The following is a 57071-nucleotide window of genomic DNA, read 5'->3' as shown; positions in this document are numbered from 1 at the left end:
GTTACAACTCGACTGCCGATGAGACGATCTCTCCGGGTGGATTCTATCAGCGGTTGACACCGACGCTTGCGGAGTACTTCCGCGACCTCGTCGAGCATGGTCTCGACGAGGTCGCTGTTCCTAACGCTGTTGACGCTGATATCGACCGATTTAGAGACGTGATGATCGCTGATGGAACGGTGTTGCGGTTACACGAATTTCTCTCAGATCAGTTCGAAGCCCGCCACGAGGAGCAGGCTGGAGCGAAGCTCCACCTGCTCCACAATGCCACAGAGCAGACGATTGAACGGCTCGATACTGCTAACGAGAAAACGCACGACAGCACCTTGTTCAAAACAGGGCCGTGGCTTGAGAATCGCCTCGTGTTGTTCGATCTCGCCTACTTCAAGTACCGCCGGTTTGCGCTGATCGACGAAAACGACGGCTACTTCGTGAGTCGGCTGAAGGATAACGCGAATCCGCTGATTACGAGGGAGTTACGGGAATGGCGCGGTCGCGCCATTCCCTTAGAGGGCAAGCAGCTCCGAGCTGTTCTCGACGATCTCGATCGGAAGTACATCGATGTAGAAGTCGAAGTCGAATTCAAACGAGGGCCGTACAATGGGACGCGGTCACTAGATACGAAGCGATTTCGCGTCGTCGGCGTCCGCGACGAGGACGCCGACGACTACCACCTGTACATGACGAATTTAGCGAGGAAGGAGTTCTTTCCGGCGGATTTAGCGGAGATCTACCGCTGTCGGTGGGAAGTTGAGTTGCTGTTCCGGGAGCTGAAGACGCAGTACGAATTGGACGAGTTCGACACGAGTGACGAACACGTGGTGAGGATCTTATTGTACGCAGCGCTGCTGTCGCTGCTTGTAAGCCGCGATCTGTTGGATCTAGTCACTGAGCAGGCGGATGATGAGCTTGTGTTTCCGACAGAGCGCTGGGCGGCGACCTTCCGGTCGCACGCCCAGCTCATTCTCCACGAACTCGGTGAGTTCCTCGGCTATTCACCACCGCCGCTGCTCGACCGGCTGATCGAAGACGCTCAAAAGATCCACAAGCAACGACCAATCTTACAAGAGACGCTCGCTACCACTACACAACCGAGGTGTGAGGCTTAACTAAAGACGGATGTAGAGCGGTAATAGTGAGATTGTAAGCAAGTGATCTGTCGCAGCGAATTCTGCGACGGATGCCGTAACTAACAGGAGCCTGTCATAGAATCCATCTCATAGTTTCTCACAGCCCGGATCGTTTCCTCGCTCGTAGTTGGTGATTGCAACGACGATTCGAAGGCACAGTGCGAGGAACACTTCTGTTCGTGCGTGGACGCGGCCTCGGGCGCGGACGTGCCCGAGGCCGCAGTCCTTGACCGCGTCGTTGGTTCGTTCGACTCCTGTCCGGTTGGTGTACGTCTCGTCCAAGATGGATTGTTTCAGCTGCACGTCCTCGCTGTGTTCGGTGATTCGGCCTTCGACCCTGTACTCGATGTCTTTCGGGTCGTCGGTGTTTCGCGGATTGTATGGAGCGATTGGCACGACCCCTGCGGCCAGCAGGTGGTCGTGCCAATCGAGGACGTCGTAGGCGCTGTCTCCGAGCATCCAGACCGGTGTATCGACGGCGAGCGCGTCACGCGTGACGCGCATCGCCGTCTTCTGATCCGCTTGCTTGGTTTGTGTGAACTCCGCTGCTATCGGGATCTTTGCACCAGTTGAGACGATCGTACAGCCGAAGCCGTAGTAGTACTCCTCAGCTGTTGGATCGTAATTCCACGAGGCAGCGTCGTTGTGTTGGATTGATTCAACGTGGGTCGAATCGATGGAATACGTGGAGTCGAGCAGGCCGCGAGCGGCGGCCTGCTCGACGAGCCTGTCGAAGATATCGTCGATAACGTGTTCGAGATCGGTGAGAAAGCGATCAATCGTGTCTCTGGATGGCGGTTTGTCGAGTCCGCAGTAGTACCAGACGAGGCTGTGCTGGAGTTCTCGTGTAACTGGGCGTGTGCCGTAGACATCCTCGTAGTAGCAGTGGAGGAAGCCGCGAAAGAGATCCGGTGGCTGGTGCACTCGTGTTCGCCCCCGCTTCGAGGGGGCGAACACGTCGTATTCCAGGAGAAACTCGAACTCAAGGTGTTCGAACAGCGGTACTGTCTCCGTAGCCGCCGCATTCAAGAAGTCGTCTACCGAAGCTACGTCTTGCAGGGTTGCGATTGTGCTGGACACACTTTCTGCACCCTGCTGCTTCGTACGTGACGCTTTCTATGACAGGCTCAACAGTCCAACAAGTAGTGACACAGCGTACCGGAGGGCACGACGCATATCCCGAACTGTGGTTACTGCGGCTAAAAAACCATCTGTGTTACATACACTGGCCGACTGGTTTTTCCGGTTATTATGCACACCGACTAAGCGGCTGTTTCACTCCAAATAGGCTGGTAAGAATCCGTCTCGATGTGATGCGTAGCTTCGGTAAGTACAGTTGAATCAGTTATCGGATTCCGCTGCTCCATCTCCACGACGACGGAGAAGAATACTAATGATAGCAACAATAGCGACACCTGCGATGAGCTTTGACCGTGACATACTGAATTAGTCTACGTACTACCGCATAAAAAGTGTACGGCTACCGTAGAACGGGTGACAGCGTTCCGCTCCGAGTAGCCCTATCTTTGTGTAGCTTGTACTGTCTTCTTTAAGTGTGAGTATACAAAATGCGCCACCTACTGAGCGGCTATTGCACCGGACACACTGGTGAAGAGAAGCGCACTAGAAGTTAATCGTCGGCACACTATACCTCCGGGATTTCACCAATAAGAGCCAGTGTTACGACTGATATCGTTCTCTCCGAGTCTACTAGAAGTTACTGTATATGGAACGCCCTCTCCCCGAGAGTGTCACTGAGTGTGTGGCTGCACCACACCAATCGTCTACTAGGACGAGCTCACGGGCCAGCACTCGCTCAGACAGATATCAGACCCGGGAATTGTTAGTCGTGATTTTCGCGCTCGGTGATCTCGGCAAAGGCAACGTTCTCAGTGACGTCGGTGATTTCGACGGTGACACGCTCGCCGCGCTCGGTATCAGGGACAATAACGACGAAGCCACGCTCGACACGCGTGATGCCGTCTCCTTGATCGCCAATATCTTCGATTTCGACGGTACGCTGCTCGCCTTCGGCAACCGGTGGCGTGCTCGGCGTCTGCCCGCGCTGTGAGTCGGTGGGAGTCTCGGCAGCGTCGTCGGTGGCTGCTGCTCCGAGAACAGCCACGCGGTACGTGTCGCCCTGCTGCAGCTCGCCACGGTCTATCTCGCGCTCGGGAATCTTAATGAGATACGTCCCGTCTTGCTGTTCGACAGCGCCAGCGAATAGACACCGCAGTTGGGTGGGAATCTCCATTCTCGTGTTCTGATTGAGATACGCTGTGAAGGCCACTTGATGGTGCTGTCTTACTACTCTGGCGCGACGACGTCCCCACACGATGGACACTCTGCCCAAACGCCGTCAGTCCCATCGTCTTTCCTGTATTCAACAAGCAACCACGCAGAGGTAATCGGGTCCCCGCAGTCCGGACACTGACCAAGCGACGAGTCATCGGTAGGCATGCCTAGGGGTGAAAGGAGCGTGTGACAGGTCCTTCCACGTGCAGTTCACTCCGGTCGGAAGATAAGCCTTTGGCGGATTTGCTGGTTGTACACCCCCGGATTTCCGGAGAAAATCCCGCACCAGTACCATTAACTCACTGCTGCCGGAATATCGGATACTCATGAGTGTCCGTGCGGTACTCGCTCGGCTACTCCCCGGTGACGAGCCGGAGGTCGTCGTTGAGTGCCGCCACTGCGGAACGAAGCTCCCACCAGACGCAGATCAATGTCCTGACTGTGGATCAGGCGAAATCGCGTACCACCGGATTTCCGAGTAACTGATCGTGCTCCTCGGCAGCGAGCGTCATCAAACGGCACACACACACCGTCTATGACTACCCCGACAAACGGTAAGTACAGGTTGGACAGATATCGGAGTCGGCTCTCTCTTTCCCGCTGTTGTTCTATCCGTCCTGCTGAGACTGGGGAATCCGGGACTACTCGCTACTGGTTCGTTGTTCCACGTACTCGCGCGTCTTTCCGTGCAACACGTACTCCACCTGCTGGAGCTCGTCGATCGACCCCGAGCCGGTGACGAACATCGCTGTTCGCAGCTCGGCGATCAGGTCCCCGACGCGTTCGATGACAGCGTCTGGCCCGTCTGTAGCTGGTTTCAGGAATGGTTTCGCCAACCCGCCGGCGCGGGCACCCAGGGCAATCGCTTTTGCCACGTCCAATCCCGTTCGGACACCACCACTCGCAATGACGCAGTCGTGTTCGGCAACACACTCGATCGTGCTTGCAGCGGTTGGAATGCCCCATTCTCGGAACAGGGTGCCGATTTGTTTCTGTCGCGGCGCGTTCGCGGCTGCTGCGCGATAGGCTTCGATCCCGGACCACGTCGTTCCGCCTTTGCCAGCGACGTCGAGAGCGTCAACGCCTGCCGCAGTTAGCTCTCGGGCAGTCTCCCCGGAGATGCCGTTGCCCGTTTCCTTGACGATAATCGGCACCGAGAGTGCCTCGGACACTCGTTCGATCGCAGCTACACAGTTCCGGCCATCGACGTCGCCTTCTGGTTGGGTGGCTTCCTGGAGGAAGTTCAGGTGGACCGCGAGCGCGTCGGCGTCGATCATCTCGACTGCCTGCTCGACCATTTCGATGTCGTACTCTCGGAGCTGTGCAGCGCCGAGGTTCCCGTAGATGAACGCATCGGGTGCGGCATCGCGGACGACGGTGTACGATTCGAGGACGCGTTCGTCGTCGAGTTCGAGGCCTGCTCGCTGGCTACCGAGACCCATGGCGATACCGGTTTCGCTGGCGGCCCGGGCCAGCGCCCGATTGATCTCCGTCGTGTTGTGGTGCCCGCCAGTCATGCTCTCGATGAAGATTGGGGCAGAGAGGTCGTGACCCAGGAAGTCGATGGAGGGGTCGATCGCGTCGTAATCGAGTTCCGGAAGCGCGTTGTGGACGAGGTGGACGTCGTCGAAGCCCGTGCCTGTCGTTTCGACGTCCCGCTCTTGGACGATTTGAAGGTGGTCGTCTTTTCGGTCTTCAGTCTGCGTGGAGTCCTGCGCCGTCATTAGTCGGGTTTGTACAAGAGATGGGAAAACAATACTGTTGTATCGACTCTCCCCCATCCTAACTATTCTTGAAATGATAATATTCAGGGGTCGCTATGTGTCTGTATTCAGCATTGCGCTGCTATACGACATAAATTGACAGAGATACCAGTGATAAGTTCGCACACCTACTGAGCGGCTGTTTCAGCTCTCACTCCAAACTAAGGAAATCGTATTGATGGGTACTGTTAACCAACAGAACAGCGCCATCCAGTAGAATGTTGGTTAACTTTGAGGGATTCTTTGACTACCGCGCCAATCACTTGATTCCGATGACCCCACCGTTCCCATCTTGGAGTCAATCTGGGATTTTACCCCTCAGATTGGAACACCGACTAGAATCTCAGAGAGAACTCATCCAACCCAGTCGAAGCGGCCCAGCGTTCAAGGAGATTACCCACTCCAGCAACACTGCTCCCGTCGCGTAGGAGTTACTCGATAGTTCCGTGGACTCACTCAAGCAGGCTGAGTTCCGTGAGGCGATCGTTGACGTGTGCCAGCGCGTGCTGGGCATCCGCAGATTCCGCTGCGCCAGTAATCACGAGTTTCCCACTCCCGAAAAGCAAAACGACGACATCGGGGTCGTCGAGACGATAGACGAGCCCGGGGAACTGTTCGGGTTCGTATTCAATCTGCTCTAAGCCCAGCCCGATTGCGATTGCGTTCAAATTCAGCGACTGCTCAAGGCTGGCACTAGAGACGATGTTCTGTACCTTGACCGGTGGAGTACTGTCGACGTCGATGCCTAACTCGCGGAGGTCATCGAAAACGATCTCGAGAGCGTCGTGAACAGCATCGACGCTCTTCGCGCCGGTGCAGACGACTTTCCCCGAGCGGAAGATCAGCGTGGCTGACTTCGGCTCCTGAAGGCGGTAGACAACCCCGGGGAAGTCCTCTGGGTTGTACTCAGCGCCATCAAGATCCGTTGCGAGTTGGTCGAGGGCGAGTTCCTGGCCGATATCGCTGGATGCAACAACGTTCTCGATGTGGATCGTGTCCGCCAAACTGCTCATACGCGTCTTCGTCGGCCACCCCACGTAAATAGCGAGTGGACCTGTCTGGCGCTGGTCAGACCCGCATCGGAGACTCGACTCAAGTATATCCCCTACGTACAGAGAATGCAGTCAGCAAGCGGGGATTGTTCGTTCCACATCTTGAACTGTGAAATAGCTGGCAAGCAGGTGTGCGAACTTATTGACTGAGTGTGGGTGCTCGGCGGAATCATCTCGATATTTTGAATTGGCCGCTTGCTGTTTCCCCGATATGATGACAGACGAACTCGGATCCTTGCTCGAATGGTTCGACCTGAAGGACGAACTTCGGACGGGATGGGAACTCCGGAATGTCGACTCGCCTGAATCGGTCGCAGCCCACACGTGGGGGACAGCGGCGCTTTGTCTGCTCTATGCCGACCAAGAAGATGTTGACCGCCAGAAAGCAGTGACGATGGCCCTCATTCACGACCTCGGCGAAGCTCGCACGGGCGATATTGCAACCCGTGCGGAGGACGGACGCCAGACCATTCCCACGTCCGAGAAAGAGACGGCTGAACGGAGCGCGGTAACCGATCTCGTCGGGCCCTTCAACGATTCCGAACTGCTGTCGCTCTGGGAAGAGTACGAAGCCCGTGACACCCCGACGGCACAGTTCGTCAAAGACATGGATCTTGTTGATAATTGTCTCCAGGCGCTCAAGTATGAGCGCCAAAATAGGTACGATGAAGCCGAAACAACTGACCACTTCACCGAGTTCGAGAATCTAGACGAGTTCTTTGCTACCGCCGCGCCACGCTTCCAGACAGAATTCGGCCAGGACCTGTTTAAGCAAATCAAATCGGAATACGAAAGCGAAATCGGACGACCTTGCCAACTATGAATTAGTCTTTGCCACTCAGGTTCCTCGGTCAGTGTACACCCTGTACTTAGCGATTACAGCAGGACTCAGGCCCCGGCGATGACCGCCACCAGCACCTGTTGAACGAGGCGTCGATGCCCAACTCATTGGAGACCCTCTCCGTTCTCTCTACGACAATTCGATGACTCGCCCACGTTACACCGAGTAGCACGCGATTTCGTTGCGCCCACACGCTGGACACTCCTCGGTCTCTGTTGACTCCAGAGTCGTCCCACAGTGCCGACATTCAACCACGTCCACCGAATCGGTGTTCCAGAACACGCGGGCGAGCATCCGAATCATCTCCTCGGGTCAACGACCTCTCCACAACCCGGGCATTCCGCCCAGTATCGTGGATTGTTGCCGCTCTCATACTCAACGAGGACATGCCACTGGTAGATAGACTCTCCACATCGGGGGCAGACGCCGAGCCGCGAATCCTGTGAGGGCATACCTCGTCTCTCAGAGTTGGGGTGGACAGCCTTCACATGAGAAGGCTGAGTTCGGGGCGAGCGTGTGACAGCGGGCCGCTCTGTCCCGCCATCGAAGCATAGCACCTGCAGCCACATATAACTCAACCACCTGGCGTGACACAACACGTACGTGGGTTGTCAAAACCTAACTGATTCGAGGCGCTGAGCCCGCCCCACACGGAGCGAACGGCGTCGGCCGTGAGCGAGTCGTGTAGGGTAGTTCACTCCAACTCCGATCCGTCTCTTCCCCACCCAGACGGTAGGAGTGAATGAGGAGACCACTCGAAGCCAACCGGTGTGGCACTGCTACTTGCTGTATGTGTCTTCGAGGGCGGCTTCCTGAGCGGCGAGCGTTTCGACTCCCTTGAGGACCCCCTCAGTAAGGATGGTTCGAGCCATCTCGGTCAACTCGTAGTACGAGTACGGCTCTTCCGTTCCAGTCGTCGGATCACGACGGTTCTCGATTAGCCCGACGTCGGTGAGTCTTCGCAGCGGATAGTGCAAATCGTTACCCTCTGCATCGAGAAGCATCGAGAGCTCGCTGGTGCTCAATCGTGATTCATCTGCGAGGGCGACCAGGATTTTGAACCGCTTGGGCTCTGCTGCCACCTCGTACATCTTGAGGTACTCCTCGAGGTCGAACAGCGCATCTGCCGGCATCTCCACATCAAGCGTGAACTCGGTCGCTGTCTCGTCGGCAGACCCGGCTTGCTCTGTCTGCTCGTCGTGTGACGTCACGTCCTCGGCAGATGACGGCCGGTCGGCTGGATCTGGCATCGTACACAGCATCACGCACCCCACCATAGTAAAAATTCTTACTGTGGTGTCTGCCCGTCTCCAGAACCGAGCACAGTGAGCAAACAAGAACAACGAAACCGCTAATGTAGACTAATCAGCTCACCGGATACTCTCTACCGCATAGCAGTCGCGTGCTGGCTCACAAGCCGAAGCTTAGGTCGCCCCAGAGGCGTCTACAACCCACAGCTGCCTCTCCCGTGCAAAACTGATCAGTGCTGTCTATCCAGTACCTCTAGCGGTGGTCGGTTCCAAGGCACACCTACTCCCTTTGCAGATTGAAACCACCGCAAGGTGTTTGACGTGACACCCCTTTTGACGAATGAAAATATTACATTTCACCTCCTAACAAGCCAGTCTATGGTTTTGAATAGCCGAGTGTTTCACCTGACACCCCTTTTGACGAATGAAATCTTCTACCGGTCGTCCCAAAGAGAATTCCACGCCTGTCTGAGATCCTATCGAGAAACGACAGCCACCACAGAAAGGCTATAGCAACGGCGTCGAGTGGACGCCAGTATGCCGGAGTGCCAGAACTGTGGGAGTCGCGTCACCGACGCCTATGCCCGGGTGTTCACCCCGGACGACGTGACAAACCCACGGGCCTGCCCCAGCTGTGAAACCGTCATGCGTGACCGCAACGGCATCCGCGAAAAACGACCGTAGCTCACACCGCATCTTCCGCAGACCCTTCTTCGTGAAGTCCGGCTAAATGGTGGTTGCCTCTCGTCGTCTCCGGGAGCTTCCCGTCTGGTGGTTGTTAGTCGGTTTGCTCGGAGAGGGTTGACGCGTCTAGGTCGCCTCGGAGATACGCTTGACCGTCAGGGGCGATTTCATAGTAGCCGCGTTTCACGCGTGTGAGGAGTCCGTACTTGACGAGAATTGATAGTCGGCGGTTGACTTCACTCCGGGATTTCTCGATGTTGAGTGCGATGACGGCTGGTGAGAGGATGAGCTCTGATGAGTCCAGTATCTCGAGGATGCGGTCGTCGATTGGAAGTTGCATCCAGGATGCTGGGTGTCTCACGCGGGTGGCCACCTGTCGTCTCGTCGTCGCTACGAGGATATATCAGATGTGAATCACTATTTAATGCGGTGAAACTCACTAACTAGTGAGATATTAAAAGACTGGGCGTGTAAGTCCCATCTGAAGGGGGACCCATGTCACTCACCATCTGTTCTAGTTTAGTGACGGAGTGAAGCAGGATCTCAGCGGAGACTATACCGAATTGAGGCGGATTAGCTCAGGAGACTGGGTTCGCTGGAGCAGGCAGTCGCTGATTTGTTGTGTGATACCTTCGAGGCGGCGCACTCACAGCCGTGAGTGCGTCGCCGTTCCAGCGCTGCCGCTATCGACACAGGTGCTTCCCCGGTCGTCAGGCGAGTTCGTTACCAGAACTCGCCTGACTCAACCTGCTCACGTAACCGCGGTCGATGCGGATTTGGATCACGTGAAGCCCACAGCAACAACTCATCTAAATCCGGAAGTTCGTACCCTAAATCGAGCATCACGTACAACTGAATCAGGTGTGAATGGCGTTCGACAGCGTGAGAACATCGTCGACGAGGAAGTTGCGGCGACGACGCTGTGGCGTCGTCGGCGCTTTCCCGTTGTTTCACGTCCAGTTTCCGGAGTTCATCGACGATAACACGGCTCATCAGCAGTGAGATTGCGGCCATGATGACCAGAGCTTCGATGATGTACGGATCGGTCGTGTTGATTTCGTCAAGTCCGAAGCGTGATTTCAGTTCTTTGAACAATAATTCTATTTCCCAGCGCGCCCGATAGAGCTGTGCGATATCGGGCGCACTATAGTCGTCTTTCGAGAGATTTGTCAAATAGAGATGGTACTCTTCAGTATCCTCGTTCCAAACACCGACCAGTCGGAACGTTCGGGTCGTGCTGGTGCACGACCCTCGCTTTCGCTCGAACGAGAGGGTGATGCGAACATCGATTTCCTGTCGCTGCAGGTCGTCAAGGACGTCCTGCAGCGACTCTCCTTCGAGCGGGATACTGTTCCCCCGCCACGTCCGGAGCTCTTCGACGATCTCGAAGTTTGCGTCGTCTTTCACACGGGAGACGAACCAGCCGTTATTCTGGTCGATGCGGTCGAACAACCAGAAGTCGTAGAAACCGAGATCGAGCAAGACAAGTGCGCCAGCTACCCACTCGCCGGTGGGTAGCTGGCTCCGTTCTTGGGTTTTAGCGTCAGTTGTTCGGTACCGTGTTGGAAGGCCAGTTGAGAGTGATTCTGTTAGGTGAAGTTTCAGACCGGCCTGATCGTCACCGGTCGCAGCGTACACATCCGCGGCGTCTTGATAGAGAGAAACAATGCTCCCATCGGCAATGAGGACGTCTCGAAAGCGTTCGAGACGTCCGCTAAGGTCGGCATTTCTGGTATCGAGATTCTCGATGGCATCATCGAGAATCTCTCGAAGGAGTGCAACGAACGGTGGAGAGAACCACCCGTGGAAGGTTGCATAGGAGAGTTCATCGCAGTCGGACATTTCGACGAATCGTTCGAGAAAAGCCTGTACAGATCGGTCTGACCCAGCAGCGAAGCCAAGTGAAAGCGTGTAGAACAGCGCAACAGCGTCGAATTTCCGTTCACGCTCGACGAGATTCGTTGCGCGAGCGCGCTCGCGCAACTCATCGGAGGGAAACGCTCTTTGAATCCGATCAACAATCACTGAATCCGGTGGGGAGTAAGTCACACTATCCACCGGATTTCTCTGACTGGTAGTTACAACGATATCTAATCAGACGACGGTACACTCTGCTAAACTAGAACGGATGGTATGTAACTGAAGCTCAGGTTAAGAGCGAGCAGTATGATTCAGTGACTGCCCTCCGGAACGAGGCGCAAGCTGGCGATGTCGTGTCTGTGTCTGGTAACTTCTACGCGCAGCAAACTAGCGTTCAGGAAACGGTAGAACACAGCACGCCGTGTGGGAGTAACCGCGCCCAAGTGCCGACACCGAGTGCCCCGGTTTGTATTGACGTAGCCCAAGATGTACTCGTCCACAGTGGCGTGACCTGGACAGGAGAAGTCCAATCGGAGAGTGACCTGCTGTTTACGGTGGGAATGTCATCACGGCACCTTGACCAACCGAACGAGCTAGTCCAGGGTCGGTATCAAATTGTTGGTCGCGTCGCAAAGCGGTCTAGAGTTTGCCTCTGGTGCTCTCAATTGAGAGGTCACAGCTCATTGCTGTTTTGGTCGATCGCTGGAGCAGCATCCGTCTTTAGTTAAGCCTCACACCTCGGTTGTGTAGTGGTAGCGAGCGTCTCTTGTAAGATTGGTCGTTGCTTGTGGATCTTTTGAGCGTCTTCGATCAGCCGGTCGAGCAGCGGCGGTGGTGAATAGCCGAGGAACTCACCGAGTTCGTGGAGAATGAGCTGGGCGTGCGACCGGAAGGTCGCCGCCCAGCGCTCTGTCGGAAACACAAGCTCATCATCCGCCTGCTCAGTGACTAGATCCAACAGATCGCGGCTTACAAGCAGCGACAGCAGCGCTGCGTACAATAAGATCCTCACCACGTGTTCGTCACTCGTGTCGAACTCGTCCAATTCGTACTGCGTCTTCAGCTCCCGGAACAGCAACTCAACTTCCCACCGACAGCGGTAGATCTCCGCTAAATCCGCCGGAAAGAACTCCTTCCTCGCTAAATTCGTCATGTACAGGTGGTAGTCGTCGGCGTCCTCGTCGCGGACGCCGACGACGCGAAATCGCTTCGTATCTAGTGACCGCGTCCCATTGTACGGCCCTCGTTTGAATTCGACTTCGACTTCTACATCGATGTACTTCCGATCGAGATCGTCGAGAACAGCTCGGAGCTGCTTGCCCTCTAAGGGAATGGCGCGACCGCGCCATTCCCGTAACTCCCTCGTAATCAGCGGATTCGCGTTATCCTTCAGCCGACTCACGAAGTAGCCGTCGTTTTCGTCGATCAGCGCAAACCGGCGGTACTTGAAGTAGGCGAGATCGAACAACACGAGGCGATTCTCAAGCCACGGCCCTGTTTTGAACAAGGTGCTGTCGTGCGTTTTCTCGTTAGCAGTATCGAGCCGTTCAATCGTCTGCTCTGTGGCATTGTGGAGCAGGTGGAGCTTCGCTCCAGCCTGCTCCTCGTGGCGGGCTTCGAACTGATCTGAGAGAAATTCGTGTAACCGCAACACCGTTCCATCAGCGATCATCACGTCTCTAAATCGGTCGATATCAGCGTCAACAGCGTTAGGAACAGCGACCTCGTCGAGACCATGCTCGACGAGGTCGCGGAAGTACTCCGCAAGCGTCGGTGTCAACCGCTGATAGAATCCACCCGGAGAGATCGTCTCATCGGCAGTCGAGTTGTAACAGCGTCTAAACCCGGCGAGTGTTCGGCTTTCGCCTGCGGCGAAGCCGAACACGAATGCCCAAACGAAGGCAGGGATCTGGAGCTTGCGGTCACGTTCGACCACGCCGAGTTCCTCGGCGTGCTCTTCGAGGAACTCAGAGGGAAACAGTGTAGTGAGCCGACGCATAATCCGAGATGAGGAGTCCTTGTCGTGCACAGACTGGACTTCCTCATTCCTTCCGAAAGGTGCCTCGATAAGCCGCCGCTATCACGCGGTTTCTCGCTTAACTAAAGACGGATGGCTGGAGCAGTTCGTCGAGGAACGACTGGTAGTGCTCTGGATCGGCGTACTTCACCAGCCGAAGCTGGAGTATCGCCTCTAACCCCTCCGTTGTCCAGCGCATCCACTGGTTCTTGCACCGCTTGCTGACTTCGCCCATCAGCCGTTCGACGGGGTTCGAGGTCCACGGCACCTCGAACCCCTCGACAGCCTGCTCGGCAAACGTCACGATCGACGGCAGCCACCGCTGTAGATACCCCGCAGCTTTCTCTGACCCGAACTGATCCAACTGCCACGCTGTCTTCTCGATACGCTCGGTCGTTCGCGCGATCCGCTCGCGGATCGCCGCGAACTCCTCGTTTGGACGGTGCTTGGCGACCGAATTCTTCAGATGGAACACCTCGTCGATCACCTCCGAGACGATCTCGTTCCGCCGATCCAAGGAGAACACGCCGTCGTCCCAGAGGTTGTAGTCCAGCGTTCGGCCGACGTGGACGAGATCAAGTTGATGATTACGGTTTTCGTCGGTAAATGCCGTGACGATACCCTCATCAGCGTCACTGACGACCGTCGCGTCGTCAGTGACTGCGTCCATGTCATCGAGTTTGGCGGCTGTCTCGTCCCAGTCAGCGTTGATCGAGAGATCCAGCAGAGAGCGTGATTCCTTGGCAGTATCTTCGCCGAGCGTGGCCTGGACGGAGTGGTACGCGCGGTCGTCGTCTTGGCTGTGACACTTCGTGCCGTCAGGAATAACGGCGTCAGCGTCTGTGTCAGCGACACAGTCTGGAAGGAACTGCTTGAGCTTGTTGCCGTACTCTTTGGCGCGACGATTGATGGTGGTCGGCGACGGCATCTTCGAGAGGATGCCGTCGCCGTGGTCAGCAGCGTCACGATAGCTGACCGAAGTAGCGAGATCGACGCTCTTGGCGGCGATGTCCTGCTGATAGCGGTTTTGCCCGTCGAAGCTGAGAACATCTTCGACGGGCCGGAAGTAGCTGGATTCGTCGTGGTCAGCGGCGGTGTCTTCGACGTAGTGAAGGTCGAATTCGTGCTCACCGGCGGTTGTGACGGCTGTGCGGGTGTCAGTACCGGCGCGTTGGAATCGCTGATCACCATTGCCGTGAGCGTGTTTCTCACCACAGAGCGCCTCGACGCGGCTCGCGTCGAGGCTCTCGACCATCGATTCGAGCAGTACAGATTCGACGTTCTGCTCGGTAACGAATTCGGCAAGCGTGGCGAGCGGTACCGTTTTGTCCTCGTCGATGCTAATCGTGAACCGCACGTCGATTGTGGCGTGCATGGGACACCTCCATCCGTCTTTAGTTAAGCGAGAAACCGCGTGATAGCGGCGGCTTATCGAGGCACCTTTCGGAAGGAATGAGGAAGTCCAGTCTGTGCACGACAAGGACTCCTCATCTCGGATTATGCGTCGGCTCACTACACTGTTTCCCTCTGAGTTCCTTGAAGAGCACGCCGAGGAACTCGGCGTGGTCGAACGTGACCGCAAGCTCCAGATCCCTGCCTTCGTTTGGGCATTCGTGTTCGGCTTCGCCGCAGGCGAAAGCCGAACACTCGCCGGGTTTAGACGCTGTTACAACTCGACTGCCGATGAGACGATCTCTCCGGGTGGATTCTATCAGCGGTTGACACCGACGCTTGCGGAGTATCTCCGCGACCTCGTTGAGCATGGTCTCGACGAGGTCGCTGTTCCTAACGCTGTTGACGCTGATATCGACCGATTTAGAGACGTGATGATCGCTGATGGAACGGTGTTGCGGTTACACGAATTTCTCTCAGATCAGTTCGAAGCCCGCCACGAGGAGCAGGCTGGAGCGAAGCTCCACCTGCTCCACAATGCCACAGAGCAGACGATTGAACGGCTCGATACTGCTAACGAGAAAACGCACGACAGCACCTTGTTCAAAACAGGGCCGTGGCTTGAGAATCGCCTCGTGTTGTTCGATCTCGCCTACTTCAAGTACCGCCGGTTTGCGCTGATCGACGAAAACGACGGCTACTTCGTGAGTCGGCTGAAGCAGAACGCGAATCCGCTGATTACGAGGGAGTTACGGGAATGGCGCGGTCGCGCCATTCCCTTAGAGGGCAAGCAGCTCCGAGCTGTTCTCGACGATCTCGATCGGAAGTACATCGATGTAGAAGTCGAAGTCGAATTCAAACGAGGGCCGTACAATGGGACGCGGTCACTAGATACGAAGCGATTTCGCGTCGTCGGCGTCCGCGACGAGGACGCCGACGACTACCACCTGTACATGACGAATTTAGCGAGGAAGGAGTTCTTTCCGGCGGATTTAGCGGAGATCTACCGCTGTCGGTGGGAAGTTGAGTTGCTGTTCCGGGAGCTGAAGACGCAGTACGAATTGGACGAGTTCGACACGAGTGACGAACACGTGGTGAGGATCTTATTGTACGCAGCGCTGCTGTCGCTGCTTGTAAGCCGCGATCTGTTGGATCTAGTCACTGAGCAGGCGGATGATGAGCTTGTGTTTCCGACAGAGCGCTGGGCGGCGACCTTCCGGTCGCACGCCCAGCTCATTCTCCACGAACTCGGTGAGTTCCTCGGCTATTCACCACCGCCGCTGCTCGACCGGCTGATCGAAGACGCTCAGAAGATCCACAAGCAACGACCAATCTTACAAGAGACGCTCGCTACCACTACACAACCGAGGTGTGAGGCTTAACTAAAGACGGATGGGGACACCTCTTGGGTGGACACCAGAGGCGTCCCGTTCCTCACGGGAGCCAGTTGCTACTGAACTCTAGAGGACTTTGCGACACGACCCAGCGATTGTCACCGATCCACCGCTGCCGGTTGTCTCTACATTCCAGGATCGTGTGTTTTCGTTGATGTCGAATGAGGTGTACGAACCTCCGAATTCATCTGGAGTGAGTGCAAGGATGCCACGGTCACCGGTAAACATCACCTGTGAGTCGGGGTGCAGATTGAATAGCTCAAGTACAGTCGATTCGGTTGCATCACTCGAAGGGCCAGGATCGGTTGTTGCACCGGTTCTCGCGAAATCGTGTTGATACGTCGGCCACGGACCAGTCACCTCCCCAACCGGGGCATCCTGTATGTATTCAACGTCTCCGCCGAATAGAGTGCTACTGCAGCCGGCTACCGCACTCACCGATGTCGCCCCAACTGCTGCTAACAGACGGCGACGTGTACAGATCGAATCTACCATAGTTAAAACATATAAGAACAAAGTAAATATCTTGTGTTGTGAAGGAGTTAACGGTGCGAAAACGCGATGTCGATAACACGGATCGAGGGGCAGTCACAGCAACCAGAACGCACCGGGCAACGATCGAGTGCGCTCGCACCTGCGTGGCGACTGCGCTCGCGGCAACAACTGATAAGCCTCCGGCATGCGTAGGTGGGGTATGAAGCTCCGCCAGATTGCCGGGTCGCTGGCCGCGGCTACCGGTGTCGTTGCTGCCACGAACGCCGCCCTCGCGTGGCGGGCGGACGAGCTTGCGTCGCCACTAGACGGGACGAACAACACGTACCAGTGGCGTGGGTTCGACATCGCGTACACCGAGGCCGGCGATCCGGACGATCAGGACGTGGTACTGCTGCATGGACTGAACGCTGCGGGATCGAGTTTCGAGTTCCGCAACGTGTTCGACGCGCTGGCCGCGGATCACCACGTGATCGCGCCCGACCTGCCGGGGTTCGGTCGCTCAGACCGGCCGCCGATCGAGTACGCGGCGTCCCACTACACGACGTTCGTGGCCGACTTCCTCGCCGACGCCGCCGAGGATCCGATGGTCGTGGCATCATCGCATTCGGGTGCGTACGCGACCGCTGCGGCCGCCGACACCGATTCGGTCAGCGAGCTGGTGTTGGTGTGTCCGACGACCGCGGGGTTCTCGGGGACGCGCCCGCTCGTCGGCGCGCTCGTCAGGGCGCCAGTGGTCGGCACGGCGCTGTTCAACGTGGCCACGAGCAAGCGCGCCATCCGATATTTCAACGCCGATCACGGCTACCACGACGAGTCGGTTGTCACCGAGGACGTGGTCGAGTACCACTGGCGGACCGCCCATCAGCCGGGCGCTCGGTTCGCCGCCGCGTCGTTTTTCGCGGGCGCCCTGGATGTGGATATGGACTTGGGTGCCGAGCTGGCGGCTCTCGATCTGCCGGTGACAGTTGTTTGGGGCCAGGAAGCGACCATCTCGCCTGTCGCTGATGGCCGCGACATCGCCGATGCCGCGGGCGCGCGGCTGGTGGTGCTCGAAGAGTCCGACGTGCAGCCCCACGTCGAGCGCCCTGAGGCGTTCCTCCGGGACGCCGTGGAACCAAGCGCTACAGTTGAGGGCGGCGAGGATGTCAAACACGCCACTGATGGAGCGTGACGAAGCTGCGACTAGCGCGGAAACCAAGCAACCGGCGAAAAAGCGGCGGCCACGAGTAGTCGCTGTTTCGTCGTGAGGTCGTACGGAGCAAAGCGGTAGAAGTCGCGTCAGAAGACGTTGTCCCATTGTGCTGAGTTATATTTGATCGAACACGAGCGGGAGATCCGTACCATTGCCACGCCACAGAGAGAGTAGTGTGGATGGTACTGCAAGGCGCTACAACGTCGATCCGGACTCAAAGGTCGCATAACACGAGATCACAGCCACTGATTTGACGCTTTCGTTCGACCTTCGATAACTACGCTTTAGTATCCCCAAAACATTGTTAGCGTACGCTCAATCAATGGAGAACGAAGACCACAACTTCGGAACAAGCGACTGGTGGCCAAACCAGTTAGACTTGGAGATTCTGGATCAGAACAGCCAACAGGTCGACCCGTACGGCGAGGACTTCGACTACGCCGAGGCGTTCGAGGACCTCGACCTCGCGGCGGTCAAAGACGACCTCGAAGAGATGATGACCGACTCGAAGGACTGGTGGCCGGCTGACTACGGCCACTACGGGCCACTGTTCATCCGGATGGCGTGGCACAGCGCCGGCACCTACCGGACGTTCGACGGTCGCGGCGGCGCAGCCGGCGGTCGCCAGCGCCTCCCGCCGGTCGACAGCTGGCCGGACAACGTCAACCTCGACAAGGCCCGTCGCCTCCTCTGGCCGATCAAGCAGAAGTACGGCCGCAAGCTCTCGTGGGGCGACCTCATCATCCTGGCCGGAAACGTCGCGCTCGAATCCATGGGCTTCGAAACCTACGGGTTCGCGGGCGGACGTAAGGACGATTACACCCCGGACGAGGCCGTCGACTGGGGGCCCGAAGACGAGTGGGAGACCACATCCGGCGACCGCTTCGACGCGGATGGAAGCCTCAAGTGGCCGCTTGGCAACACCGTCATGGGCCTCATCTACGTCAACCCCGAGGGGCCAAACGGCGAACCCGACCTCGAAGGCTCCGCGAAGAACATCCGCGAGTCCTTCGGGAAGATGGCGATGAACGACAAGGAGACGGTCGCGCTCATTGCGGGCGGCCACACCTTCGGGAAGGTCCACGGTGCCGACGACCCCGAGGAGAACGTCGGCGCCGAGCCCGCCGCCGCCCCCATCGAGAAGCAGGGGCTGGGCTGGGAGAACGAGTTCGGTGAGGGCAAAGGTCCGGACACGATCACCAGCGGGATCGAAGGGCCGTGGAACACCACGCCGACCCAGTGGGACATGAGCTACGTCGACAACCTGCTCGAATACGAGTGGGAGCCCGAGAAGGGGCCCGGTGGCGCCTGGCAGTGGACCACCAAGAGCGGCGAGCTCAACGAGTCCGCACCTGGCGTGCAGGACCCGACCGACACCGAGGACGTCATGATGCTGACGACGGACGTCGCGCTCAAAGACGACCCCGACTACCGGGAGGTCCTGGAGACCTTCCAAGAGAACCCGCGGGAGTTCCAGCAGTCCTTCTCGAAGGCCTGGTACAAGCTCATCCACCGCGACATGGGGCCGTCCGAGCGGTTCCTGGGTCCGGAGGTGCCCGAGGAGACGATGATCTGGCAGGATCCGCTCCCGGACGCCGACTACGACCTCGTCGACGACGAGGCCGTCGCGGCGCTCAAATCCGAGCTCCTGGAGTCGGAGCTGTCGATCCCGCAGCTCGTGAAGACCGCGTGGGCGTCGGCGTCGACGTACCGCGACAGCGACAAGCGCGGCGGCGCCAACGGCGCGCGCATCCGGCTGGAACCCCAGCGCAGCTGGGAGGTCAACGAGCCCGAGCAGCTCGAAGCCGCGTTGTCGACCTACGAGGACATCCAGGCGGAGTTCAACGACGCCCGCAGCGACGACATGCGTGTGTCGCTGGCTGACCTGATCGTGCTCGGCGGGAACGCCGCCATCGAGCAGGCCGCGGCCGACGCCGGGTACGACGTCGACGTGCCGTTCGAACCGGGCCGCACCGACGCCACGCCCGAGCAGACCGACGTCGAGTCCTTCGAGGCGCTCAAGCCGAAGGCCGACGGGTTCCGGAACTACCTCGGCGACGACGCCGAGCGCGAACCCGAGGAGCTGCTGGTCGACAAGGCCGAGCTGCTGAACCTCACCGCCGACGACATGACGGTGCTCGTCGGCGGGCTCCGGGCGCTCGGAGTGACCCACGGCGACTCCGAGCTGGGCATCTTCACCGACCAGCCGGGGACGCTGACGAACGACTTCTTCACGACGCTGCTGGACATGGACTACGAGTGGGAAGCCGCCTCCGAGGACCGCGAGGTCTTCGAGTTGCGCGACCGCGAGACCGGGGACGTCGAGTGGACCGGCTCGCGAGTCGACCTGCTGTTCGGCTCGAACACGCGGCTGCGCGCCATCGCGGAGGTCTACGGCAGTGATGCCGACGAGGAGCTGTTCGTTCAGGACTTCGTGGACACGTGGAGCGAGGTCATGAAGCTGGACCGCTTCGACCTCGAATAGCGCGCCCGATCCACGCGCCGTCCACCCGTGGCGGTCGGCGTGTCGCTAACGCGGTGGAGCTGTTGCTGTTTCTGACTACGGCTGTGAGCAACTGCGATCAGGACGAATGGTATCCGCGCCAGTGTGTGACGTTCGAGCGCTGGTGCGACGGGCAGTATGTGATCTGCTTGGCAACCCCTGGGTCCGACCCGATACGATACGAATTGAATCGCGCAGGATGGAAGGTCGGCAGCGGACCGGGTGTCCACGAAGATGCTTCTAGCGATTCTGAGCCAGAAAACGGCGGAACAACGGTGTGGAAGGGCCGGCAGCTAACGGTTGGCCGGGCGGCTAATCATCACGTGGACCCGTGAATGACGAGATCGTAGTCACGACAACGGACCGCAGACGTAGTGCTCGCCACTTCGAGGCGAGGAACCCGGACAGGATGAACGCAAACCCCACGACGGTTGCTGGCGTGATCTCCTGTCCAAGCACGAGCCAGCCGGCCAGCGCCGCGAAGACGGGGATTACGTACTCAATGAAGCTCATCTCGATGGGACCGAGGTCGTCCAGTAATCTGAAGTAGAGCAGGAACCCACCGACGCCGGCGACCACAGAGAGGTATGTGAGTGCGCCGAGCGCGGACGGCGTCCAGGTGGCGGCCGCAAACGACTGGCCGGGGAGCACGAGTACAGCGACGTGGAGGACGACGGCGCCGGTGGCCATCAGCCACGCCTGGGTGGATAGGAACGGCAGCGATGGCGATCGGCTGTGTGTGACGACCGCGGCGACGGCGAACGCGAACGCGGACGCAAGCACAAGTGACACGCCAAGGACGCTGTCCGCGATGTTCGTAGGGTCGGGGTTAGCGATGATGACGACCCCAGCGAACCCAAGCATGACGCCGACCGCAGTGGCGGCGGTGAGCTGCTCATCGGTGGCGACGAGGCGCGTGAGCGCAGGCGTCACGACGGGAACGAGACCCAACAGAACAGCTGCGACACCGCCGGTAACGTACTGCTGACCCGTAAAGAGGAACGCATGATGGGCGCCGATCGTGAGGGTGCCGCCGACGAGCACGTAAACGAAGTCATCCATAGTTCGGGGGTAGACGTCAGCGTCCGAGACGAAGACGGCAGCAAACAGCAGTGCGGCAGCGATGTCGAAGCGTACGGCCGCGAATGGGACTGCGGGGAGATCGGCCAATCCAACGTCGGTTGCCATGAACGCCGTTCCCCAGACAGCGCACAGGAGCAAGAAACGACCGGTCGTCCGGTAACGACTCATTCGTGAGGGGTTCGCTGTCAAGGGGCAAATATGCGTCGAACTGCACGGACTCTCGGGGCATCCGGACCTGCGTGATGGCGGTGGCGGCTGTGTAGTATGCTGTCGCTATCGATGACCGCCAGCTACCCACCGCACGTTTTTCGCGGCTCGGTGTCGGTAACAGTAGTTGAAAACACGCCGATTCTATTCAGCAACGCGCCTCGGTAATCAGTTAATGTCTGATGCCCTCAAACTACCCTTGAGAAGATCGGCAAACAATTGTCTGATTTATGGTAATTGGGCTGAGAGTTGGGGGTCGTGTAGGTGTCTTAGTTGGCACTGTCTAGTTAAGCCAGTTTGAGAAGTGAGCAGTTCGTTGGTTTTGGTGTCTATGCGAAACCAAGAACTGCTCACAGAGACGTTGAACACAGCGAATCTTGAATGTTGGGAGCGAGAGCGGACGGCGAAGCCGTCAAGGGTCGCAGTTGACGAGACCGCTATCAAAATCAACGGCGAATGGTCTTGGCTGTACGCTGCAATAGACCTCGACACAAAATTGATTCTTGACGTGGAATTGTTTGGACGGCATGGGACTGATCCAGCGGCTGCATTTCTTCATGGACTCCGTGAGAAACACGATCTCTCCGACGCTGTGTTTCTCGTTGACCAGTTCGGCTACCGGACTGCCCTCTCCCGCTTAGGGCTCAACGGTCGGGTTGACTATATCGACAGAAACCTCATCGAAAAGTGGTTTCACACCTTCAAAATGCGTATCGCCCGTTTCCATAACTCCTGGGTCGGCAGTCGGGCGAGCGCACGCGAATGGATTGAACAATTCGTACATTACTACAACCGCCAACGACCGCATCAACCACTCGACGAACGAACGCCAGCTGAAGCCGTGCTTAACTAGACAGTGCCCTGAGGAAGAAGTAATCAGAGTTCTGCACTACTGCGATTCTGCTCCGCTTAATGATGACATTGACCGGCTTCTAAGAGCGTGTATGGATAGAGGAATAGACAATATTCGTCGAAATGACCGTGCCCAGTCAGCAATGCACGCCGTAATTATCAATTCGACGGGTGTTCAGGTTGGCCCGACTACTGAGGAGTCATACTCACGCCAGTTTGAACTCGTTCGAGGGTGGAAAAACGACGAAAATCTTAGTCCGGGAGTCCGTCGGTTTGCCCGTAATCTAGAGGGCGACCTCTATGATACGGTTGATGAGGACATAGATTCAATCTAAAATTCCTATCAATCGGCATCTGAGGGGGCCCAGTCAGCATCAAATATATCTTCGAATACCTGCCGAGTTTTTGGCGGTTCGGTCGGAATCTGAAGGTCGCGCGGATCGTCCTCGATGGCCTGCATTAATTCACCAGCGGTGACTTGCTTTCCTTCGCTTAGGTCTTCGCCAGTTTCCTCAGCGCGGAGGATGTTCGTCACCGTCCAAATGTTGAAGGGGTGGGCCGCGAAGTTGAAGTAGAACGCCCGAAGCGCCGGATTCTTCGACCCAGACTTGGCCAAGAAGTCGCGTTTGATTTTCCGGAAGTCCGTTTCGATGCCCCACCGACGGCGGTACGCCTTCCCCAACTCTTCTGGTGGGACTTCCTCCGGGTGAAGGTTCGTGTAGAAGTACGTGTAGTCGTCCATCGGCTCATTAGCCCCTGAGTTCCGTAGTTTCACCGTCTTGTCCGACTCCAGCCCAACCGCGTAGTAGCTATCTTCGTCGAGGTTGCCCACGCCGTAGGAGTAGTACGACGACCGCAGATCGGTACGGGCCATCCCGTTCAGGAAGTGCTTGATGGTCGAAATCGTGTCCGAGTTGTAGAACTCTGTCCCGGCGTCAAGGTAGACGCGGCCGATATCCACGTGTTGCCTGCTCAGCCGGAGCATCCAACGGATATACTTCGAGGCCTTCGACTTGTCTCTGACAAGGAGCACGACCAGAATCAGCGGCGTGTCGGTCCCGACGACAGCGAGCGTGATGTACTTCCACGCCCACGAGTAGTTCCGGCCCGGCTTCGTCCGGCGAATGTACTCGTCACTCTCTGAGTCGCCGTAGAACGGCCAATGCGTGATGTCGATAGCGACCTCTGCATCCTCGGGGAAGTAGTCGTACCGGGCGGCGATCTTGAACAGTTGCTCATTCGCCTCCCGGAACATCCGCATGACTGACTCCCGTGAGGACTTCCGAAGGTGGTGCGTGAGGTTCTGTCCGGTCGGGATGTCGCCGTCGTCGTAGAACGGTTTGTACTTGAGGTTCTTCGCGGCGTCGTTGACGAACCCGTTCCCGTTCGCGGCGGCGATGAGCACCCGGAGCGACGGATCTTTGGTCACTTCCGTGCTGTCGTCGCGCTTCAGTCGGAGGTACTTGAACGTCTTCGAGCGAAGCTCCCGAGCGATCACCTGAACCGGCGGGAACCCCTCGCCGTCAGTGGCTATCGTGTCCGGTGTTGGGCCTCGAAACCAGTGTTCGAGCTTCGTGCCCTGCAAGCGCCGGACCAGCGTTTCAGTCTCGCTCGCGTAGTAGTGCCGCGTCGCGTCCTCTCCATCCAGATTCTCGGTGAGGTTCTCGTTAGTCGGCTTCGACCAGTAGTACGGACGAAGCTGGACCTTCCCGAGTGCCTTTGCGAGCCGATGCTCGGGCGTCTCTAGCTCGTCGTACCGATCCCGTTCCACCGACCAATTGTGGATGCTGTAGGCCTCTGATTTGATTACTTCCCACAGCGGCGGGATGATATTCTTGGCCGGATTGCGCGTCGGGAGGGCCGTGTACCCCCAAGTGTCATACCGCGGGTTGTCGGGTAGCTTACTCTTGGCTTCTCTGTACCGGCTTGAAATCTCCGCCTTTTCTTCTGCCGCTCATGGATTTCACCCTTCGACTCAGGGTCACGGTCGGCGTTCTCGTCTTTCTCCTTTGCCACGACAAATCCCCCCTACTCATCGTCTCGCCACGACCCCCATACCTCCCGATACTTCCCGAGTTCGCGGTACTCCTTCTTCCGCTCGAAGGCATCGATGGCGTAGATCACCTCGTTGTCCTTGTCCCACTCGATCAGGACGCGGAAGTCACCGACACGAAGCTTGTAGCCGGGGTGGTTCTTCAACCGATCAAGAAAGTGGCCCGGGAAGTCGCCGATGTCCTCCAGCTTGTTGATGATCCGCTCGGCTTCCTCTGTCTCAAACTGTTCCAGCGTTTCGACCAACGTCTCCGTCAGAACGACCTCATGAGCCACCGTTCAGCCCTCAGTCGTCGATACCGAGGCGTTCTCGGGCCTCATCTGTGGACATCGTCCGGCCCGCTGCAACGTCCGCGTAGCCCTCTGAGACGCCTTCCTGCGCACCAGGCGTCAGAATCGGCTCCGTGGTATCGCGCAGCACCTCACGGATGAACTCCGAGCGGTTGGTGTAGTTCAGTTCCTCCGAAAGCTCATCAAGCTCGTCCAGAAGCCGCTTCGGCACCTTGACGTTGAGCTTCACCATCTCACCCTCCTCCCCGTTATCCCCGGGCGTGTCCGTGCTCATACGCTGTGGTACGCCGGTGGTACTCAAAGAACTGTCGCTCAGTCGTCCCGCGGATCGCTGACCAGTTCGTAGAGGCCGCTTTCATGGGCTTTTTCGACGTGTCCAGCAGCGACAAGAACGTTTAGACGGTTGTGAATGGTCTGTTTCGACAGGCCAGTCCAATCTACAAGAACAGCAGGCGTACACCGTCCTTTCTGAAGCTCATCAAGGATTTTTCGGTCACTTTCTATCAACTCGTCTGCTTCCATCTTTGTTGCTTGCATGCGTGACTATGGGCATAGGTATTACGAGTGGTTAGTTAGTCCTTTTGGATAGTATGGACTAAATGGATTGACTAACAGTAAATCATATGAGGATGGCGGTGAGAGTGATTGTTGAGAAGCGCGGGACGCCGGTCAGAAGTTGCCCGGGGCGTGTTTGGACCACGCCCGACCGTGCTTCGCTGGAGACCAACGAAGCATGTCAATGAAGACATCCGCCGGACTTCAGGATTCCGGCACGGCGAACGAATCGAACCCCGAAAACGAGGAGGCCGACTCCGCTCTTGCGGAGCTTATCGAGCAACACGAGAACACCGACTGGAGTGACGTTCCAGGCATCAGCGCCGCGGAAGCAGGTGCGTGGACGGCACGACTGATCGAGGCGCGAGAATCCACCCCGGAGGGTCTGTGATGCAGCGTCGTCAGTTCCTCGCCGCGGCCGCAGCACTCACGGCACTTCCGCAGGCGGCACAAGCTGAGGCGGCTGGCAACACGACCACCCCCGGCGAGATCGTCGAAGACCGAAGCGTGACCGACGATGGAACGTACTCGCTCACCGACTGTGGCTCCGTTCCAGGTGGGCTGAACAACGTCCACGTCACGGCAGAAATGAACGACGGCCCGCTCGAAATTGAAGGTGTTCACGAAGAGAACGGCTGGTGCGGTGTCGGGCTCCGCTGGAGTTCTGGCCCTATCGAGGTTGGCACTGGACTCGATCCAGACGACGCCCGCGAGGAGTTCGCTGGCGTGCCCGTGAACCAGTCGGTGCCCGAGGGCACGGACGGCGATGCGGCGGCGCTCTCGCGGCCTCAGCAGAAGCAAGAGCAGACCGTCCCCGACCCACAACGACCACTACCGGCTGTCCCTGCTCACCGGCGAGACGGCCTACGACCCTGGTGAGTTCTCGCAGGCGACCATCGAGATCGAGGTGTCGGACCTCATCGGCATCGAGGACGCACAGACCGCGCACGAGCGGTGGCTGGCGTCCGACGTGGCAGCCGCGTTCAACGAGTCGGTGTATCACCCGTACACCTCGTTGAAGTTCCACACGCTCCTCGTGGCGGCGCTACTGGATAACCCCCGGGCCGATCACGACTTCGGCGATCTCCGGCTCATCGTGGACCCGGCGGGCGACGTCGTCCCGTTCCGCACGGTCTTCAACGGCGACCGCTTCGCGCTCCGTATCGACGAGAACACCGACGGGAGTCCGTCGGCCCGGCTTGGAAGCCGGCCGTGGCGGTCGTGGGCGTCAGTGTGGAACCGCCTGACAGCGCACCCGCTCGATACCGGTCACGACAAGTACGACATGACCCTCGATGCCAACCTTCGGCGGATGCAGTCCTGGAGCGCGGCGCTCCAGTACATCGAAGACTACCACGAGTGGAGGCCCGACCGATGACGGCGATTCAGCAAGTCCTGTGGGAACTGTGGATGGACTACATCGGCCACCCGTACTACGTCTCGGGGAACGCCATCCTGCACGCCCTCGGCCAGCACCTCGATCCCGAGATCCACGGGTCGGTATCGGCCAGTCATGGCGTCTTCGTCCCCGGTCAGTTCGGGACGTTCCCCGAGGAACACACGCAGTCGGGCATCCGGCCGTACCTCGGGAGCGGCCTCCCCGACGTCAAGGCCTACGACGACCTCTTCCTCCAGCGGGAAGCGATGCATCCGTGGCTGCTGGACACCCGCGCTCGGGACGCGCTGAACACGCATGATCTCCGGGTCCACGGCGGCCACCCGGCGCTCGCCCACGAGACGATCATGGGTCGCCGGGAAGACCAGCGGAAGCAACAGCAGACGACGAAGTGGTACGTTCACGCCTACCTCCACGCCGATGACCCGACGGTACTCCCACTCGGCGAGGATGTGCTGGAGGGACTCCAGTTCGGCGGCAAGCGCAACTACGGCTACGGCGAGGTCCAGCTGAAGGACACGCAGATGGTGGACCTCGATGAACTGGACTACTCGCGGCTCGAAGGCGCGGAGACGTACCTCATCGAACTCGTGACGCCGTTCGTGGTGGAGTCGGAGTATCCCGACGCGGACGACCGGCCTGTCCCGTGGTGGTGGGCTGAGAACCGCGACGGTCTCCGGCTTCGTGAGGAGAAGATCCTCGAACAGCGCGAGGTATTCAGACTGGAGACGGTGGACCACGGGCAGGTCGTGAAGTACCTTGGCGACCGTCCGGTGGAGACCGCGAAGAACGGCCTCACGAGGGTCGGCTCGCACTCCCGATACGGCTTCGGTGAACTGCGGCTGAAGCCCCTCGGCGAACAGTATCAGGAATCAGAGAAGTAACGACTAACAAGCAACCGATGGAACACCAGAATCAGGATGAATCGGACGAGAAAAATACAGCGGTGCGGCTGAATAAAGAAATCGTATTACCAACAACTGGTAATGGAACCGCATCGTTCGGTGGGTGCACGAGCTACTGTGACGGGGTTGGTTTGGCGGGTTGGTCTTCGGACGCCGCGTGGTAGATCGCGTCACCGGTCTCGGGGTCAAACAGGTGGAGGCGTTGCTGATCGAAGCACAGACGGATCGTGTCCCCGGTCGAAACGTCCCGGCGAGGTTGGACTTTCACCTGTAGCTCGTCGTCACCGATGGTGCAGTGTAACAGGAGCTGTTCACCGAGCGGTTCTCGGACGGTTACCCTCGCCTCAAAGGACTCCTCGTGTCCAGTGGCAGAGCGCCCAGCCAATAGGACGTCCTCGGGTCGAACCCCGAATGTCAGGCGGCGGTCAACGAGTGCCGAGTTGGAGCCGCCGTCGGGAAGCGGGTGAGCGAACCCCTCGTGGTCGGCAACGAGACCACGGGGGCGGTCGCGAACCCGCACGGGAACCAGGTTCATTGCCGGTTCGCCGATGAATCCGGCGACGAACTGGTTTGCGGGGAAATCATAGAGTTGCTGTGGCGGCGCGACCTGTTGGACGGTGCCGTCGTTGAGGACGGCGACGCGGTCGCCAAGCGTCATCGCTTCGGTCTGGTCGTGGGTCACGTAGACGGTTGTGGTGTCGAGTTCTCGATGGAGTTTCGACAGCTCCGCCCGCATGTGGACGCGGAGCTTCGCGTCGAGGTTCGACAGTGGTTCGTCGAGCAGGAACACGGACGGCTCGCGAACGAGCGCGCGCCCGATGGCCACGCGCTGGCGCTCACCACCGGAGAGGGCGTCTGGGGTCCGGTCGAGTAACTCCGTGATACCGAGTGTTGCGGCTGCGTCGGCGACGCGGTCCTCGATCTCGGCGCTGGAGTAATCGGTGACTGACTGCATCCCGAAGGTCATGTTCTCGGCGGCAGTCATGTGTGGATACAGGGCGTAGTTCTGGAACACCATAGCGATGTCACGGTCCTCGGGTGGTGAGTCGGTGACATCAGTGCCGCCGATCCGGATGGTGCCGGCCGTGGCGTCCTCGAGGCCAGCGATGAGCCGAAGCGTCGTCGATTTGCCACAGCCCGAGGGGCCAACGACGACGAGGAACTCCTCGTCGAGGACATCGAGATCGATCCCGTCAACCGCGGCGATGCTGTCGTAGTGTTTGGTGAGGTCGGTGAGTGTGATCGTACTCATTGGAATCAGGATTGCTGAATCGCGATGGTTTCGCGAAGCGAACGGTGGAAGACCAGCAGTACGGCAAGCGGCGGCAACAACGCGAGCACCGCCGCGGCCATGATGACGCCCCACTGTGTCAAGCCGGCCTGGGCCGCCCCCTGGATGTATCGAATCCCGACCTGGGCGACCTGACTTGGTTTGTCCGTGACCGCGATGAGCGGCCAGAGGAACTGGTTCCAGGAGTAGATGAACGTGATGACGCAGACGCCGGCGATCATGCTGCGGGACATCGGGATCAGCACGGACACCAGGAAGCGAAACGGGCCGACCCCATCCACGTGGGCTGTCTCGACCAGCGAGTCGGGAATCGAGCGGAAATGCTGGCGGAACAGGAACACCGCGGTTGCGCTGGCGATGTACGGCCCCGTGATCGCTAGGAGGGTGTTCGTCCAGCCGAGATCCGCCATCAGCTGGAAGAGGGGCACGATCCGGACTGGAACGGGTAACAACAGCGTGAGCAGAACGAACATGAAGATCGCGCGCTCGTACGGGAGTTCGTAGTAGACGAGCGCGAGCGCGGCCAGCAACGAGAGGGTGACTTTCCCGATGACGACGGCGATGCTCATCACCAGCGAGTTGAGGAGGTAGGTCCCGAAGTTGTACGTTGTGAGCGCGGCCTGGTAGTTCTGGAGGGCGTTACTGCCGGGTCCGATGGTGGTGGGCTGGTAGACTTCGGCGGTCGTTTGCGTGCTCATCAGCACGGCCAACACGAGTGGGGCGGCCATCAGTGCGATCGCGCCGAACAGCCCCAGGTGCATCAGAGCGTTCTCGGGGAGGATGTCACGGTGGGTCGTCCGGGTCGAAGACTGGGCGGTGTCAGTGGCCATTGTATCACGCCCCATACTGTGCGTATCCCTCTGAAACGCGGATTTGGACGTACATCAGTACCGCGACCAGGGCGAACAGGATGACTGACTCGGCCGACGCCAAGCCCAGGCTGTTGAACTCGAAGGCGTCGCGGTAGAGCTTGAATATCAGGAGATTGGTTGCGTCGCCCGGACCGCCGCTGGTGAGGAGGTCCACGATCGGGAACGTGGAGAAGAACGCGTAGATCGTGTTCATCACCGTGAGGAAGACCAGCGTTGGTGCCATCAGCGGGAGGTAGACGCTCCGGAGGCGTCTGAGGTGGCCAACCCCGTCGAGCGTGGCGCGTTCGGTGAGCGTTTTGGGGATCGTGTTGAACGCGGCAACGACGAAGATGATGTTGTATCCGAGCTGCTTCCAGATCGCGACGACGGCGACGACGGTGAACGCCTGCGGGCCGCTGTTGAACCAGTCTAAGGTGAACGGGGTGACCGCTTCGAGGTAGTGGGTGAACACACCGAGGTTCGGGTGTAGGATGAAGTTCAACAGGATCGCGGCGACGGCCGGCGGCAGCGCGTACGGCCAGATGGCGGCGATGAGGTACGCCGACGAACCGACGGACACGGTGAAGAGGAGATATCCGACCGCGATCGACAGCAGGAGGGTTCCGGTGACGACGATGGCTGCGAACAGGACAGAGATCGCGAAGCTGTGGTGGTAGGCGGTTGAGGTCAGCAGCTGAACGAAGTTCTCCGCGCCGACCCAGGCGGTCTGCTGCCCGAGGAACAGGGTTCTGTACAGGCTGAGTCGGAACGTCTCGAGGCCCGGATAGTAGAGGAACGCACCGAGCACGACCACGGAGGGGAGCAGCAGTCCCAGGGCCTGCAGTGTCGAATCGAATGGGGTTGGCTGTGTGGACATGGGTGGTCGGGTTACGCGCTGTCGTCGATGGAGTCGGTGTAGTCCTGGATGGCGCTGGTCGCTTGGGTGTCCATCTCTGCGAGGCCCGCCGAAACGGACATGTCACCGGTGATGATGCTGACCGAGAGCTCCTCGTTGATCGTTCGGACTTCCGGGAACGCGCCCATGACTGCGCCGCGCGTTGCCGGTGTGTCGGTGGTCTCCTGGAGTTGGTCGAAGGCCGTGCGGAAGTTCGGGTGTTCGTCGAACCAGCCGTCGTCCGTGAGCCGGTCGATGACGCTCTGTCGCACCGGGAAGTAGCCGCTGTTGCGGTGCCACCGCAGCTGCTGGTCGGGCTGGGTGAGATACGCGATGAACGCACCGGCGGCCTGTTTCTCCGCAGTCGTCAGTGCGTCCGGAACCCACAGTGAGCCGCCACCGATGACGACGCCTGAGTTGTCTCCGGTCGGGGTTGGGAGGTATGCGGATCCGAGTTCGAAGCCGCGCTGCTTTGCACCGGCCACCAGCGAGACCAGATTCGACGTGGAATCCCACAGCATCGCCGCTTGCTCGGTGAGAAACGCCTGTCGGGCCTCGTCCCACGCCTCGATCCCGGGGTTCAAATAGAGGTCGGCGTTGGCCATGTCGGTCCACCACTGGTAGACCGCGCGTCCGGCGTCGCTGTCGAAGTTAGTCTCCGTGGGTCGGCCGGCACGGCCGTTGTCGTTGTTGACCAGGAGTTGGTTTTGCTTCGCGAACTGCTGTTCGATCTGCATCCACGAGTGATTCGGCCAGGTGAGGCCGTACTCTAGTTGCGTGTTCGAAACAATGGTGCTGGCCGCTGTCCGGAGTTCGGCAAGCGTCGTCGGCGGGGCGTTCGGATCGAGCCCAGCCGCCTCGAAGGCACGCTTGTTGTAGAGCATGATGGTGTTCGAGGAGTTGAACGGCATCGAGTTGAGCGTGCCATCGGTGCGGTAGTAGTTGAGGACCGACGGGAGGAAGTCCTCGCGGTCGATTTTGTCTTCGGGGAGCAGGGAGTCGATGGGAGTGAACGCGTTGCTGTCGAGGGCGATTCGGGTCCCGATCTCGAAGAGTTGGACGATCCCCGGGGGATCGCCGGCCCGCGACGCCTGGAGGGACTGGTTGAGCGTCTCACGGTAGCCGGTCTTGCTCACGGGGTTGATCGAGACACCGTCGGTCTGTGCTGAGAAATCCGCTGCCATCTGCTCGATTGTGGTCGCCAGTTCGTCGCCGAAAACGTGCCAGAAGTCCAGCGTGATGGTGCTGGAGCCGGTATCCGATTGGGTTGTGGCTGTGTTGAGTGCGCCACAACCGGCGAATGCTGTGAGTCCGGCCGTGCCGGCACCGGCGAGGACTGCGCGTCGTGTCGCTGTGGCTCTCCGTGTCTCTGTGGTGGGCGCCATCGGATAACGCAACTCGGGGTCCTCGGATGAGTGCTTATATGAGTTGAAAATATCCGTCCAGACAGTTCTGGAGACCTATTGAGCCGTGCATGGGGCGGCGCGCAGCAATACCGTCGACGTTCCAGAACTGACCCCGGTTTTTAATATCGAACCAGTCGTTGTGTGGGTGGCTGTTGGATTCATGCTCTCGAACGCAACGCGAGTGACAGTCGTGTGCATCGTTTCGGCGGTCGCGCTCTGGCTCGTCGTGAGACGGATCACCGATGCGGCCTGGGTGCAGTTGGTGACGCTCATCGGCGTTGGCGTCTGGCTGCCGACAGTGCTCGCCAAGCGGGTGGGGCGGTGACAGCGGGAGTGTCCGAGGGCCGTGCGTGGTAGCGGGCGTGACTCGAGTGCGGATCGGGAGATCGTCGACGACCACACCGCAGTCAGTTGTGAGGATGGCGCAGGTTCAAAATGAGGGGGTGGGGATGCGTGCGACACGACGCACGTGGCTGCGGGCAGCCCTCAGAACGGAGGACTGTAGTCCTGGTACTCGTCCATGTCCTCCATGCGGTCAGTTTTCGACGGCATGACCGCGGCACGGGGGCCGCCCGAGCGCACGACGGTCACGTCATCGAGGTCGTCGAGGCTTTCGGGGAGGCGACTTTCGATGGCGTTCATCGTCATCGGTGCGATGCCGCAACCCGAGCACGCGCCGCCGATCGCGACGGTCGCGGTGCCGGCTGCTTCGTCGATCTCCCGGATCTCGAAGTTGCCGCCGTGTTGCTGGATCTGGGGGACGTTGTCACTGAGATAGTTGCGCGTCTGTCGTTCGAGGTTGCCTGCGCTCATTGCGGATGTACAGACGCACCATAGTGTCATAAATCCATGGTATTTGGCGAGCCTAAACCAGCTCAAGGAGGGCGATCCGACGTGGAGGCCACTGGAAGCGGTGAACCCACCACGGGGCCAAGCCTCGTGGCACTCGCCTTGAACCGCCTGTAGACAACACCACGACAGAGTGCAGTAGGGCTGAAGGCGCGATAGAGCGAGTTACACATCGATGACGGGGGGTGAGCGAGCGCGATACATCGCTGGCGGTGCCGGTAGAGAGAGAGTGACATGGCCGAATTTGGGGCACAGATCCCGTATCACACCAGGATAAACATCGATTGGGGTTACGCTTTTCAACCAGGGGGTGTACAGCATACGTATGGCTGGTCGCGACCAAGGTGGGACGCACGGAGTCGGCGACGACGCCGGGGTGGGCGGCGATGACGCGGCCGCCGATGGCTCCGGGCATGGCGCTGGTAGCCAACTCGCTGGCTCGGACGCGGCCACAGACGAGGACGCACAGCGGTCGATCCGTGACATGCTTCACGACGACGGGGACGCGTCGGTGTTCGTCAACCGTGACCTCGTGGAGCCGGACACGATCATCGACGAGGAGCGAATCGTCGGCCGCGACGAACAACTGGAGTCGGTGGTGTCGTTTCTGAAGCCAACGCTGCAAGGGAATCGGCCACCGAACATGCTCCTGTACGGGCCCGCGGGAACCGGGAAGTCGCTCATTATCGGTGCGGTCACCCAACAGATCATCGAACTGTGCCACTCCAAGGGTGAGCGGTTCGGCGTTGTGCAGGTCAACTGCCAGCCGATCAACACGCTCGACCAAGCCGTGTACGAACTCGTCCAGACGGTCGCCAGCGATGTCGGCATCGAACCCGGAGTTCCCGAAACCGGAGTGTCGACGAAACGGAAGTACAGACGGCTCTACGACCTCATCAACGAGCATTACGACTCGGTCATCTTCATTCTGGACGAGATCGATCTGCTGGTTGGTCGGCGCGCAAACGACGAGCCGGCGTACTCCAAACTGCTGTATCAACTCTCGCGCGCTAGCAACACGAACGACATCGAAGGCCAAGTGTCGGTGGCCGCACTGACAAACGACCCCAAGTTCATGGAGAACATCGACGGGCGGGCCGAGAGCTCGTTCAATCCCCGCGATATTTACTTCCCGGATTACGACGCCACACAGCTCCGGCAGATCCTCGAAAACAGGCGTGACGCGTTCCGCCAAGACGCGTTGACCGACGACGTACTCCCGCTCGTGTCGGCGTTTGCGGCACAAAGCCATGGTGATGCTCGGAAAGCGATCGATCTGTTCCGTGGAGCCGGCGATCTGGCCGACGAACAGGGGGATCAAACGGTCCGCGAAGACCACGTCCGGGAGTCCCAAGACGAGATCGACAAGGACCGGTCGCTGAAGTTGATCGCGGGGCTGACGACCCAGAAGAAGATTTCCCTGTACGCGACGGCGGCTGTCGCGCACTGTTCGAGTGCAACGCGGAACTCGGTGCCCAGTCCGGTTGGGTTCCAGGTGTACCAGTGGGTCACCGAGGAGATCGATGCCGACCAGATGACCCGGGAGACGTACGTGAAATACGTCAAGGAGTTGTCGACGTATGGATTGGTGTCGACGGCCCGAAAGAGCCGTGGACGCGGTGGCGGAATGTATATGGACTTCACCTTCAGGGGTGATCCGGAGTCGATGATGCATCGGGTTGTCGACGACACGCGACTGGAGAGAGTCGGCACCGAATCCGAGCGGCTCCACGCGGTGGTGAACGCCCAACTTCGAGAGTTCGAGGAGTAGTTGCCAGGCGATTCCCTGCTGCCTTTCGCTTCCCTCCCCACCCCCCGTCTTCGATGTGTAATCTCCTGTCGTGTCTCTGATCAGATCGTCGGCTCCTGCTGGCGATCGTGGCAAGGCCACACCCCCTCCCCGTCATCGATGTGTAAACGATACCACCGAGGGATCGATGGCACACTGGCAACGAAGTGAGACCAAGACAGAAGCAGGGTTCAACGCCGCTGTGACAGGAAGGCGACGTATTAGACGGAGTTCGAATGCTGTCAAGCACTAGTTACGTGTTCTCCTACAACTACCAAATTAACATACAGCTATTGCAGTGCGGTTACTGTTTTCCCTGGTCTATTATAAATCTTTCCTTAATAGTAATACAGTTCGCTGAGAGGGACAAAACCGGCAGAAGGGAGCTGTCCTCGGCGTGTATCGCGGTCGTAGCTCACCTACTGGTTGGTTCGACCGATCCCCCCACCCTGCGGCAATCCCGTTTACACATCGATGACGGGGGGAGGGAGTCCCCCCTCCCTTTTCGCCGCCGACACGTCCAGCTCCCGCATGAATCTCGGCGGGCCGCCCAGCAGGAACGGTGGTACGGGACCCCGCTATCGATCCCGAACCCGCCGCCCCATCTCGTCGGCGGTCAGCAACGCATCACGCACCATTGCTGGTGTAACGTCAAACGGCTCGTCGTGGATCGTCTCGGCTTCGTCACAGGCCGCCTCCGCGACCACGTCCAGGTCTACCTGTTCAGGGTTCGTGATCCCGATCTCACCGAGGGTGACAGGCAACCCGAGTTCGACCGAGAACTCGATGAACTCCTCGATCCTCGCGTCGGAATGCCCCTCCAGCACGAGCTGCGTGATCGTACCGATGTTCACCTTTTCACCGTGGGTCGCGTCGTGCGTTTCCGCGAGCTGCGTGAGGCCGTTGTGCACGGAGTGGGCAGCCGCCAGCCCGCCGCTTTCGAGCCCCAGCCCGCTGAGCAGCGTGTTCGCCTCGATCACGGCGTCGACGCTCTCGGTCACGGCATCGTGCTCGACGGCGTCCAGCGCGCCGGCACCGTGCTCACGGAGCGTCTCATAGCACAGCTCGGCGAGCTTGTGTCCCGCGCGGGTTGGTTTCCCACCGACCTCGTTGTCGCCGCCGGACTGTGCGACTGCGTCCGCCTCGAACCACGTTGCAAGCCCGTCTGCGATCCCCGAGCGCAGGAACCGAGCCGGCGCTGCAGCGACCACTTCGGTGTCAACGATCACCAAGTCCGGGTGCTGCTCGTAGTACCAGTAATCCTCGAACTCGCCGTGCTCGCTGTAGATCACTGACAGCGAACTCGTCGGCGCGTCCATCGATGCGATCGTCGGCATCGACACCATTGCGCCGCCGACCTCCTCGCGGACTGCTTTCGCGGTGTCCAGGGCCTTGCCGCCTCCGGCCCCGATAACGATGTCGGCACCCTCGTCGACAGCAACGGACGCGATCCGCTCGATCTCGTCCTCCGAGGACTCCCCGTTGAACACGACCGATGAGCCGTCGAGTCCGGCTTCCGCGAGGCTTTCGTGCACGTCGCTCTCGATCATGTCCATCACGATCTCGTCGGCGACTAGCAATGCTGTGTCACCGAGTGATTCCGCGTGCGTGCCGATGTCGGTCGTCACGTTGCGTCCCTGTACGTACGTCGATGGCGATTTGAATACGCTCGTCATGAGTTAGGCCGTACGTACGTGTTTAGCCCCAGAGCGATTTCGGTAGTCTCTCCTAGGACCCGTACGAGCAGTGCAGTAGGTCGATGCAACAGGCGAACGAGTTCATCTTCGAGGGATGGTCTCCGACCCGGAGACCATCCCGTCTCGTCTGGTTATGACTCCGTCGGAGCCAACCGAAGAAGAGATACTCGACCGCCTTGCTGCGCTTGAAGAAGAAAACCAGCAGCTTCGGGAACAGGTTGAGGAGCTCGAAGAACTTCGTAAGGAGAACAAGCGTCTCAGAGCCAAGCTCCGGTGGTACGAAGGACCACATACACCGCCGAGCAAGGAACATCCAGGCGATGAAGAGTCGTCCTCGTCCGATGGGGACGAGGACGACGAACAGCCACGTACTGACGGTGGCACGCCCGGTCGAAAAGCCGGACACGAGCCAGAATGGCGTGAGGCTCCTGACCCGGATCGAGAAATCGAGGTGACCTGTGACTGCTGTCCAGAATGTGGCGAAGCGTTCGACGAGTCGGCGGGCGTCAGCCCCCGACTCGTCGAGGAACTCCCAGATCCACAGCCACCGGAAGTCACACAGTACAACCGCCACCACTACGAGTGCCACTCCTGTGAAACCGAGACTGTCGCCTCACACCCCGACTGCCCCGACGAGGGGCAGTTCGGGGTGAACGTTATTGCTCAGTCGGCACTATCTCGGTACGATCACCGACTTCCCTACCGGAAGATCGGAGACCGCTTCCAGCAACTACACGGACTGGAGCTCTCGGCCGCGTCCACGTGGCACGCGACCGAGCGCGCTGCGCGCGCCGGTCGCTGTGAATACGAACAGATCCGTCGCCAGATCCAGCAAGCCGACGTTGTCCATATAGACGAGACTGGAATCAAGCGAGACGGCGAACAGGCGTGGCTGTGGACGTTCACCACCGAGAACCACACGCTGTACGCGGTCAGAGAAAGTCGTGGAAGCGATGTTCCCGCAGAAGTCCTCGGCGAGGACTTCGCGGGAACGGTCATCTGTGATGGGTGGACGGCGTATCCAGCCTTCAGTGAGACGCTTCAGCGGTGTTGGGCACACATTCTCCGGGAAGCTGAAGACGCCGCTGAACAGCAGGCTGAAGGCGAACCGATCTATCGTGCTCTCAAGGAGTTGTACGTCGCTCTCCAGGCTCGACTGGAGAGCGACTTGACAGTGCGTGAGCGGGCAGAATTACAGCGTGTTGCACGAAGAGAGCTTGAATCGTTGATTGAGCGGTCAGTCCCCGACGGACCAGTGGCAACACTACTCGGGAAGATCGAAGGAGGCCTCGACCACTGGCTCACCTTCGTCGGTGAGCCAGCGGTCTCCCCGACGAATAACGCTGCGGAAAGCGCACTACGTGAGCCAGTGGTTCTCCGGAAGCTCATCGGAACACTTCGGAACGACCGCGGGATGTTCGTTCACGAGACGCTGCTGTCCCTGCTGGCGACGTGGCGCCAGCAGGGACGCAACCCCTACGAGGAATTCAAACGAGTCGCCCGAGACAACGAGATGATCTCACGAGCTCACGCTGTGCCGGCTGTTGCGTCCTCGGGGTAAACACATACGGCCGTACTAAAAATTCACCGGGGAGCCGCATATACTTTACGAGAACACGCATTATCTCCGGAGAAACCACGTCATACATCCATTATACTGTGCGATCTTTCACGCACACACAGGTCGTCGCGTCGAGCAGCCCCGCAACCGATTCGGCACCGTCTTCCGGTCGCTAATACCACCCGAGCGCTTCGCCGACCGTGGTCACTCCTCGAACCGAAGCAGGTCCTTTTCCCCGAGTTGCATGAGGAAGTGGCCGAGCGTCTCTTCGACCGGCGCAACGCGCTCCGCGTCGTGTTCATCGGCGACGCGAGACGCGATGTCCGCGACGGTGTTGGTGCCATCGCAGGCGCGCCAGACGGTTGCGCCAACCGCATCGAGCACGAGCTTGCGGTCGCGGTCCGCGTCGAAGAGGTCAAACAGGAACCCATCGACGCGGTTCCGCGGGGCGACCGTTCGCGTGATCGTGACCTGCACCACGTCGTCGGTCTGCGTGACCGTCCACTCCTCTGTTGTGCGCTCCGGAATCGCAGTTGGCGCGTGTGTTGTCATGTGTCCTGTGGGTCGCGGATGACGCCGCCGACGAAGACGGCGACGAGAGCGACGAGCGCCACGCCACCGAGCAGCGTCTGTGTGCCGGATGCGAGTCCCACCGCGTACGGCGCGCCCTCGTCGGCGCCGATCCCGAGCACGTAGATCCCGCCGACGACGATCCCCATGATCGCCTCGCCAGTGATCAGCCCGGCGGCAATGATTCGGCCGCGGTAGGTCGCACGTTCCTTTGCCGCCCCGTCGCCGTCGTCGCTGCGCCAGTCAACGTATCGGTCGACGCCCGCCCGCAGCAGCCCGCCGAGGAAGATCGGCGTGGCGAGCGTGATCGGGAGGTAGATGCCGACCGAGAACGGCAACACGGGGACGTCCATCATGATCAACACGATCGCGAAGACGGCACCGATGAGGATCATCCCCCACTGCGCGCTTCCAGTGAGCACTCCCTCCGAGATCAGCGCCATCATGCCGGCCTGCGGAGCGGGGATCGTCTCGCTTCCGATGCCGTACGCTTGGTTGAAAAACGACAGCACCCAGCCCGCGAACACCGACGAGATCGCGATCCCGACCATCTGTGCGATCTGCTGTTTGCGTGGGGTTGCGCCGAGCAGGTAGCCGGTTTTCAGGTCCTGTGAGGTGTCGCCGGCGACCGCCGCGGCGATCGCAACAACGGAGGCGGTCAAGAGCACCACGACCGGATCCGAGACGCCGGTGGATTTCATCGCGAGTGCGGCGATCAGGACGGTCGCGACCGCCATCCCGGAGACTGGGTTCGACGAGCTGCCGACGACCCCGACCAGGTACGCGGACACCGCAACGAACAGGAACGCGGCGACCACGGCAATGACACCGCCCAGAACGCCGAGTTCGACCTGTGGGATCGCAACCAGCGCGATCGTGATCGCGAGCGCCCCGAGCACGACCACTTTCATCGAGAGGTCGCGCTGGGTTCGGGGGATCTGTGTCGCGGTTTCCGATTTGGAGCCGCTGAGTTCGGCGGCCGCGGACGCAAGCGCGTCGCGGATCGTTCCAGCCATCGAGATGATCGCGTAGAACCCGCCCACGATCATCGCGCCCGCACCGATGTATCGCACGTACTGATCCCAGACCGCGTGTGCTTGTCCCATCAGGGTGAGATTCGCCGCCTGATCGGGCACAAACCCGCCCGTGATGAGCAGCGGGATCAACATCATCCACGCCACCAGCCCGCCACCGAACACGTACGCTGCGATCCGCGGACCGATGATGTAGCCGACGCCGATCAGGGCGGGCGTGAAGTCACCGCCGATCGCGAACCCGCGGGTCTGACCCGCCGAGAACGCCGTTTCGAGGGTCGTCTTCATCACGGCCATGCCGTTGGCCAACCACATGTAGATGAAGCTCACGAAGAATCCCAGTGAGATGAGTTTCACCCCGCCGTCGCCTTCCGAGCCGGTTTCGAGCACGTCCGCACACGCCGTGCCCTCGGGGTAGGGCAGCTGTTCGTGCTTGTCGACGATGAGATACCGCCGCATCGGGATCATGAACAGCACGCCGAGCAGCCCACCCAACGCAGCCACGGCCGCGGTTTCGACGATGTTGATGGACTGATCGAGGAACGTGACGCCCGCGATCGTGAAGATCACACCGGCGGCCAGTGCCTCGCCCGCCGAAGTCATCGTCTGTACGATGTTGTTCTCCAGGATCGTGCCGCCGATGCCCGCGTACCGCAGCGCGTAGAACAGTCCCATGCTGATGACTGCCGCCGGGATCGAGGCGCTGATCGTGAGCCCCGACCGCATCCCGAGGTACATGTTCGCAGTGAGCAGCAACACGTTGAGCGCGAGCCCGATCAACACCGCCTTGACGGTGAGCTCGGCGACGTTCTTTCCGGCGGGAACGGTTGGAGCCGGCCCAGGCCGTGTGTGGTCATTTGTCGTGCGATTCGTGTCCGCCGTGGATGGTGACTCCGATGGGTCTTGTGGCATAATCGAATCGGGCGGTCGTCTCCACACCTGCGCCGTCGTCGCGCAGCCCACCGACCACACCAACCGAACTACCGGATTTCGTATGTATGCTAAATCGTCGCTGGTGTGTCCGATGAGCGCACTGACGGTCTTGGAGAGTGATTCCGCGTTTTCGGTGACGGTAGTCAGTTCCACGCATAAATACCGAACGTTCTTAGACAATCGTTCAGTACCACTGTCGTGTCTTCACTGGGCAAAGCTCTCGATAACACTTCTCATGGCTGTGTCTCTCTCCCAACAACTATGATTCTGTACATACTATGGACGGGTTATCCGCTATGGTTTGACTGCTGCAAACGATCCGTCAATTCCAGCTCAGTTCTGTTTGGCTCCCACAATTCGTTATTGGATATTGCTGATCGTTTCTGTCCGAGATCCACACTGCAGGGCCACACCCTGGGTAGTGTATTTCTGCTCTCCGTTGAACTCGCCCTTAATTCCGTTTCAACATACATAATGAAACAAAATTATATTATTTACCGGGTAGAAAAGAAATGTGTATCATGTCACGCCAACGAACGCGACGCGACATCATCCGTACCGCCGGTACGACTGCAGCGGGGTTGGCAGTTGTCTCCGGAAGCGCTGTAGCTAGTGAAAATACAGCCCAGTCGGAGTCGGTTCAGCCCACCTCCACGAAATCCTTCTCGATCACGTTTGAAGTCGCTTCAAACGGCGGAACAGGCGGTTACAGGGCGGAAGTCCCAGACAGCGATGCAACCTGTGAAACTGTCGATACCGGGTTCCTAGGTAATGACACAGTCAAACGGTACGACTCAAAAACTATCGTTCAGGGGAAGGTCAAACCCGACAAAGAAGACGAAATAAAGTTCGACACTGACGACGGCGAACGGCCTCCAGGCGACGATTGGTGGTCTGCGGATCCTGGGGTCGATGTCACTCTAGACACACCTTCGGGCAGCGAAACGCTTCAGTAGACGACCGCCCCGCACAACTATTCCACCTCTGCTCGCCAACAGCAGACGATCCGGTCTGGAGTCGTTGTGCGGACCTCGAACGATCCGAGCTCTGCGTTCTTATTCACGTCTATTGGTGTCACACCGCGGCCAAAGACGAACTCGCCATTGGTAATCGGTTCCCGAGCACCGGCTTCCAGTTAGCGCAAGTGAACTCCTGTCGCCTCGCTATCCCTACCCAAAACGAGAACCTACCCTGTGTGGCCATCGCGTTGCCTGTGTCTGTACTTACCCCTTCGATCGGCATGCCGATATTAGATCTTCTCTCGGGCCTTTAGCCGGGCGTCAGTTGCACGATCGTGGGAATCGCGTGGTCTCTGGTGGGAACGCCCGTCCAAGGATTTGATACATCTAAATTTAGATTTAGATAGAAACTACTTTATAATTCTATCCGTCACGTTCCCAGTACCGATGGACGAGCAGACACACACGCACCTCTCACGCAGACGCACACTCACTGCCAGCGCCGGCGTTCTCAGCGCTGGCCTCGCCGGTTGCATAACGAGCGGCGACACCGACGGAGACCCGGAATCGGGACCGACCGTCGCAGTCGCGTCGTTTTTCAGCTTCTATGACTTCGCGCGGAAGATCGTCGCCGACACGCCGATCACCGTCCGCAATCTCATTCCCACGGGGCTCCACGGCCACGGCTGGGAGCCGAACGCAAGCATCACCAAGGAGATCCTCGACGCCGACGCGCTCATTCACGTCGGCCCGGATTTTCAACCCTGGGTTGACCGCGCAATCGAATCACTGGACGACGACGACGCCGATACTCGCCGCATCAACGTTCGGGATGGCGTCGAACTCGTTGACCTCGCTGCGAGCCTCGACCGCGACGAGGAGGGCATCGGCCAGAACCGCGGCAAAGACCCTCACTTCTGGCTCGATCCGAACCGAGCCAAGCAGTCCATCGACAACCTCACCGAGGGGTTCGTTCAGCTCGCACCCTCCCACGAAAACACACTCCGAACGAACGCCGCCGCGTACAAATCCGGGGTCCTGGACGAGCTCGACGACGCATACGCCGCCATCTTCGACCGCGCCGACCGTGACGTCGTTCAGTTGGCCGCGCACAACGCGTTCCAATACCTCGGGACGGCTTACGACATCGAAATGCGGCCGCTGGTGGTGAACTTGGCCGCCAGCGGGACGGTCAAGGCATCCGACATCATGGACGCCAAGCAAACGATCGACGACAACGACATCACGTACATCGGTGCGGCCGTGTTCGAAACCCGCCGCCCCGCCGAACAGCTGCTCAGTGAAACCGACGTGGAAGCCTATTACCCAGTCACGCCCTACGCGGGCGTTCGCGAGGACTGGGTCCAGCAGGGCTGGGGCTACGAGGAGATCGCGCGTAACATCAACATGCCCACGTTCAAGCTCCTGCTCGGGAACGCGGCTCCGGACGACGTCGGGGGCGCCGAGTGGAACGCCACATGGAGGAACTTCGAATGACACCACACCACGACAACACTGCCGACACGCCCGCCATCGAGCTCGCCGATGTCGCGTTCGGGTACACAGCCACCCCGGTCGTCGAAGACATCTCCCTTGCGGTCTCACCCGGTGAGTACATCGGCGTCGTCGGGCCCAACGGCTCCGGGAAGTCCACGCTCATGAAGCTCATGCTCGGGCTGTTGCGGCCCGACCGTGGTCGTGCCCGCCTGTTCGGGGTTCCAGCACACCAGTTCGACACCGGTTCGCGCATCGGCTACGTCGCCCAACACGCGAGCGCTTCCAAGGAGATGCCGATCACCGTCCGGGAGGTGGTCAAGATGGGGCGGTTCCCACACGTCGGCTTCGGCCAGCTGTCGGCCGACGACTGGGCCGTCGTCGACGAGGCGCTGGACACGGTCGGCATGTCGGCGTTCGCCGACCGCCGCGTCACCGAGTTATCCGGCGGACAGCGACAGCGCGCGTTCATCGCTCGCGCGCTCGCCGGTGAGGCCGAACTGCTCGTGTTCGACGAACCCACGGTCGGCGTCGACATCGAGTCCGTGGCTGCGTTCTACGACCTGTTGGACGTGCTGCACGACGACGGTATCACGGTCGTGCTCATCGAACACGACCTGGGTGCGGTCACCGAGCACGCCGAGCGCGTCATCTGTCTCAACCGAGAACTACATTTCGACGGCCCCACGGCGGAGTTCGTCGACAGCGACGCGCTCGCACGCGCGTTCGGCACCACGACCGCCGTGCTCGGTGACGACTGATGACGGACGTGATCGTCCAGCCGGCAGTCATCGAACCGCTGCTCGGCCCGCTGTACTGGCTGCTTGGCGTCTGGTCGCAGCTCATGACCGGGGTTGCGCGTGCAACCGGCCTGGAGGTCCTCCAATACGGGTTCATGCACCGCGCGATCCTGGTTGGGCTCTGCATCGGCGTGATGGCCCCGCTCATCGGGACGTTCCTAGTCCACCGGCAACTCGCCCTCATAGGGGACGCCCTCGCCCACACTGGGTTCGCCGGCGTTGCCATCGGCCTGTTCTTGAACGCCGTCTTTGAGTTCGGGATCTCGCCGTACCTGACGGCGGTGATCGTGGCGATGGTCGCGGCGCTACTGATCGAGGTGATCTCGGAGACGACCGACGCGTACAACGACGTCTCGATGGCGATCGTGTTGTCCACTGGGTTCGCGCTCGGCACCACGCTCATCAGCATCAACGCTGGTGGGCTGGCCGTCGGCGTCAATCAGTTCCTGTTCGGGAACCTCTCGACGGTCTCCACCGACAGCGCCGCCATCCTCCTGGTGTTGTTCACGATCATCATCGGCGTTGTCGGAGTGACCCGCAACCAACTGCTGTACGTGACCTTCGATGAGACCGCCGCTGCGGTTTCCGGGCTGTCCGTGAACTGGTACAACCGCATCATGGTGATGCTGACCGCCATGGTCGTCGTCGGTGCCATGCAGATCATGGGCGTCATCCTCGTGGCGGCGATGCTCGTCGTCCCCGTGGCGGGAGCGTCACAGGTCGCTCGCAGTTTCAACGAATCACTGCTCGTGTCAGTCGTGCTCGCGGAAATCGCCGTGGTGTTGGGCATCGCCGTCTCCTACTACGGGGAAGCGACTGCCGGGGGAGTGATCGTGTTGCTCGCCGTTGGAGTCTACGTGCTCGCAGTCCTGGCGGGGAAGCTACAGACCGCCCTCACCGGCACTGAAACGCCGGAGATGGGGGCGATCTCCCCGAACTCGGACCCGACGACGACCGACGACTGAGCCACTGCTACTCGCCGGCGACGAGACAGTCTCCGTCACGCTGTTCGCGTGACGGCAGTGCGGCACGCGACCGCCACGCCAACGGCGATCGCCGCACGCGTGGTGTTCGTCAGCGAGACGCCGGTAATGGACGCCACTGTCGTCGTCAACGAAAACACGACGACCACCGGAAGCACCCAGCCAACCGCCACCACCCACGGGGTCGCCAGCCCGCTGAGGCGGCCGGCACCGGCCCGGAACTCAGCTGCTGCCTCCTCGCGCAGCACCCAACCGACGATCCCGAGGAACGCAAGCAAGCCTAGGGTCAGCATGACATCAACGACGGGGCCGGAGACGAACCGGAACGCCGGCCCGGCGAGCGCCAGCCCGCTGCCGGTGGCCGCGAGCAGCAGTGTCACTGCCGCCGTCGCGACCCGCCGGGAGGCGTTGTAGTTGTCGACAAGCGTCGCCACGGGGGTTTCGAGGAGGTTGATGCCGCTGGTCACGGCCGCCAACAGCACGGTGAAAAAGAAGACCGTGGCGACAACGTTGCCACCCGGGAGTGCACCGAACGCGGTTGCGAGGGCAACGAACAGTGCGCCGGGGCCGCCCTGTCCCGGGGTGATGCCCTGGGAGATCAACAACGGGAGGACGACCAGCCCGGCGAGCACGCCGATCGCCGTGTTGGAGATCGCGATCACGACCGTATCTCGTGGCAGCGAGGCGTCGTCGTCGAGGTAGGAGGCGTACGTGAGCATCGCGCCAGCGCCCAGTGAGAGCGTGAACAGTGCCTGCCCCGCGGCGGGACCAAGCACCGAAAAGAAATTCGCAGCGAGGTAGTCGGGGTCGAAGCCGAGGTAGAACGCGTAGCCGGCGGCGGTGTTGGGTTGGGTGGCCGTCCAGACAGCCAGCCCGCCGAGCAACACGACGACCGCGGGGAGCATGACTTTCGAGACGCGTTCGATCCCCTGGCTCACGCCGAAGAAGACGATCAAAGCGATGATCCCGAGGAACAGCAGATGGAATCCGACTGCAGGGAGGCCGTGGCTCGCGTGGCTGAAGTACTGTTGTGGCTGTGCGAAGTACGCGCCCGTCGGTGAGAGCAGTGTGTACCGGAGGATCCAGCCGCCGACAACCGAGTAGAACGACAGCATCACCACGGTGGTGATGACGTTGAACGTCCCCACTGCGGTCCCCCATCGGGAACCGATCAGCGAGCGGAGCGCGCCGATGGGTGTTTGGCGGCCACGCCGCCCGAGCACGAACTCCGCGAGCAGTCCCGGGACCCCGATGCCAACCACGAGCAACAGGTACATCGCGAGGAACGCGCTCCCGCCGTTGTCGGCGGTCAGCCAGGGGAACCGCCAGATGTTCCCGAGGCCTGCCGCACTGCCGACGGCTGCAAGCACGAACCCGACGTTCGACACCCACGAATCACGATCAACCATCAGTGCACAACACTGGACACTGTAGGGTGAAGTTTGTGTCGTTTCGGACCGTCACGGCGGGTTCGACGGCGGTTCAATCGGTGGCCGCCTGGATCTCTTTGATGCGGGGTGCACCCCGAATCCCACCGAGCAGTACGAGGATCGTGAGCTCGTCCCCGCCGGGCATCGGGTTGTCACCGGTGCGAAGCTGTACGGACCCGATCTCGTCGGCCAGCCAACTCTGGCCGTCGGACACCGCCGTCTGGTGGAGCCACTCCGGCGGCCCGGACACCACGAGCAACCCGCTCCTGGCCGCGTCCCGCGGGCAGTCGAACGTCAACCGGCCGTTTGTCGCCTGCCGCAGGGTCGTCTCCACCGCCTTGATCGACTCCACCTCGTCGACGGTCGTCTCATCCATCCCAACCAGCTCTCGGGCGCGATCCAGCAGCGAGCCGTCGTCCCCGTCGGTCCCGAGCGGCTGGCGGGCGAACCCGATCGTCGCCAGCCCGCCCTCGTCGAGCGTCGAAATGACCTCACTGGCGTCGACCACGCGTTGCCCCACGGACTCCGCAGTCACGGCCTCCCCGGCGCTGAACAGCGCCCCGAGTCGCATCGCTAACTCCGCGTTTAGCCCGTCGGTCACGTCTTCCACGTCGTTTCTGTCGTCAACCCAGGCGTCGTTGTCGAACACGAGCTGTGCGTTCGCCGCGCTCTCGAAGGCCGCAATCGCGCGTGCCGGGTTCTCCGGCGGAACCTCCTCGTGGGTCGCCGGCAGCACCGACACCGCGTACACCGGCCGGTCGTAGATGCGCTGCAACGCGTCGGTGAGTTTCGGCGCGATCACTGACCCGGTCGCCCCGCCAACCCCTGCGATCACGATGATCGCGGCCGCATCCGAGGTGATCGCCGAGTCGACCGCCCGCCGCATCTCGACGTGATCGTCCTCGGCGAGCGCCTCGATGCGCTCCCGGGGACTGTCGGCATCACCCCCGAACCCGCTGTGCCCGAAGTGGTGGCGATCCTCCTCGGAGACGGCGTCGAGCGCAGCCAGCGCACCGCGGTCGGTCTCAAGCACCGACCCGCCGGCCAGGTACGACGCCTCTCGTGTGCTGTCATCTTCGTGGAGCGCATCGACGATGCGTCCGCCGGCACCGCCGACTCCAATGGCGACAACGCGCATACCACCGTATTCAGCCACGACACGTAAAAGCACTCAGGAACGTGCGTGCGCCACTCCCCCACAATCAGTCGGGACTCGCGCATTCGAAAACGCATATCGGTCCCCAGTGCCGAGTGCGGGTATGACTGAACTCGCAGGGACCGTTCTCGCCGGCGACGCCTTCGAGCCGACCCGGGGACGTGTCGTGATCGATGACGGCCGCATCGACGCCGTCGAGGAAGACACCCACGTCGATTCCGAAGACATCATTCTCCCCGCGTTCGTGAACGCCCACACCCATCTCGGCGACTCCATCGCGAAAGAAGCGGCCGTGGGGCTCTCCCTGGACGACGCCGTAGCGCCGCCGAACAGCCTGAAACATCGGCGTCTGGCGGCCGCCGACGACGACGACCTGGTGGCAGCGATGCGCCACACGCTCACGTTCATGCACCAGACCGGCACCGTTGCCTGCCTGGACTTCCGGGAGTCCGGCCGCCCCGGCACGGAGGCACTGCGCGCCGCCGCCGACACCGTCGACGTGACGCCGTTCATCTTCGGCAGCGGGGACCCGGACGTGCTCGACATCGCCGACGGCTACGGCGCGTCCGGTGCCAACGACAACGACTTCGCCGACGAACGCGCCGCCTGCACGCGTCGCGACGCCCCGTTCGCGATCCACGCCGGCGAACCCGACGCCACCGACATCCATCCGGCCCTGGACCTGGAGCCCGACCTCCTCGTGCACATGGTGCATGCCGAGGACACCCACCTCACGCGTGTCGCTGACCAGTCGGTCCCGATCGCGGTCTGTCCACGAGCAAACACGGTGCTCGATGTCGGCGACGCACCGATCCCCGCCCTCCTCGATCACACCACCGTTGCGCTCGGCACTGACAACGTGATGTTGAACCCGCCGTCGATGTTCCGGGAGATGGCCACCACCGCCAAGCGCTTCGACGTCTCCGCCACCGATGTCCTGCGAATGGCGACCACCGCCGGTGCCGAGATCGCCGGCCTCGACTGCGGCGTCATCGAACCCGGGCGGCGCGCCGCCCTCGTGGTGCTGGACGGCGATTCACACAACCTCCGCAACGCCGTCGATCCCGTGCAGGCGGTCGTGCGGCGCGCGACCGGCCTCGACGTCAAGCGCGTGCTCACGTAGCGATTCCGGGCACCCTACAGCTTCCGCGTCCACGCCGCCGTGTCGAACTGTTCGGCTGCGAGCGTGCGCGCCGCCTCCCGAGTCGCCGCCGACAGCGATCCCCGCCGCGTTTCGAACGTGTCCCCGATCGCCGCAACGAGTGCATCGACGATCGTGGCACGCGACGCGTCAGTGTGATCAGTCATCACTGCAACCCGCTTTTCGGCGGACGCCACGGCCTTATCCGAGAGTTTCTCTTCCCCGATCCGGAGCACGCGAAGCATCCGCTCGATGTCCAGATCGTAGCTCATCGTCGTGTGGTGCAACACCGCCCCGTCAGTCCGCAGCTGCGCCGCCCCGCCGAGCTTGCCGTCGGCGTGCACAATGTCGTTCAGCGGCTCGTAGCTGGCGTCGATGCCGACAGCCTGCAGGGCGTCGATGGCCCACTGGTCGAGGTACACGTAGCTGTCGGCAACGTCGTCGGGAACGTCCTCGGGCGGGAGGTACAGCGAGTACGTCAGCACCGCACCGGGTTCGACGTACATCGCCCCGCCACCGGTCGCGCGCCGCACCACGTCGATGTCGTGGCGCTCCACGTAGTCGGTGGCGACCTCGTCCTCGTAGGACTGGAACCGCCCGATCGGGACCGCGGGGGCGTCCCGGTACCACACCCGGAGTGTTGGCCCGATGTCGCCAGCCGCAACCTTGTCCGCAAGCACACGTTCGAGGGCCTGCTGGACCGGCTCGCTGTACGTGCCGTCGGTGATGACGCGAAGCGTCACGCGATCGCCTCCATGGTGGCGGCGGCCAGATCGCGCGCCTCGAACCCGATCAGACGGGCGTCCACGTCCGCGATCGCCTCCCGGAGCGTGGCGGCGTCGACGTCCACCGGGTGCCCTTCGATCGCGCGCTCCAGGTGTGGGCGCGCCTCCGGCGGTTCGAGGAAGAAATCGCCAGTCACGCGCACCGACGTGATGCGATCGTTGGCTGTCAGCGACACGCTAACGAGCTTGCCGTCCGGGACCTTGACTGTTCCGTGCTGCGCCATATCAGTCCGTGTGCGCGACCGGCCGTAAGTTCCCTGGGTGGTCTCGGACCCGGAACCGGCACGACACTATCCATCCATCACACGTTTCCCCGCGGCCCTCCTCGGTCACCCCATGATCGTCGTACACGCAACGTTCCGATTCGACCCCGACGCGCGCGACGACGCCCTCGAACTGATCGCGGACCTCGTCGAGCAGTCACAGACCGAGGACGGACTGATCGACTACCGCGCCGCGGTCGACGTTTCGGACCCCAACGTGGTTCGGTTCTTCGAGCAGTACGAGGACGCCGCCGCGTTCGACGCCCACTCGCAGACCGACCACTTCCAGGCGTTCGAACAGCAGCTTCCGGAGTTGCTCGCGGGCGAGCCGGAGATCCGCCGGTTCGATGTCGATTCCGTCACCGAGCCACCCCTGTAACCCGGCCGCCGCGCTCCTGCCGACTGGCCCCGTCTCACTGGTGTTTCGGGGGCGTCTCATCGCGCTCCCGTTCGAGAGTGCGCCGTCGAGCCGTGAACTCCTCGTCGTCAATGTCGCCGGCCGCGTAGCGCTCCCGCAGCACTGCCATGGCGGTGTCGCCGCCGGTCGCCCCATCATCGTCCATGGCACGGCGGACACGGACCACGAGATACCCCATCGCTACCACGAGTGCAGCCAGGACGACCAGCCACAGGACAGTCGAGATCAGCCCCCCGGCCATGCCGCCCCCCATCGGCCCGTGCGCACCATGGTGTGGCCCCATTTGTGCGAGCCCAGTGTGTCGAATCATTCGTTGGACACCTCCTCGTGTGTGTGTACGCCAGCCCCACAGTTAACCAAGGGGGCCGTTCTCGCACTCCGGGAACACAGCCGAACGCACATTCATACGCCGACTCCCGGTGCCTACTGTAATCCCGGTATCGCCGCCAGCAGCCGGTAGAGTCCGAAACTGAGCACCGCCCCGCCCACCATCGACCCGACCCACGCCGCCACCGTGTAGCCCGTCTTCGTGACCGACACGCCGCCAGTGTCGGCCGCTCCACCGACGAGCCCGGCCCCGATGATGCTTGAGATCATCACCTTATTGAACGAGATCGGGTAGCCGAACATGATCGCCGCCTGTGCGGTCAGAAACGCCGGGATGAACGCCGCGATCGACCGCTTCGGGCCAAGCGACGCGTACTCCCTGGCGACCGCCTGGATCAGTCGCGGCGACCGCACCCAGCCGCCAACCAGGATGCCAACGCCGCCGAGAACCAGCAGGTATATCGCCGGCAGATCCAGCGCGGACTCGAACACTGGCTCCAGGGGCCCCGTGGCAAGCCCCACCTGGGATCCGCCGCTGGTGAACAGGACGGCCAGCGCAAGCCCCACCAGCAGCCGGTGGATGCCGGTCGTCACGTCCCGCCGCAACTGCCAGTACATCGCGCCCGCGAGCACCACCGCAATAGCGCCGGCGACGCCCAGTGCGGTGGTGGGCACCACCCCCGCAGGGAGGTGGCGCGCGACGACGCCGGCGACCGTGGCCCGCGCGCCCTGTGGCGCGGGCAGCACCGACAGCCGAATCATCGCCAACGCATACCCGACACCGCCCGCGAGCACGGGCACTGTCACGTGGTCCGGAACACGGTCACCGATCAGCACCCGAGCGAGCGCGTACACGAGCACGCCCTCGACGATCGGGATCGCGAACCAGAACCCCAGAATGTTGAGATACGTGCCGACCGCGAACCCGCCCCCGAGTGCGACGCCCGCCCCGACCGCAGCGCCGGTGACGGTGAACGCCGACGGGATCGGGTATCCCCGTGAGTTCCCGATCGTGATGAGGGTGGCGGCGGTCAGCAGCGTCGCCGCGGCGGCCAGGGGTGTGATCGTGACACCGGTGACGAGTCCATGCCCGATGGTTTCGGAGATGCTGCCGCCCTGGGAGATCGCGCCCAGCCCGGCCACGATCCCGACCAGCAACGCCCCACGCAGCGTCGACAGCGCGTTCGCGCCCACCGCCGGCGCGATCGGTGCGGAGTTGCTGTTCGCGCCGACGGTGAACGCCATGAACATCGATGCAACGAGCGCCACGAGTGCGAGAAGCGAAGCCATGAATGAAATCCGTCTCCCCGTGCTGGGCTGTTCTCACGAGTCCGTCCGTATGGATGCGTCGATCGCGGACGCAACCACGCCCGCCATCCACTCAGAACCGCCCGCGGGCGCCGTCCTCGCGAACGTCAGTGCTGAACACAGCTGTCACGTCCGCCGTGGTGCCACGGCTCGAATACACCGTTACTTCGTCACCGGGGGTGATCGTCGTCTCCGAGCGCGCGATCTCCGCCTCCCCGTCGCCCGTCCGGACCGCGACAACCAGGACGTCGTCGGGCAACACCCCCGTCGACCGCGCATCCACGAGCATCGTGTCCGCGATCGGCGCGTCAGCGCCCACCGTGATCCGGAACACGGCCGCGTCACCAGCAACCGGCATGGACTCCGATACGGCGGGCTGTCTGGCAACCCGGTACAGTGATTCGGCGGCGAGATCGTGCAGCCCGGCAACCGTGTAGACGCCCAACTCCGCAAACAGGTGGCGGTGCGCCGGGCGCTGTAGCAGCGACACAACCGTGGGGATGTCGTGTTCGGCCCCGAGCAGACACACGAAGAGATTCGTCGGATCCCGCCCAGTGGTGGTGATCAGGGCGTCGGCGCGGTCGGCCCCTGCGTCCTGGATCGTCGACTCGTCCGTGGCGTCGGCGTGCAACACCGCACAGTCGTAGGCGTCGGCGATCTCGTTCGCGCGCCCCCCGTCCTGCTCGACGACGACGACCTCGTTCCCGGATCCAGTCGCAACGTCCACCAGCGGCGCTCCGACCGTCCCCGCTCCGACGATGATGACCTGCATCACTGTCGCGTTCACAACGCGGATAAATCCTCGCTTCGGTTGTTCACCCACTGACCGCCACGGCGTGGGGGTGCCGGCTCCCGCCCCGCCTCACAGCTCCTCTTTCATCTCGCCGCGCCGGTAGCGCTCACGCAGCTCGTACCCGGTGACGCGGCCGCCGTCGTCGAGCGTGATCTCGTATCGGCCGATGATGTCCTGGGTGTCGGGGACGGCGCTCCGCTCGACCACTTCGGCGAGGATTCGCCACCCGCCGTCGGCCCCCGACTCGGCGGTGATGATGCCGTCGAAGGGGTGTTCGAGCAGCTCGGCAACGGCCTCCCGAGCACGCGCCTGGGCGTCAGCGAGCCCGATCGGCGACGATCCCGCTGTGTCGCCGTCGGGGGTCTCATCCGTGCCGTCCGGTTGGTCGGCTACTGGATCGTCCATGCGTGTGCGTAGTCGGGTGCCATCACGAAAGCGTTACTCCGCGGTCAGCCAGCGTCTCCTCGATCACGTCCCGGAGCGCCTCGACGTCGCTTCGCTGGCTCACCTTCGACGCCAGCACGTCCGTACACACGTCCACGACGGTGTCGGCGTCCGGGTCGTCGGCCGCAGTCAGCCCTTCGGCCGCCATGATCGCGGCGCGGGTGCCGACGGTGATCTCCAGGCGCTCCCGGAGTTCGCGCATCATCCCCACGATGGCCGCGACCGGCACGTCGGCCGCCTCGACGTGCGCACGAACGATGGCGGTCTCGGTCTCGGCATCGTAGAAGTCCATGTGCAGCCCGACCAGCCGGTCGAGCAACGCGTCCTGTGGCTCGTGAACGCCGGCGTACTCGACGGAGTTCGAGGTCAGGATCGTTCGGAACGCCGGATGCACGTCGACGTACCGCGACGCCCCGCGTTTGCCGGGGAGCTCGAGGACGCCCTCCTCGAACACCGACAGCAACACGTTGTTGGCCACTGGTTTGGTGCGCGAGAACTCGTTGTACACGAGCGTCGCGCCCTCCTGGACGGCCAGCGTCAGCGGGTTGTCAACCCAGCGGTCACGGACGATGTCCTTGCGCTTGACGACGTTGTGGATGAACTGGTCGTGCTCCGAGATGCGCTCGGTCTCGGCGTACTCCCCGACCAGATCACTCGTCGTGAGGTCGGCGTCCCCGTTGACCCAGACCACCGGCCGGTCACGCGTCCGAGCGACGTGCATCGCCACTGCGGTCTTCCCGCAGCCAGTCGGTCCGATCAAGTGAACCGGTCGGTCGACGCTGAGCCACCGCCGCATGCGGTCGGTGACCCGCGCCACCGCGTCGGTCTCGATGAACGACTGCTCGTCGGGAATGAACGCGTCGCCGACGCGGTCGCCTGCCTGCTCGGAATCGGTGTCCCGCGCGTCCGCGAGCCGCTTGAGTTCCTTGTCCTCGCTGCCCCGTGACTGACGCTTATCGCTGCGCGAGGACCGGATTTTCGACCCTCTGACCTTGCGGTTCCGTGAGGTGTCGGTCATGCGTGATCATCCGGCCGGAGCGGAACGTCCTCGCCGTACTCGTCGCGGTAGCCGTCGATGGTCATCTCATGGGTCTGGAGGTGGGGCTCAGTGATCGCCTGGTAGTACTCCTCGCACACCCGACACTGCACCATGTCCTCGGGCGTGTCGTCCTCTTCGGGCTGTGCCCTGGTGACTGTGGCCTGGCCCGACAGCACGTCCGTCTGGGCAGTGGTGTCGTCGGCGTCCGTCTGGGCAGTGGCGTCGTCGGTGTGTCCGTAGAACGCACGTGCGTACGCAGCAAACGACGCCGCAGTGTCGTCGAAGTCAGCCCGCGTTGCCGCGATGTCAGCGGTCAGCGCGGGGACGGCACTCTCGTGCACGTCGTGCCGGTACGCCTCGAACCCCTCCTGTTTGGCGGTGAACGACGCCGCCGTCTCAGCGGCGTCCGCGTGCAACGCCCCGACGGCGGGGGCGAACTCGTCGGTGGTGTAGTCCTCGAAGTCGGTCGTGACGGCACGGAACTCCTCGCGCAGCGCTTCGATGTCGCGGTGCAGCGCCGAAACGTCGTGCATAGCGGCGGCGTCGGCAGCGAACGCGGTGGTGTAGGCGTCGAACGCCGCTGCCGTGGCTTCGAGGTCCGCCCGGAGCGCGGCGGTCTCGTCGTGGTGAGTGCTGACAGCAGTGGCGAACGACTCACAGTACGCGTCCACGGCCGCCCGCATGTCACGGATGTTCTCCCGGTGCCGGCTGTCCGTACGGATGCTGTTGACGTCCGCGGCGAACTCCTCGGCGTACGCGTCCATCGCCTCGCGGACGTCGGTGACTGCCGCCCGGGCTTCGATCATCGCCTCTCGGTGGTCTGTAACCGTCATTGTCTGGGTGGAATGGGGCTAAGAAAGCGGCGTGGTGTGGTTGTGTTCGATGCATCTCCCTGGTTGCTCACCGGAGTGCTCTCGCTACGCCTCGGGTGCCGGTTCGGGGGCCTCGGCACCCGCAGTGAGTTCTGCCTGTTCGATTTTCGCGATTTCCTCGGCGTAGTGGAGGAACGTGTCGACCGATGCGGCCACGACGCGGGCCTCGACGGTCAGGATCTCGATCCCGACAAGCGAGATGCGAGCCCACACGTCGACGACAACGCCTTTGTCCAGTACACGGTCGAGAACCTCCGCCAAGCTTGAGGAGTCTGGTTGCGCCATAGTGATCTGGGTGGTACCCACCCGCAACTACAGGGAGTGTCCGGAAAACCGCCGTTGTGAGTTCAACCCCCGTTTCGGCGCTCGTAATAGTTCGCTGATTTGTACAAAATCTTGAACAAGATAAAAATGCGTTCGGATTGTTTCAACACTTGTAATGGTAGTCGAACTGAATATTACGGGTCGAAACTCCAGGTAACAGAGCGTTGAGACAGTCACGCCGCGAGGTGACCACCGGCACCACACGACCGACGACCACACAGACCGACCAATGAGCGCACGCACGCCACTCCACGCACCCCCATCCCACGAGGGGATCGCACACTTCCCCCGCGAGATCCGGCGGTTTTTCACCGGCGAGCCGGGCCAGACGCTGCTGGTCAACGGTGCCCCAGGCACGGGCAAAACGCTGTTCACGATCCGCGGCCTCGACGTGCTGAGCCGAGAGGGAGACGTGCTCTACGTGTCCACGCGCGTTGATCAGGAGACCGTCTACGAGATGTACGTCGAAGGGCACGCCGCACTGGACAGAACAGCACTGCTCGACCTTTCACAGGACCCGTTCGGGTTGCCGATGGATGTCGACGTTCCCTTCGAGACGCTGAACCTGGAGTCGTTGCTCTCGTGGGTCGACGCCATCAGCGCCCCGGCCACCAAGCTCACACTCGCCTTCGACAGCTGGCGGCTGGTCTACGAGTATCTAGCCGCCCGCCACGACTCCCCACCCAGCATCGAAACCGTCACCAACCAACTCGTGGCGCTCGCCCGCGACGCCGGCGTGCGCCTCGTGTTGGTGTCCGAGACGGCCACCCAGTCGCCACTGGAGTACATCGTCGACGGCGTCGTGACACTCCACGTGACGGACAACGAGCGCGGCCGCACCAGACGCCAGCTGCGGTTAGAGAAGCTCCGTGGCGTCCGCATCGAGAACCGCCTACAGCCGTTCACGCTGGCCGACGGACAGTTCAAAGCCATCACACCGGTCGAGCTGTCGACCACGCAGTCGGTCCCCGACGAGGCGACCTGGGAGCCGTTGGCGAACCCGACGGCGCGATTCTCCACGGGGATCCGAGACCTCGATACCATCCTCTCGGGGGGGTTCAATCGCGGCGGGGTCGTCCACCTCGATCTGGGGGCCGACCTGTCCCGCGATGCCTGGAGCGTGCTGGTGTTGCCGGCGATCCGGAACTTCCTCGCAAACGAGATGGGGGTCGCCGTCGTCCCCCCCAAGGAGGGCAGCCCGGGGTTGCTGCACAACGACCTCAGCGCGGTCCTCTCCAAGGCGGTGTTCGACACGCACTGCCACGTCTTCGAGACGTACGCCGGCCCCACGCGAGACCACGACGACGCAGTGGATCCCGACCGACTGCCCGGCCACGACACCACGCCGACCGAACACGGGACGCTGTCCTACGACCCGTATATCGCCCGCGCCGAACGGATCCGAGAGCACAGTGACGGGCCGCTGCTACACGTCATTAGCATGGATACAGCCTACCACGCCTTCGAAACCCGCCTGGGCGACTTCGCGAACTACGTCGCCCTGCACAACGACGCAAGCGTTCTCATCACCAAGCCAGGGACCGCCCTCCGCACGCGAGCAGACCGCGTCGCGGACATGCACTTCCGACTGGAGTGTGCCGGCGACGCCATCGTGCTGTACGGCGAAACCCCGCTCACGCCGCTGCTCGGAATCGGCGTCGACCAGTCCGGCACGATCCCGGAAATCACGCTCACGGAGATGGTGTGACCGCATGGACGACCTCTTAGCGGAGCTCAAATCCGAGATGGATGCGGCCGGCGTCGACGCCGACGTGGAGTTCTCGCTGCCGACCCTGGAGCTCACGGCGGCGCTCGACGCCACCATCGACGACACGTCCCAGCTCTACACCGATGATCCGCCACACCATTACACGGACACGCCGCTGACCGGCGACGACCTCCCGCTGCTCGAGGCCTGGCTGGACGACGCCCAGCTCCACGGCGTCGGCGACGACATCATCGCCGAATACATCGACGAAGTGTTGCTGGTGTTGATCACCGTGCGTGGCGGTGCCTGTGGCAAGGAGTTGCTACAGGACGTGCGGCGGTTGTTCGGCGCGGATGTCAGCCCGGGCACGATGTACCCACACCTCAAGCAGCTCGCCGATGCCGGCCTCCTCGAAATGAGCGAACTCACCAAGCGGAAGGTGTACCGCGTCGCGGACGCCCAAGCCGCCATCGAGCACGTCGACAGCGTCGTCCTGCAGTTGCTCACGTTCGCTGTCGGATTACAGACCATCATGGCAGACTGCATCGTGAACCAATCAGCGGACCCACAGCCCCAGGATGAGTGAGTCACACCTCTACACGTACGGCATCATCGACGACAACGAATCGCTCGCCCTGAACGTCGACGGCGTCGCCGGCGCGACCCGCGCGTACACCGTCTCGTACAGATCGCTGTCGGCGGTCGTCTCCGACATCGAGACGACCGACCCCGAGCGAACCGA

The 57071-nt window shown here is 61.2% G+C and carries 53 protein-coding genes and 2 pseudogenes (2 of these 55 running past the window's edge); 22 read left to right on the top strand and 33 right to left on the bottom strand.

Features of this window, described 5'->3' with window-relative positions:
• Positions 1–1109: the 3' portion of an IS4-like element ISH8A family transposase gene (locus ACOZ32_RS13215; RefSeq protein ID WP_424335260.1), read on the top strand. 166 nt of this gene lie to the left of the window's left edge; 1109 of the gene's 1275 nt are visible here — the last part of the coding sequence; the start codon falls outside the window, past its left edge; the stop codon is at positions 1107–1109.
• Between the two features lie 108 nt (positions 1110–1217).
• Here the strand turns inward: ACOZ32_RS13215 and ACOZ32_RS13210 are convergent, their stop codons facing one another.
• The 4 genes from ACOZ32_RS13210 to ACOZ32_RS13195 all read right to left on the bottom strand — a co-directional run bounded on the left by ACOZ32_RS13210 (position 1218) and on the right by ACOZ32_RS13195 (position 6201).
• A complete protein-coding gene (locus ACOZ32_RS13210) occupies positions 1218–2210 on the bottom strand; it encodes a transposase (protein ID WP_424334796.1) in 993 nt (330 codons plus the stop codon).
• 763 nt (positions 2211–2973) lie between these two features.
• Complete coding sequence (locus ACOZ32_RS13205; protein WP_115864164.1) at positions 2974–3384, bottom strand: TRAM domain-containing protein; 411 nt, start codon at positions 3382–3384, stop codon at positions 2974–2976.
• 682 nt (positions 3385–4066) lie between these two features.
• Entirely contained in the window at positions 4067–5149 is a 1083-nt protein-coding gene (gene fni, locus ACOZ32_RS13200; protein WP_010904022.1) for a type 2 isopentenyl-diphosphate Delta-isomerase, read from the bottom strand.
• 491 nt (positions 5150–5640) lie between these two features.
• Positions 5641–6201, bottom strand: coding sequence for a TATA-box-binding protein (locus tag ACOZ32_RS13195; protein ID WP_285255626.1), 561 nt, complete (start codon positions 6199–6201; stop codon positions 5641–5643).
• Positions 6202–6451: 250 nt separating this feature from the next.
• Between ACOZ32_RS13195 and ACOZ32_RS13190 the strand changes: the two genes are divergently transcribed.
• Positions 6452–7063 (top strand): HD domain-containing protein, encoded by a 612-nt coding sequence (locus ACOZ32_RS13190; RefSeq protein WP_010890466.1) that lies wholly within the window; start codon positions 6452–6454, stop codon positions 7061–7063.
• Positions 7064–7860: 797 nt separating this feature from the next.
• Here ACOZ32_RS13190 and ACOZ32_RS13185 read toward each other — a convergent pair.
• Positions 7861–8331, bottom strand: a complete 471-nt coding sequence (locus tag ACOZ32_RS13185) for a winged helix-turn-helix domain-containing protein (protein WP_285253387.1) — start codon at positions 8329–8331, stop codon at positions 7861–7863.
• A gap of 537 nt (positions 8332–8868) precedes the next feature.
• Here ACOZ32_RS13185 and ACOZ32_RS13180 point away from each other — a divergent pair.
• Positions 8869–9015 carry a DUF7563 family protein gene (locus tag ACOZ32_RS13180; RefSeq protein ID WP_424335304.1) on the top strand — a complete coding sequence of 49 codons (147 nt, stop codon included), beginning with the start codon at positions 8869–8871 and terminating at the stop codon, positions 9013–9015.
• A gap of 94 nt (positions 9016–9109) precedes the next feature.
• Here the strand turns inward: ACOZ32_RS13180 and ACOZ32_RS13175 are convergent, their stop codons facing one another.
• The 4 genes from ACOZ32_RS13175 to ACOZ32_RS13160 form a co-directional block, all read right to left on the bottom strand.
• On the bottom strand, positions 9110–9355 hold the full coding sequence (locus ACOZ32_RS13175; RefSeq protein ID WP_285253389.1) for a transcriptional regulator: 246 nt from the start codon (positions 9353–9355) through the stop codon (positions 9110–9112).
• Positions 9356–9738: 383 nt separating this feature from the next.
• On the bottom strand, positions 9739–11073 hold the full coding sequence (locus ACOZ32_RS13170; protein WP_012289608.1) for an IS4-like element ISH32 family transposase: 1335 nt from the start codon (positions 11071–11073) through the stop codon (positions 9739–9741).
• A 526-nt stretch (positions 11074–11599) separates the two neighbouring features.
• Positions 11600–12874, bottom strand: coding sequence for an IS4-like element ISH8A family transposase (locus tag ACOZ32_RS13165; protein WP_424335260.1), 1275 nt, complete (start codon positions 12872–12874; stop codon positions 11600–11602).
• Between the two features lie 97 nt (positions 12875–12971).
• Positions 12972–14267 carry an ISH6 family transposase gene (locus tag ACOZ32_RS13160; RefSeq protein ID WP_424335303.1) on the bottom strand — a complete coding sequence of 432 codons (1296 nt, stop codon included), beginning with the start codon at positions 14265–14267 and terminating at the stop codon, positions 12972–12974.
• Between the two features lie 124 nt (positions 14268–14391).
• Here ACOZ32_RS13160 and ACOZ32_RS13155 point away from each other — a divergent pair, with 124 nt between their 5' ends.
• From ACOZ32_RS13155 to katG, 3 genes are all read left to right on the top strand, one after another.
• Positions 14392–15666 (top strand): IS4-like element ISH8A family transposase, encoded by a 1275-nt coding sequence (locus tag ACOZ32_RS13155; RefSeq protein ID WP_006183907.1) that lies wholly within the window; start codon positions 14392–14394, stop codon positions 15664–15666.
• Between the two features lie 706 nt (positions 15667–16372).
• Positions 16373–17344, top strand: coding sequence for an alpha/beta fold hydrolase (locus ACOZ32_RS13150; protein WP_012289638.1), 972 nt, complete (start codon positions 16373–16375; stop codon positions 17342–17344).
• Between the two features lie 343 nt (positions 17345–17687).
• Complete coding sequence (gene katG / locus ACOZ32_RS13145) at positions 17688–19850, top strand: catalase/peroxidase HPI (protein WP_010904144.1); 2163 nt, start codon at positions 17688–17690, stop codon at positions 19848–19850.
• A gap of 330 nt (positions 19851–20180) precedes the next feature.
• Here katG and ACOZ32_RS13140 read toward each other — a convergent pair whose 3' ends face one another.
• Positions 20181–21119: a DMT family transporter gene (locus tag ACOZ32_RS13140; RefSeq protein ID WP_010904143.1), complete on the bottom strand. Its 939-nt coding sequence runs from the start codon at positions 21117–21119 to the stop codon at positions 20181–20183.
• A gap of 439 nt (positions 21120–21558) precedes the next feature.
• On the opposite strand from ACOZ32_RS13140, the pseudogene ACOZ32_RS13135 reads away from it, so the two are divergent.
• Positions 21559–22011: pseudogene (locus ACOZ32_RS13135) on the top strand (IS6 family transposase); the annotation flags it as partial.
• 342 nt (positions 22012–22353) lie between these two features.
• Here ACOZ32_RS13135 and ACOZ32_RS13130 read toward each other — a convergent pair.
• The 4 genes from ACOZ32_RS13130 to ACOZ32_RS13115 form a co-directional block, all read right to left on the bottom strand.
• Positions 22354–23781, bottom strand: a complete 1428-nt coding sequence (locus tag ACOZ32_RS13130; RefSeq protein ID WP_012289637.1) for a transposase — start codon at positions 23779–23781, stop codon at positions 22354–22356.
• Between the two features lie 257 nt (positions 23782–24038).
• On the bottom strand, positions 24039–24338 hold the full coding sequence (locus ACOZ32_RS13125; RefSeq protein ID WP_049892715.1) for a type II toxin-antitoxin system RelE family toxin: 300 nt from the start codon (positions 24336–24338) through the stop codon (positions 24039–24041).
• A 10-nt stretch (positions 24339–24348) separates the two neighbouring features.
• A complete protein-coding gene (locus ACOZ32_RS13120; RefSeq protein WP_010904139.1) occupies positions 24349–24627 on the bottom strand; it encodes a ribbon-helix-helix domain-containing protein in 279 nt (92 codons plus the stop codon).
• A gap of 38 nt (positions 24628–24665) precedes the next feature.
• Positions 24666–24875 carry a winged helix-turn-helix domain-containing protein gene (locus tag ACOZ32_RS13115; protein WP_249040717.1) on the bottom strand — a complete coding sequence of 70 codons (210 nt, stop codon included), beginning with the start codon at positions 24873–24875 and terminating at the stop codon, positions 24666–24668.
• A gap of 211 nt (positions 24876–25086) precedes the next feature.
• On the opposite strand from ACOZ32_RS13115, the gene ACOZ32_RS13110 reads away from it, so the two are divergent.
• The 3 genes and pseudogenes from ACOZ32_RS13110 (at position 25087) to ACOZ32_RS13100 (ending at position 27188) form a co-directional block, all read left to right on the top strand.
• Positions 25087–25299 (top strand): hypothetical protein, encoded by a 213-nt coding sequence (locus tag ACOZ32_RS13110; protein ID WP_010904137.1) that lies wholly within the window; start codon positions 25087–25089, stop codon positions 25297–25299.
• 281 nt (positions 25300–25580) lie between these two features.
• A pseudogene (locus tag ACOZ32_RS13105) lies at positions 25581–26286 on the top strand (hypothetical protein).
• Positions 26283–27188 (top strand): hypothetical protein, encoded by a 906-nt coding sequence (locus ACOZ32_RS13100; RefSeq protein WP_010904135.1) that lies wholly within the window; start codon positions 26283–26285, stop codon positions 27186–27188. Before ACOZ32_RS13105 ends, ACOZ32_RS13100 begins: the two are co-directional and overlap by 4 nt.
• Before the next feature lie 133 nt (positions 27189–27321).
• On the opposite strand, the gene ACOZ32_RS13095 is transcribed toward ACOZ32_RS13100, so the two are convergent.
• The 4 genes from ACOZ32_RS13095 to ACOZ32_RS13080 are packed head-to-tail and all read right to left on the bottom strand — an operon-like array spanning position 27322 to position 31631.
• The gene (locus ACOZ32_RS13095; protein ID WP_010904134.1) at positions 27322–28461 is read right to left on the bottom strand and encodes an ABC transporter ATP-binding protein; all 1140 of its coding nucleotides are present in this window, start codon (positions 28459–28461) and stop codon (positions 27322–27324) included.
• Positions 28462–28466: 5 nt separating this feature from the next.
• Complete coding sequence (locus tag ACOZ32_RS13090; RefSeq protein ID WP_049892710.1) at positions 28467–29330, bottom strand: carbohydrate ABC transporter permease; 864 nt, start codon at positions 29328–29330, stop codon at positions 28467–28469.
• A 4-nt stretch (positions 29331–29334) separates the two neighbouring features.
• A complete protein-coding gene (locus ACOZ32_RS13085) occupies positions 29335–30228 on the bottom strand; it encodes a carbohydrate ABC transporter permease (protein WP_010904132.1) in 894 nt (297 codons plus the stop codon).
• Between the two features lie 11 nt (positions 30229–30239).
• Complete coding sequence (locus tag ACOZ32_RS13080; RefSeq protein WP_010904131.1) at positions 30240–31631, bottom strand: ABC transporter substrate-binding protein; 1392 nt, start codon at positions 31629–31631, stop codon at positions 30240–30242.
• A gap of 166 nt (positions 31632–31797) precedes the next feature.
• Between ACOZ32_RS13080 and ACOZ32_RS13075 the strand changes: the two genes are divergently transcribed.
• Positions 31798–31977, top strand: coding sequence for a hypothetical protein (locus ACOZ32_RS13075; protein WP_285258124.1), 180 nt, complete (start codon positions 31798–31800; stop codon positions 31975–31977).
• 161 nt (positions 31978–32138) lie between these two features.
• Here the strand turns inward: ACOZ32_RS13075 and ACOZ32_RS13070 are convergent, their stop codons facing one another.
• Positions 32139–32465, bottom strand: a complete 327-nt coding sequence (locus tag ACOZ32_RS13070) for a NifU family protein (RefSeq protein WP_049892709.1) — start codon at positions 32463–32465, stop codon at positions 32139–32141.
• 520 nt (positions 32466–32985) lie between these two features.
• Between ACOZ32_RS13070 and ACOZ32_RS13065 the strand changes: the two genes are divergently transcribed.
• Positions 32986–34272, top strand: coding sequence for an orc1/cdc6 family replication initiation protein (locus tag ACOZ32_RS13065; protein WP_173362416.1), 1287 nt, complete (start codon positions 32986–32988; stop codon positions 34270–34272).
• A gap of 596 nt (positions 34273–34868) precedes the next feature.
• Here the strand turns inward: ACOZ32_RS13065 and ACOZ32_RS13060 are convergent.
• Positions 34869–35966 carry a glycerol dehydrogenase gene (locus tag ACOZ32_RS13060; RefSeq protein WP_424335302.1) on the bottom strand — a complete coding sequence of 366 codons (1098 nt, stop codon included), beginning with the start codon at positions 35964–35966 and terminating at the stop codon, positions 34869–34871.
• 154 nt (positions 35967–36120) lie between these two features.
• On the opposite strand from ACOZ32_RS13060, the gene tnpC reads away from it, so the two are divergent.
• On the top strand, positions 36121–37548 hold the full coding sequence (tnpC, locus tag ACOZ32_RS13055) for an IS66 family transposase (RefSeq protein WP_285253944.1): 1428 nt from the start codon (positions 36121–36123) through the stop codon (positions 37546–37548).
• Positions 37549–37752: 204 nt separating this feature from the next.
• On the opposite strand, the gene ACOZ32_RS13050 is transcribed toward tnpC, so the two are convergent.
• Both ACOZ32_RS13050 and ACOZ32_RS13045 read right to left on the bottom strand, forming a co-directional pair.
• Positions 37753–38100, bottom strand: coding sequence for a PqqD family protein (locus ACOZ32_RS13050; RefSeq protein WP_010904126.1), 348 nt, complete (start codon positions 38098–38100; stop codon positions 37753–37755).
• On the bottom strand, positions 38097–40064 hold the full coding sequence (locus ACOZ32_RS13045) for an OPT family oligopeptide transporter (RefSeq protein WP_010904125.1): 1968 nt from the start codon (positions 40062–40064) through the stop codon (positions 38097–38099). Before ACOZ32_RS13045 ends, ACOZ32_RS13050 begins: the two co-directional genes overlap by 4 nt.
• Positions 40065–40606: 542 nt before the next feature.
• Between ACOZ32_RS13045 and ACOZ32_RS13040 the strand changes: the two genes are divergently transcribed.
• From ACOZ32_RS13040 to ACOZ32_RS13025, 4 genes are all read left to right on the top strand, one after another.
• Positions 40607–41041: a hypothetical protein gene (locus tag ACOZ32_RS13040; RefSeq protein WP_162829057.1), complete on the top strand. Its 435-nt coding sequence runs from the start codon at positions 40607–40609 to the stop codon at positions 41039–41041.
• A 450-nt stretch (positions 41042–41491) separates the two neighbouring features.
• Positions 41492–42541 (top strand): metal ABC transporter substrate-binding protein, encoded by a 1050-nt coding sequence (locus ACOZ32_RS13035; protein ID WP_010904123.1) that lies wholly within the window; start codon positions 41492–41494, stop codon positions 42539–42541.
• Positions 42523–43299: a metal ABC transporter ATP-binding protein gene (locus tag ACOZ32_RS13030; RefSeq protein ID WP_010904122.1), complete on the top strand. Its 777-nt coding sequence runs from the start codon at positions 42523–42525 to the stop codon at positions 43297–43299. The genes ACOZ32_RS13035 and ACOZ32_RS13030 overlap by 19 nt, the downstream gene beginning before the upstream one ends.
• Positions 43299–44303 (top strand): metal ABC transporter permease, encoded by a 1005-nt coding sequence (locus tag ACOZ32_RS13025; protein WP_010904121.1) that lies wholly within the window; start codon positions 43299–43301, stop codon positions 44301–44303. The genes ACOZ32_RS13030 and ACOZ32_RS13025 overlap by 1 nt, the downstream gene beginning before the upstream one ends.
• A 35-nt stretch (positions 44304–44338) precedes the next feature.
• Here the strand turns inward: ACOZ32_RS13025 and ACOZ32_RS13020 are convergent, their stop codons facing one another.
• The gene (locus ACOZ32_RS13020; RefSeq protein ID WP_012289631.1) at positions 44339–45730 is read right to left on the bottom strand and encodes a sodium-dependent transporter; all 1392 of its coding nucleotides are present in this window, start codon (positions 45728–45730) and stop codon (positions 44339–44341) included.
• Positions 45731–45803: 73 nt separating this feature from the next.
• Positions 45804–46889, bottom strand: coding sequence for a tubulin/FtsZ family protein (locus ACOZ32_RS13015; RefSeq protein ID WP_010904119.1), 1086 nt, complete (start codon positions 46887–46889; stop codon positions 45804–45806).
• Positions 46890–47010: 121 nt separating this feature from the next.
• Between ACOZ32_RS13015 and ACOZ32_RS13010 the strand changes: the two genes are divergently transcribed.
• Positions 47011–48030, top strand: a complete 1020-nt coding sequence (locus tag ACOZ32_RS13010) for an amidohydrolase family protein (protein WP_012289630.1) — start codon at positions 47011–47013, stop codon at positions 48028–48030.
• A gap of 14 nt (positions 48031–48044) precedes the next feature.
• Here ACOZ32_RS13010 and ACOZ32_RS13005 read toward each other — a convergent pair whose 3' ends face one another.
• Together ACOZ32_RS13005 and ACOZ32_RS13000 are read right to left on the bottom strand one after the other, a co-directional pair.
• Positions 48045–48791 (bottom strand): lipoate--protein ligase family protein, encoded by a 747-nt coding sequence (locus ACOZ32_RS13005; RefSeq protein WP_012289629.1) that lies wholly within the window; start codon positions 48789–48791, stop codon positions 48045–48047.
• A complete protein-coding gene (locus ACOZ32_RS13000) occupies positions 48788–49057 on the bottom strand; it encodes a hypothetical protein (RefSeq protein WP_010904116.1) in 270 nt (89 codons plus the stop codon). The genes ACOZ32_RS13005 and ACOZ32_RS13000 overlap by 4 nt, the downstream gene beginning before the upstream one ends.
• A 112-nt stretch (positions 49058–49169) precedes the next feature.
• On the opposite strand from ACOZ32_RS13000, the gene ACOZ32_RS12995 reads away from it, so the two are divergent.
• Complete coding sequence (locus tag ACOZ32_RS12995) at positions 49170–49475, top strand: putative quinol monooxygenase (RefSeq protein ID WP_010904115.1); 306 nt, start codon at positions 49170–49172, stop codon at positions 49473–49475.
• A gap of 34 nt (positions 49476–49509) precedes the next feature.
• Here ACOZ32_RS12995 and ACOZ32_RS12990 read toward each other — a convergent pair whose 3' ends face one another.
• From ACOZ32_RS12990 to gvpA, 7 genes are all read right to left on the bottom strand, one after another.
• On the bottom strand, positions 49510–49824 hold the full coding sequence (locus tag ACOZ32_RS12990; RefSeq protein ID WP_010904114.1) for an SHOCT domain-containing protein: 315 nt from the start codon (positions 49822–49824) through the stop codon (positions 49510–49512).
• A 113-nt stretch (positions 49825–49937) separates the two neighbouring features.
• Positions 49938–51131, bottom strand: a complete 1194-nt coding sequence (locus ACOZ32_RS12985) for an inorganic phosphate transporter (RefSeq protein ID WP_424335301.1) — start codon at positions 51129–51131, stop codon at positions 49938–49940.
• 91 nt (positions 51132–51222) lie between these two features.
• Entirely contained in the window at positions 51223–51921 is a 699-nt protein-coding gene (locus ACOZ32_RS12980) for a potassium channel family protein (protein ID WP_010904112.1), read from the bottom strand.
• Between the two features lie 90 nt (positions 51922–52011).
• Positions 52012–52347, bottom strand: coding sequence for a gas vesicle protein GvpO (gene gvpO, locus ACOZ32_RS12975; protein WP_010904111.1), 336 nt, complete (start codon positions 52345–52347; stop codon positions 52012–52014).
• Between the two features lie 22 nt (positions 52348–52369).
• Positions 52370–53404, bottom strand: coding sequence for a gas vesicle protein GvpN (gvpN, locus tag ACOZ32_RS12970; RefSeq protein ID WP_010904110.1), 1035 nt, complete (start codon positions 53402–53404; stop codon positions 52370–52372).
• Positions 53401–54258, bottom strand: coding sequence for a gas vesicle protein GvpC (gene gvpC / locus ACOZ32_RS12965; RefSeq protein ID WP_012289628.1), 858 nt, complete (start codon positions 54256–54258; stop codon positions 53401–53403). Before gvpC ends, gvpN begins: the two co-directional genes overlap by 4 nt.
• Before the next feature lie 84 nt (positions 54259–54342).
• The gene (gene gvpA, locus ACOZ32_RS12960; RefSeq protein WP_010904108.1) at positions 54343–54582 is read right to left on the bottom strand and encodes a gas vesicle protein GvpA; all 240 of its coding nucleotides are present in this window, start codon (positions 54580–54582) and stop codon (positions 54343–54345) included.
• A 268-nt stretch (positions 54583–54850) separates the two neighbouring features.
• On the opposite strand from gvpA, the gene gvpD reads away from it, so the two are divergent.
• The 3 genes in view from gvpD to gvpF are tightly spaced (at most 4 nt apart) and all read left to right on the top strand, a layout consistent with a single transcriptional unit that may run on beyond the window.
• Entirely contained in the window at positions 54851–56329 is a 1479-nt protein-coding gene (gene gvpD, locus ACOZ32_RS12955) for a gas vesicle protein GvpD (RefSeq protein ID WP_010904107.1), read from the top strand.
• Between the two features lie 4 nt (positions 56330–56333).
• Positions 56334–56915 (top strand): gas vesicle transcriptional activator GvpE, encoded by a 582-nt coding sequence (gene gvpE, locus ACOZ32_RS12950; RefSeq protein ID WP_010904106.1) that lies wholly within the window; start codon positions 56334–56336, stop codon positions 56913–56915.
• On the top strand, positions 56908–57071 hold the 5' portion of the coding sequence (gene gvpF, locus ACOZ32_RS12945; RefSeq protein WP_010904105.1) for a gas vesicle protein GvpF. 490 nt of this gene lie beyond the right edge of the window; the window shows 164 of its 654 coding nt (coding positions 1–164); its start codon is at positions 56908–56910; its stop codon lies off the right edge, out of view. Before gvpE ends, gvpF begins: the two co-directional genes overlap by 8 nt.

Origin of the sequence: Halobacterium sp. MBLA0001 (assembly GCF_049705385.1) — an archaeon.
Taxonomy (GTDB): Archaea; Halobacteriota; Halobacteria; order Halobacteriales; family Halobacteriaceae; genus Halobacterium; species Halobacterium salinarum.
The sequence above is the reverse complement of the archived record's forward strand: the minus strand, read 5'-3'. Positions and strand labels throughout refer to the sequence as shown.

Coding starts and splice junctions, on each gene's coding strand:
- ACOZ32_RS13070 (WP_049892709.1), bottom strand. CDS start 32,465: ATGAGCGCAGGCAACCTCGAACGACAGACGCGCAACTATCTCAGTGAC.
- ACOZ32_RS13010 (WP_012289630.1), top strand. CDS start 47,011: ATGACTGAACTCGCAGGGACCGTTCTCGCCGGCGACGCCTTCGAGCCG.
- gvpC (WP_012289628.1), bottom strand. CDS start 54,258: ATGACGGTTACAGACCACCGAGAGGCGATGATCGAAGCCCGGGCGGCA.
- ACOZ32_RS13175 (WP_285253389.1), bottom strand. CDS start 9,355: ATGCAACTTCCAATCGACGACCGCATCCTCGAGATACTGGACTCATCA.
- ACOZ32_RS13045 (WP_010904125.1), bottom strand. CDS start 40,064: ATGCCACAAGACCCATCGGAGTCACCATCCACGGCGGACACGAATCGC.
- ACOZ32_RS13080 (WP_010904131.1), bottom strand. CDS start 31,631: ATGGCGCCCACCACAGAGACACGGAGAGCCACAGCGACACGACGCGCA.
- ACOZ32_RS13165 (WP_424335260.1), bottom strand. CDS start 12,874: ATGCGTCGGCTCACTACACTGTTTCCCTCTGAGTTCCTCGAAGAGCAC.
- fni (WP_010904022.1), bottom strand. CDS start 5,149: ATGACGGCGCAGGACTCCACGCAGACTGAAGACCGAAAAGACGACCAC.
- ACOZ32_RS13040 (WP_162829057.1), top strand. CDS start 40,607: ATGTCACGCCAACGAACGCGACGCGACATCATCCGTACCGCCGGTACG.
- ACOZ32_RS13065 (WP_173362416.1), top strand. CDS start 32,986: ATGCTTCACGACGACGGGGACGCGTCGGTGTTCGTCAACCGTGACCTC.
- ACOZ32_RS12990 (WP_010904114.1), bottom strand. CDS start 49,824: ATGATTCGACACACTGGGCTCGCACAAATGGGGCCACACCATGGTGCG.
- ACOZ32_RS13120 (WP_010904139.1), bottom strand. CDS start 24,627: ATGAGCACGGACACGCCCGGGGATAACGGGGAGGAGGGTGAGATGGTG.
- gvpO (WP_010904111.1), bottom strand. CDS start 52,347: ATGGACGATCCAGTAGCCGACCAACCGGACGGCACGGATGAGACCCCC.
- gvpN (WP_010904110.1), bottom strand. CDS start 53,404: ATGACCGACACCTCACGGAACCGCAAGGTCAGAGGGTCGAAAATCCGG.
- ACOZ32_RS13185 (WP_285253387.1), bottom strand. CDS start 8,331: ATGCCAGATCCAGCCGACCGGCCGTCATCTGCCGAGGACGTGACGTCA.
- ACOZ32_RS13115 (WP_249040717.1), bottom strand. CDS start 24,875: ATGGAAGCAGACGAGTTGATAGAAAGTGACCGAAAAATCCTTGATGAG.
- ACOZ32_RS13150 (WP_012289638.1), top strand. CDS start 16,373: ATGAAGCTCCGCCAGATTGCCGGGTCGCTGGCCGCGGCTACCGGTGTC.
- ACOZ32_RS13095 (WP_010904134.1), bottom strand. CDS start 28,461: ATGAGTACGATCACACTCACCGACCTCACCAAACACTACGACAGCATC.
- gvpA (WP_010904108.1), bottom strand. CDS start 54,582: ATGGCGCAACCAGACTCCTCAAGCTTGGCGGAGGTTCTCGACCGTGTA.
- ACOZ32_RS13060 (WP_424335302.1), bottom strand. CDS start 35,966: ATGACGAGCGTATTCAAATCGCCATCGACGTACGTACAGGGACGCAAC.
- ACOZ32_RS13190 (WP_010890466.1), top strand. CDS start 6,452: ATGATGACAGACGAACTCGGATCCTTGCTCGAATGGTTCGACCTGAAG.
- ACOZ32_RS12980 (WP_010904112.1), bottom strand. CDS start 51,921: ATGCAGGTCATCATCGTCGGAGCGGGGACGGTCGGAGCGCCGCTGGTG.
- ACOZ32_RS13085 (WP_010904132.1), bottom strand. CDS start 30,228: ATGTCCACACAGCCAACCCCATTCGATTCGACACTGCAGGCCCTGGGA.
- ACOZ32_RS12995 (WP_010904115.1), top strand. CDS start 49,170: ATGATCGTCGTACACGCAACGTTCCGATTCGACCCCGACGCGCGCGAC.
- ACOZ32_RS12985 (WP_424335301.1), bottom strand. CDS start 51,131: ATGGCTTCGCTTCTCGCACTCGTGGCGCTCGTTGCATCGATGTTCATG.
- ACOZ32_RS13140 (WP_010904143.1), bottom strand. CDS start 21,119: ATGAGTCGTTACCGGACGACCGGTCGTTTCTTGCTCCTGTGCGCTGTC.
- gvpD (WP_010904107.1), top strand. CDS start 54,851: ATGAGCGCACGCACGCCACTCCACGCACCCCCATCCCACGAGGGGATC.
- ACOZ32_RS13025 (WP_010904121.1), top strand. CDS start 43,299: ATGACGGACGTGATCGTCCAGCCGGCAGTCATCGAACCGCTGCTCGGC.
- ACOZ32_RS13205 (WP_115864164.1), bottom strand. CDS start 3,384: ATGGAGATTCCCACCCAACTGCGGTGTCTATTCGCTGGCGCTGTCGAA.
- ACOZ32_RS13110 (WP_010904137.1), top strand. CDS start 25,087: ATGTCAATGAAGACATCCGCCGGACTTCAGGATTCCGGCACGGCGAAC.
- ACOZ32_RS13155 (WP_006183907.1), top strand. CDS start 14,392: ATGCGTCGGCTCACTACACTGTTTCCCTCTGAGTTCCTTGAAGAGCAC.
- ACOZ32_RS13195 (WP_285255626.1), bottom strand. CDS start 6,201: ATGAGCAGTTTGGCGGACACGATCCACATCGAGAACGTTGTTGCATCC.
- ACOZ32_RS13090 (WP_049892710.1), bottom strand. CDS start 29,330: ATGGCCACTGACACCGCCCAGTCTTCGACCCGGACGACCCACCGTGAC.
- ACOZ32_RS13050 (WP_010904126.1), bottom strand. CDS start 38,100: ATGACAACACACGCGCCAACTGCGATTCCGGAGCGCACAACAGAGGAG.
- ACOZ32_RS13160 (WP_424335303.1), bottom strand. CDS start 14,267: ATGCACGCCACAATCGACGTGCGGTTCACGATTAGCATCGACGAGGAC.
- ACOZ32_RS13100 (WP_010904135.1), top strand. CDS start 26,283: ATGACGGCGATTCAGCAAGTCCTGTGGGAACTGTGGATGGACTACATC.
- ACOZ32_RS13180 (WP_424335304.1), top strand. CDS start 8,869: ATGCCGGAGTGCCAGAACTGTGGGAGTCGCGTCACCGACGCCTATGCC.
- ACOZ32_RS13035 (WP_010904123.1), top strand. CDS start 41,492: ATGGACGAGCAGACACACACGCACCTCTCACGCAGACGCACACTCACT.
- tnpC (WP_285253944.1), top strand. CDS start 36,121: ATGACTCCGTCGGAGCCAACCGAAGAAGAGATACTCGACCGCCTTGCT.
- ACOZ32_RS13000 (WP_010904116.1), bottom strand. CDS start 49,057: ATGGCGCAGCACGGAACAGTCAAGGTCCCGGACGGCAAGCTCGTTAGC.
- ACOZ32_RS13015 (WP_010904119.1), bottom strand. CDS start 46,889: ATGCGCGTTGTCGCCATTGGAGTCGGCGGTGCCGGCGGACGCATCGTC.
- ACOZ32_RS13030 (WP_010904122.1), top strand. CDS start 42,523: ATGGAGGAACTTCGAATGACACCACACCACGACAACACTGCCGACACG.
- ACOZ32_RS13020 (WP_012289631.1), bottom strand. CDS start 45,730: ATGGTTGATCGTGATTCGTGGGTGTCGAACGTCGGGTTCGTGCTTGCA.
- katG (WP_010904144.1), top strand. CDS start 17,688: ATGGAGAACGAAGACCACAACTTCGGAACAAGCGACTGGTGGCCAAAC.
- gvpE (WP_010904106.1), top strand. CDS start 56,334: ATGGACGACCTCTTAGCGGAGCTCAAATCCGAGATGGATGCGGCCGGC.